The sequence below is a fragment of the Patescibacteria group bacterium genome, assembly GCA_026417895.1.
Taxonomy (GTDB): domain Bacteria; phylum Patescibacteriota; class Patescibacteriia; order UBA2591; family CALHIP01; genus CALHIP01.
On the sequence record JAOACJ010000011.1, the window covers coordinates 1 to 54,776 of the forward strand.

Annotated in this window: 70 protein-coding genes, 3 tRNA genes and 1 pseudogene (1 of these 74 running past the window's edge); 7 read left to right on the top strand and 67 right to left on the bottom strand. The window is 34.3% G+C overall.

Translation table 11 applies throughout. The features are described from left to right. The 10 genes from N2259_01720 to N2259_01765 all read right to left on the bottom strand — a co-directional run. The coding region (locus N2259_01720) for a hypothetical protein (protein ID MCX7778940.1) at positions 1–632 on the bottom strand (632 nt) is incomplete at its 3' end. A gap of 180 nt (positions 633–812) precedes the next feature. Next, on the bottom strand, positions 813–1,658 hold the full coding sequence (locus N2259_01725) for a DUF5667 domain-containing protein (GenBank protein MCX7778941.1): 846 nt from the start codon (positions 1,656–1,658) through the stop codon (positions 813–815). A gap of 62 nt (positions 1,659–1,720) precedes the next feature. Then, positions 1,721–2,083 (bottom strand): four helix bundle protein, encoded by a 363-nt coding sequence (locus tag N2259_01730; GenBank protein MCX7778942.1) that lies wholly within the window; start codon positions 2,081–2,083, stop codon positions 1,721–1,723. 61 nt (positions 2,084–2,144) lie between these two features. Then, positions 2,145–2,687 (bottom strand): RNA polymerase sigma factor, encoded by a 543-nt coding sequence (locus N2259_01735; GenBank protein MCX7778943.1) that lies wholly within the window; start codon positions 2,685–2,687, stop codon positions 2,145–2,147. Positions 2,688–2,697: 10 nt separating this feature from the next. Then, a complete protein-coding gene (locus N2259_01740; GenBank protein ID MCX7778944.1) occupies positions 2,698–3,951 on the bottom strand; it encodes a S1C family serine protease in 1,254 nt (417 codons plus the stop codon). Positions 3,952–3,972: 21 nt separating this feature from the next. Further along, positions 3,973–4,755, bottom strand: a complete 783-nt coding sequence (locus N2259_01745) for a hypothetical protein (GenBank protein MCX7778945.1) — start codon at positions 4,753–4,755, stop codon at positions 3,973–3,975. Positions 4,756–4,776: 21 nt separating this feature from the next. Further along, positions 4,777–5,127 (bottom strand): hypothetical protein, encoded by a 351-nt coding sequence (locus N2259_01750; GenBank protein MCX7778946.1) that lies wholly within the window; start codon positions 5,125–5,127, stop codon positions 4,777–4,779. Beyond that, entirely contained in the window at positions 5,120–5,611 is a 492-nt protein-coding gene (locus N2259_01755; protein MCX7778947.1) for an NUDIX domain-containing protein, read from the bottom strand. Before N2259_01755 ends, N2259_01750 begins: the two co-directional genes overlap by 8 nt. Before the next feature lie 59 nt (positions 5,612–5,670). Then, positions 5,671–6,495, bottom strand: a complete 825-nt coding sequence (locus tag N2259_01760) for a presenilin family intramembrane aspartyl protease (GenBank protein ID MCX7778948.1) — start codon at positions 6,493–6,495, stop codon at positions 5,671–5,673. A 1-nt stretch (position 6,496) separates the two neighbouring features. Beyond that, the gene (locus tag N2259_01765) at positions 6,497–7,744 is read right to left on the bottom strand and encodes a replication-associated recombination protein A (protein ID MCX7778949.1); all 1,248 of its coding nucleotides are present in this window, start codon (positions 7,742–7,744) and stop codon (positions 6,497–6,499) included. Between the two features lie 104 nt (positions 7,745–7,848). Here N2259_01765 and N2259_01770 point away from each other — a divergent pair, with 104 nt between their 5' ends. Together N2259_01770 and N2259_01775 are read left to right on the top strand one after the other, a co-directional pair. Next, complete coding sequence (locus tag N2259_01770) at positions 7,849–8,100, top strand: hypothetical protein (GenBank protein ID MCX7778950.1); 252 nt, start codon at positions 7,849–7,851, stop codon at positions 8,098–8,100. A gap of 190 nt (positions 8,101–8,290) precedes the next feature. Then, positions 8,291–8,362, top strand: a tRNA-Pro gene (locus N2259_01775). Here the strand turns inward: N2259_01775 and N2259_01780 are convergent. The 17 genes from N2259_01780 to N2259_01860 all read right to left on the bottom strand — a co-directional run bounded on the left by N2259_01780 (position 8,354) and on the right by N2259_01860 (position 20,853). Next, positions 8,354–8,869, bottom strand: coding sequence for a hypothetical protein (locus N2259_01780; GenBank protein ID MCX7778951.1), 516 nt, complete (start codon positions 8,867–8,869; stop codon positions 8,354–8,356). The genes N2259_01775 and N2259_01780 overlap by 9 nt on opposite strands. A 13-nt stretch (positions 8,870–8,882) precedes the next feature. Next, the gene (gene mutM / locus N2259_01785; protein ID MCX7778952.1) at positions 8,883–9,710 is read right to left on the bottom strand and encodes a bifunctional DNA-formamidopyrimidine glycosylase/DNA-(apurinic or apyrimidinic site) lyase; all 828 of its coding nucleotides are present in this window, start codon (positions 9,708–9,710) and stop codon (positions 8,883–8,885) included. Positions 9,711–9,764: 54 nt separating this feature from the next. Beyond that, entirely contained in the window at positions 9,765–10,325 is a 561-nt protein-coding gene (locus N2259_01790) for an MBL fold metallo-hydrolase (GenBank protein MCX7778953.1), read from the bottom strand. Between the two features lie 80 nt (positions 10,326–10,405). Next, complete coding sequence (locus N2259_01795) at positions 10,406–11,239, bottom strand: NAD(P)H-hydrate dehydratase (GenBank protein MCX7778954.1); 834 nt, start codon at positions 11,237–11,239, stop codon at positions 10,406–10,408. 15 nt (positions 11,240–11,254) lie between these two features. Further along, on the bottom strand, positions 11,255–12,016 hold the full coding sequence (locus N2259_01800; protein ID MCX7778955.1) for a 3-oxoacyl-ACP reductase FabG: 762 nt from the start codon (positions 12,014–12,016) through the stop codon (positions 11,255–11,257). Between the two features lie 5 nt (positions 12,017–12,021). After that, positions 12,022–12,363 carry an MTH938/NDUFAF3 family protein gene (locus tag N2259_01805; GenBank protein ID MCX7778956.1) on the bottom strand — a complete coding sequence of 114 codons (342 nt, stop codon included), beginning with the start codon at positions 12,361–12,363 and terminating at the stop codon, positions 12,022–12,024. A 26-nt stretch (positions 12,364–12,389) separates the two neighbouring features. Further along, the gene (gene aspS / locus N2259_01810) at positions 12,390–13,778 is read right to left on the bottom strand and encodes an aspartate--tRNA ligase (GenBank protein ID MCX7778957.1); all 1,389 of its coding nucleotides are present in this window, start codon (positions 13,776–13,778) and stop codon (positions 12,390–12,392) included. 3 nt (positions 13,779–13,781) lie between these two features. Next, positions 13,782–15,071, bottom strand: a complete 1,290-nt coding sequence (gene asnS, locus N2259_01815) for an asparagine--tRNA ligase (GenBank protein MCX7778958.1) — start codon at positions 15,069–15,071, stop codon at positions 13,782–13,784. A gap of 116 nt (positions 15,072–15,187) precedes the next feature. Then, positions 15,188–15,946, bottom strand: coding sequence for an SIMPL domain-containing protein (locus N2259_01820; protein ID MCX7778959.1), 759 nt, complete (start codon positions 15,944–15,946; stop codon positions 15,188–15,190). A gap of 29 nt (positions 15,947–15,975) precedes the next feature. Continuing rightward, positions 15,976–16,917, bottom strand: a complete 942-nt coding sequence (locus N2259_01825) for a hypothetical protein (GenBank protein MCX7778960.1) — start codon at positions 16,915–16,917, stop codon at positions 15,976–15,978. Between the two features lie 27 nt (positions 16,918–16,944). Continuing rightward, positions 16,945–17,433 carry a ribonuclease H-like YkuK family protein gene (locus N2259_01830; protein MCX7778961.1) on the bottom strand — a complete coding sequence of 163 codons (489 nt, stop codon included), beginning with the start codon at positions 17,431–17,433 and terminating at the stop codon, positions 16,945–16,947. A 38-nt stretch (positions 17,434–17,471) separates the two neighbouring features. Continuing rightward, positions 17,472–18,233: a 16S rRNA (uracil(1498)-N(3))-methyltransferase gene (locus N2259_01835; GenBank protein ID MCX7778962.1), complete on the bottom strand. Its 762-nt coding sequence runs from the start codon at positions 18,231–18,233 to the stop codon at positions 17,472–17,474. After that, complete coding sequence (locus N2259_01840; protein ID MCX7778963.1) at positions 18,226–19,074, bottom strand: histone deacetylase family protein; 849 nt, start codon at positions 19,072–19,074, stop codon at positions 18,226–18,228. Before N2259_01840 ends, N2259_01835 begins: the two co-directional genes overlap by 8 nt. Further along, the gene (locus N2259_01845; GenBank protein MCX7778964.1) at positions 19,071–19,199 is read right to left on the bottom strand and encodes a hypothetical protein; all 129 of its coding nucleotides are present in this window, start codon (positions 19,197–19,199) and stop codon (positions 19,071–19,073) included. Before N2259_01845 ends, N2259_01840 begins: the two co-directional genes overlap by 4 nt. Positions 19,200–19,240: 41 nt before the next feature. Next, on the bottom strand, positions 19,241–20,509 hold the full coding sequence (locus tag N2259_01850) for a glycoside hydrolase family 1 protein (GenBank protein MCX7778965.1): 1,269 nt from the start codon (positions 20,507–20,509) through the stop codon (positions 19,241–19,243). A gap of 17 nt (positions 20,510–20,526) precedes the next feature. After that, positions 20,527–20,597 (bottom strand) — tRNA-Lys (locus N2259_01855). A gap of 31 nt (positions 20,598–20,628) precedes the next feature. Beyond that, positions 20,629–20,853, bottom strand: coding sequence for a hypothetical protein (locus tag N2259_01860; GenBank protein ID MCX7778966.1), 225 nt, complete (start codon positions 20,851–20,853; stop codon positions 20,629–20,631). Positions 20,854–20,943: 90 nt separating this feature from the next. Here N2259_01860 and dnaB point away from each other — a divergent pair, with 90 nt between their 5' ends. After that, the gene (gene dnaB / locus N2259_01865; protein MCX7778967.1) at positions 20,944–22,332 is read left to right on the top strand and encodes a replicative DNA helicase; all 1,389 of its coding nucleotides are present in this window, start codon (positions 20,944–20,946) and stop codon (positions 22,330–22,332) included. A 61-nt stretch (positions 22,333–22,393) separates the two neighbouring features. On the opposite strand, the gene rplU is transcribed toward dnaB, so the two are convergent. The 31 genes from rplU to N2259_02020 form a co-directional block, all read right to left on the bottom strand. Then, entirely contained in the window at positions 22,394–22,714 is a 321-nt protein-coding gene (gene rplU / locus N2259_01870) for a 50S ribosomal protein L21 (GenBank protein MCX7778968.1), read from the bottom strand. Between the two features lie 50 nt (positions 22,715–22,764). Beyond that, positions 22,765–23,859 (bottom strand): undecaprenyl/decaprenyl-phosphate alpha-N-acetylglucosaminyl 1-phosphate transferase, encoded by a 1,095-nt coding sequence (locus N2259_01875; GenBank protein ID MCX7778969.1) that lies wholly within the window; start codon positions 23,857–23,859, stop codon positions 22,765–22,767. Continuing rightward, positions 23,856–24,620 (bottom strand): type I methionyl aminopeptidase, encoded by a 765-nt coding sequence (gene map / locus N2259_01880; protein ID MCX7778970.1) that lies wholly within the window; start codon positions 24,618–24,620, stop codon positions 23,856–23,858. Before map ends, N2259_01875 begins: the two co-directional genes overlap by 4 nt. A 3-nt stretch (positions 24,621–24,623) precedes the next feature. Further along, entirely contained in the window at positions 24,624–25,250 is a 627-nt protein-coding gene (locus tag N2259_01885; GenBank protein MCX7778971.1) for a nucleoside monophosphate kinase, read from the bottom strand. Between the two features lie 15 nt (positions 25,251–25,265). After that, the gene (locus N2259_01890) at positions 25,266–25,829 is read right to left on the bottom strand and encodes an AAA family ATPase (GenBank protein MCX7778972.1); all 564 of its coding nucleotides are present in this window, start codon (positions 25,827–25,829) and stop codon (positions 25,266–25,268) included. A gap of 55 nt (positions 25,830–25,884) precedes the next feature. Then, positions 25,885–27,165, bottom strand: a complete 1,281-nt coding sequence (gene secY / locus N2259_01895; protein ID MCX7778973.1) for a preprotein translocase subunit SecY — start codon at positions 27,163–27,165, stop codon at positions 25,885–25,887. A 7-nt stretch (positions 27,166–27,172) separates the two neighbouring features. After that, on the bottom strand, positions 27,173–27,643 hold the full coding sequence (gene rplO, locus N2259_01900; GenBank protein ID MCX7778974.1) for a 50S ribosomal protein L15: 471 nt from the start codon (positions 27,641–27,643) through the stop codon (positions 27,173–27,175). A 7-nt stretch (positions 27,644–27,650) separates the two neighbouring features. Then, positions 27,651–28,118 carry a 30S ribosomal protein S5 gene (rpsE, locus tag N2259_01905; GenBank protein MCX7778975.1) on the bottom strand — a complete coding sequence of 156 codons (468 nt, stop codon included), beginning with the start codon at positions 28,116–28,118 and terminating at the stop codon, positions 27,651–27,653. 11 nt (positions 28,119–28,129) lie between these two features. Then, entirely contained in the window at positions 28,130–28,534 is a 405-nt protein-coding gene (gene rplR / locus N2259_01910) for a 50S ribosomal protein L18 (GenBank protein ID MCX7778976.1), read from the bottom strand. A gap of 18 nt (positions 28,535–28,552) precedes the next feature. After that, entirely contained in the window at positions 28,553–29,098 is a 546-nt protein-coding gene (gene rplF, locus N2259_01915; GenBank protein ID MCX7778977.1) for a 50S ribosomal protein L6, read from the bottom strand. A gap of 81 nt (positions 29,099–29,179) precedes the next feature. After that, positions 29,180–29,584, bottom strand: a complete 405-nt coding sequence (gene rpsH / locus N2259_01920) for a 30S ribosomal protein S8 (protein MCX7778978.1) — start codon at positions 29,582–29,584, stop codon at positions 29,180–29,182. A gap of 26 nt (positions 29,585–29,610) precedes the next feature. After that, positions 29,611–29,796: a type Z 30S ribosomal protein S14 gene (locus N2259_01925; GenBank protein ID MCX7778979.1), complete on the bottom strand. Its 186-nt coding sequence runs from the start codon at positions 29,794–29,796 to the stop codon at positions 29,611–29,613. Positions 29,797–29,820: 24 nt separating this feature from the next. Next, positions 29,821–30,372: a 50S ribosomal protein L5 gene (gene rplE / locus N2259_01930; protein ID MCX7778980.1), complete on the bottom strand. Its 552-nt coding sequence runs from the start codon at positions 30,370–30,372 to the stop codon at positions 29,821–29,823. After that, positions 30,365–30,685, bottom strand: coding sequence for a 50S ribosomal protein L24 (gene rplX, locus N2259_01935; protein ID MCX7778981.1), 321 nt, complete (start codon positions 30,683–30,685; stop codon positions 30,365–30,367). The genes rplE and rplX overlap by 8 nt, the downstream gene beginning before the upstream one ends. Before the next feature lie 17 nt (positions 30,686–30,702). Further along, entirely contained in the window at positions 30,703–31,074 is a 372-nt protein-coding gene (rplN, locus tag N2259_01940) for a 50S ribosomal protein L14 (protein MCX7778982.1), read from the bottom strand. Positions 31,075–31,122: 48 nt separating this feature from the next. Continuing rightward, a complete protein-coding gene (gene rpsQ / locus N2259_01945; protein ID MCX7778983.1) occupies positions 31,123–31,356 on the bottom strand; it encodes a 30S ribosomal protein S17 in 234 nt (77 codons plus the stop codon). Position 31,357: 1 nt separating this feature from the next. Beyond that, positions 31,358–31,540: a 50S ribosomal protein L29 gene (gene rpmC / locus N2259_01950; GenBank protein ID MCX7778984.1), complete on the bottom strand. Its 183-nt coding sequence runs from the start codon at positions 31,538–31,540 to the stop codon at positions 31,358–31,360. 16 nt (positions 31,541–31,556) lie between these two features. After that, a complete protein-coding gene (rplP, locus tag N2259_01955) occupies positions 31,557–31,967 on the bottom strand; it encodes a 50S ribosomal protein L16 (protein ID MCX7778985.1) in 411 nt (136 codons plus the stop codon). Positions 31,968–32,048: 81 nt separating this feature from the next. Next, a complete protein-coding gene (rpsC, locus tag N2259_01960; protein ID MCX7778986.1) occupies positions 32,049–32,684 on the bottom strand; it encodes a 30S ribosomal protein S3 in 636 nt (211 codons plus the stop codon). Between the two features lie 89 nt (positions 32,685–32,773). Beyond that, positions 32,774–33,316, bottom strand: coding sequence for a 50S ribosomal protein L22 (gene rplV, locus N2259_01965; protein ID MCX7778987.1), 543 nt, complete (start codon positions 33,314–33,316; stop codon positions 32,774–32,776). Between the two features lie 6 nt (positions 33,317–33,322). Beyond that, positions 33,323–33,619 (bottom strand): 30S ribosomal protein S19, encoded by a 297-nt coding sequence (gene rpsS, locus N2259_01970; protein ID MCX7778988.1) that lies wholly within the window; start codon positions 33,617–33,619, stop codon positions 33,323–33,325. A gap of 4 nt (positions 33,620–33,623) precedes the next feature. Beyond that, positions 33,624–34,448 (bottom strand): 50S ribosomal protein L2, encoded by an 825-nt coding sequence (gene rplB, locus N2259_01975; protein MCX7778989.1) that lies wholly within the window; start codon positions 34,446–34,448, stop codon positions 33,624–33,626. A 2-nt stretch (positions 34,449–34,450) separates the two neighbouring features. Beyond that, complete coding sequence (gene rplW, locus N2259_01980; protein MCX7778990.1) at positions 34,451–34,738, bottom strand: 50S ribosomal protein L23; 288 nt, start codon at positions 34,736–34,738, stop codon at positions 34,451–34,453. Further along, positions 34,722–35,357, bottom strand: coding sequence for a 50S ribosomal protein L4 (gene rplD, locus N2259_01985; protein MCX7778991.1), 636 nt, complete (start codon positions 35,355–35,357; stop codon positions 34,722–34,724). The genes rplW and rplD overlap by 17 nt, the downstream gene beginning before the upstream one ends. A 1-nt stretch (position 35,358) precedes the next feature. Continuing rightward, the gene (rplC, locus tag N2259_01990; GenBank protein ID MCX7778992.1) at positions 35,359–35,970 is read right to left on the bottom strand and encodes a 50S ribosomal protein L3; all 612 of its coding nucleotides are present in this window, start codon (positions 35,968–35,970) and stop codon (positions 35,359–35,361) included. A 120-nt stretch (positions 35,971–36,090) separates the two neighbouring features. Then, the gene (gene rpsJ / locus N2259_01995; protein MCX7778993.1) at positions 36,091–36,444 is read right to left on the bottom strand and encodes a 30S ribosomal protein S10; all 354 of its coding nucleotides are present in this window, start codon (positions 36,442–36,444) and stop codon (positions 36,091–36,093) included. 73 nt (positions 36,445–36,517) lie between these two features. Next, positions 36,518–37,723, bottom strand: coding sequence for an elongation factor Tu (tuf, locus tag N2259_02000; GenBank protein ID MCX7778994.1), 1,206 nt, complete (start codon positions 37,721–37,723; stop codon positions 36,518–36,520). Positions 37,724–37,870: 147 nt separating this feature from the next. Next, positions 37,871–39,946 (bottom strand): elongation factor G, encoded by a 2,076-nt coding sequence (gene fusA / locus N2259_02005; GenBank protein ID MCX7778995.1) that lies wholly within the window; start codon positions 39,944–39,946, stop codon positions 37,871–37,873. A 4-nt stretch (positions 39,947–39,950) separates the two neighbouring features. Next, positions 39,951–40,427 carry a 30S ribosomal protein S7 gene (gene rpsG, locus N2259_02010; GenBank protein ID MCX7778996.1) on the bottom strand — a complete coding sequence of 159 codons (477 nt, stop codon included), beginning with the start codon at positions 40,425–40,427 and terminating at the stop codon, positions 39,951–39,953. 22 nt (positions 40,428–40,449) lie between these two features. Next, positions 40,450–40,863 carry a 30S ribosomal protein S12 gene (gene rpsL, locus N2259_02015; GenBank protein MCX7778997.1) on the bottom strand — a complete coding sequence of 138 codons (414 nt, stop codon included), beginning with the start codon at positions 40,861–40,863 and terminating at the stop codon, positions 40,450–40,452. A gap of 45 nt (positions 40,864–40,908) precedes the next feature. Continuing rightward, positions 40,909–41,523 (bottom strand): site-2 protease family protein, encoded by a 615-nt coding sequence (locus tag N2259_02020; protein ID MCX7778998.1) that lies wholly within the window; start codon positions 41,521–41,523, stop codon positions 40,909–40,911. A 153-nt stretch (positions 41,524–41,676) separates the two neighbouring features. On the opposite strand from N2259_02020, the gene N2259_02025 reads away from it, so the two are divergent. The 4 genes from N2259_02025 to N2259_02040 all read left to right on the top strand — a co-directional run bounded on the left by N2259_02025 (position 41,677) and on the right by N2259_02040 (position 43,215). Next, positions 41,677–41,883: a 50S ribosomal protein L28 gene (locus N2259_02025; GenBank protein ID MCX7778999.1), complete on the top strand. Its 207-nt coding sequence runs from the start codon at positions 41,677–41,679 to the stop codon at positions 41,881–41,883. Continuing rightward, positions 41,860–41,934: transfer RNA gene (locus N2259_02030), tRNA-Pro, on the top strand. The genes N2259_02025 and N2259_02030 overlap by 24 nt, the downstream gene beginning before the upstream one ends. A 17-nt stretch (positions 41,935–41,951) precedes the next feature. Continuing rightward, positions 41,952–42,635, top strand: coding sequence for a PHP domain-containing protein (locus N2259_02035; GenBank protein MCX7779000.1), 684 nt, complete (start codon positions 41,952–41,954; stop codon positions 42,633–42,635). Further along, a complete protein-coding gene (locus tag N2259_02040; GenBank protein MCX7779001.1) occupies positions 42,619–43,215 on the top strand; it encodes a CDP-alcohol phosphatidyltransferase family protein in 597 nt (198 codons plus the stop codon). The genes N2259_02035 and N2259_02040 overlap by 17 nt, the downstream gene beginning before the upstream one ends. On the opposite strand, the gene N2259_02045 is transcribed toward N2259_02040, so the two are convergent. The 9 genes and pseudogenes from N2259_02045 to N2259_02085 form a co-directional block, all read right to left on the bottom strand. After that, positions 43,216–44,280 carry a nucleoside monophosphate kinase gene (locus tag N2259_02045; GenBank protein ID MCX7779002.1) on the bottom strand — a complete coding sequence of 355 codons (1,065 nt, stop codon included), beginning with the start codon at positions 44,278–44,280 and terminating at the stop codon, positions 43,216–43,218. Positions 44,281–44,299: 19 nt separating this feature from the next. Then, positions 44,300–45,268 (bottom strand): MBL fold metallo-hydrolase, encoded by a 969-nt coding sequence (locus N2259_02050; GenBank protein ID MCX7779003.1) that lies wholly within the window; start codon positions 45,266–45,268, stop codon positions 44,300–44,302. Positions 45,269–45,324: 56 nt separating this feature from the next. Then, positions 45,325–46,812: a ComEC family competence protein gene (locus N2259_02055; protein ID MCX7779004.1), complete on the bottom strand. Its 1,488-nt coding sequence runs from the start codon at positions 46,810–46,812 to the stop codon at positions 45,325–45,327. 132 nt (positions 46,813–46,944) lie between these two features. Further along, positions 46,945–47,409: a VanZ family protein gene (locus N2259_02060; GenBank protein MCX7779005.1), complete on the bottom strand. Its 465-nt coding sequence runs from the start codon at positions 47,407–47,409 to the stop codon at positions 46,945–46,947. A 165-nt stretch (positions 47,410–47,574) separates the two neighbouring features. Continuing rightward, positions 47,575–48,321, bottom strand: a pseudogene (gene prfB, locus N2259_02065) (peptide chain release factor 2). Positions 48,322–48,911: 590 nt separating this feature from the next. After that, positions 48,912–50,219: a trypsin-like peptidase domain-containing protein gene (locus tag N2259_02070; protein MCX7779006.1), complete on the bottom strand. Its 1,308-nt coding sequence runs from the start codon at positions 50,217–50,219 to the stop codon at positions 48,912–48,914. Positions 50,220–50,287: 68 nt separating this feature from the next. Next, on the bottom strand, positions 50,288–50,623 hold the full coding sequence (locus N2259_02075) for an MGMT family protein (protein MCX7779007.1): 336 nt from the start codon (positions 50,621–50,623) through the stop codon (positions 50,288–50,290). Between the two features lie 5 nt (positions 50,624–50,628). Then, positions 50,629–51,384, bottom strand: a complete 756-nt coding sequence (locus N2259_02080; GenBank protein MCX7779008.1) for an anaerobic ribonucleoside-triphosphate reductase activating protein — start codon at positions 51,382–51,384, stop codon at positions 50,629–50,631. A gap of 80 nt (positions 51,385–51,464) precedes the next feature. Beyond that, positions 51,465–54,776, bottom strand: the 3' portion of a protein-coding gene (locus N2259_02085; protein ID MCX7779009.1) for a fibronectin type III domain-containing protein. The gene runs 480 nt beyond the window's last position; 3,312 of the gene's 3,792 nt are visible here — the last part of the coding sequence; the start codon falls outside the window, past its right edge — the gene reads right to left on this strand; the stop codon is at positions 51,465–51,467.

Here is a 54,776-nt window from a genome sequence, read left to right on the forward strand (position 1 = left end):
GCAGCACGAGCGGTAACAAATCGGTTAGCAGAAATACCAGCACTCGTAACCTCGCGATAGGTTGTGCCGTTGTTAGTAATGAGCACATAGCGACCATCGGCTAATTTACCAAACAAACCGTCTGGTAAAACAGCACTTGATTCAATTCTTGAAGCTAACGGATAGGTAAATCTGGGCAAGAAGTCATCTGGTACCCACCAAGTATTTTTGAAGGTCGGGTCACCAAATAACGTCTTATAAACAGTGGCTGATTTGACTGGTCTTAATTTGCAATCAGGTGTGACATAGAAAACGGCTCGGGCTTCGTATTCCGGATAAACACTTCGACCGGTCCCTCTAAATAAAGAACCTGGTCTAAAGCAAACATAACCGCCATCAGGATAGGTGTCTAAAACCGCCTGACTAACGGTTTGAACGGTTGAGAAGTTATCCGGATAACCCCAAGAGCGATAAACTGACAAATATGGGAAAGCCAGTTTCTTGCCACCCTGAATCAAATAGACTGTGTCAGAAGTCGCCACTTTAACCAGACTACCATCGGTAATGGTTTGTGCTCCTACCTCAACTGCTGGCACAACTAAAGCGAGAACAAAAGATAAAGCAATAAAAGAAGTAATTATTTTTTTCGACATTTTTCCTCATTAACTCTCATCAATTTTCCCTCCAAATCATTGATGAGTTTATATAAACGTCCTCGTCGACCTTTATGCCTCTGACCGAAATCAGAGACGCGGTTGAGACCTGTCGACCTTGCTTTTCAGATCCGACCCGCAGGACGTAATTAACAAATTTTTAATTTTTAATTTTTTAAACTATTCGCGAAGCAAATCAGTTTTAAAAGAATTAGTTTCTTGAATAGGAGCAATTTTAAAATCAGTAGGTTTTTCTATCTTTTTGGGTTGAACTAAAGAACCAGTGGCCGGCAATGATTCTAAAGTTTCTGGCTTTCTTTCTTCAATAATCGGCTCTTCACTGGGCACTTGTTCTTCTTTTTTTTCTTCAGAAGAAGAAACAATAATTTTTTCCACTTCCATAGTTTTCTCTAAGACTGCTTCAACTTTCTTTTCTTTTAAAGCCTCTTTAGTTTCAGCTAAAAGTTTTTCTAAATCTTGATTTTGAATCAAGGCAACAATTTTTTTGTTATCTTGAATTGGAAGGTCTGGGGAAAATAAAATTTCTTCTTTAACCGGCAAACCAATCTCTTTTTTTAAAGAAACAAATTCTTTTTGAAACTCAATCACTGTTTTAGATAATTGAGGCGAAATTTTTGAATCAATAACCCCACCTCTACTGGCTAATTGTTTTGATTCTTTTAATCTTTTTTGCACTATCTCGGCTCTTAAAACTGGTTTTTCTTGAGACGGGCTCAACTGAAAGATGATTTTTTCCGAAGCTCTTTTTAGAGGATAAAGGGGTTCACCGGGTAAACTTCTTTCCGCCGCTTTTAAAAAGCCATAACCACTTAATAAAACAACAACCAGAATCATTAAGGTAGTAAAAACTGGTTTTAAATAAAAAAGAACCCCCTTTGCGGTAGGTGGAAATTTTTCTCTAAAATAAGCCAATAAATGGGCTTGGTCTTGCTCCACCCATTGACGATTAGCCTTAATCTTTTGGCACTGCTTTAAAAGTTTGATAACTTCTTTTTCCTGCCTCATATTAAAGAAGACGATACAACGCTAAAAGTGTGACAATTGACTTACGACTGGCAACTATCGACTTACGACTGGCCTTTTAATTTTTTACTGAAACCGCCAAGTTGATTTTTGATAGATTCTGCTTTTTCAACTATTTGAGAATAAGAGTTTTGAGTGATCAAATTATTATCTAAAGCAATATCTAAAGCGGCTACTACCTCATCGATGGAGCCGATACTAATGAGTAAGAAACGGTTAAATTCTTTATCAGAATTTCGACCAGAGCCTTCGGCTAAATTTAATAAAATAGAAATAGTTGCTCGTCTGATTTGTGATCCTAAATCATATTGATATATTTGAGGAAATTTCGAAGTAATAATAAAAATTAGTTTTATAAATTCTCTAATATCTTTATAAACTGGAAACTTTTTGAATCTAAAACTCATATTTGTTGGTCGTCAGTTGTCAGTTGTTAGTCGTTAGTCGTTAGTCGTTAGTCGTCAGTCGTCAGTCGTCAGTTATCAGTCGCTTTCGCAGTAGTTTAAGACCACGTGAAGCAAGTTGGCGGACGTTCGTTTGATTCTGGTTAAGTATCTGAGCAATTTCCTTAAAGGAAAGGTCATCAACATATCGTAAAATTAAGACTTCGCGATAACGGTCAGGAATTTTTTTTAAGGCTTCTTCAATTTGATAAAGATTTAATTTCAAATCGATTTCTTGCGCCAAATCTTTTGGTTCTTCAATTTCTTCATCAATTTCTTCTAAAGAAATTTCTCTTTGTTCTTTTTGACGATAAAAATCAACAATTAAATTTCTGGCTGTTTGATAAACAAAGGAACGGAAATTTTTAATTTCTCCACCATTAGCCAGATAGTCTAAAATTTTAAAAAAAACTTCGCTCGTTAAATCCTGGGCTTTTTCTTGATGAGAGGTTTTAAAATAAATAAATTGATAAATTTTTTCTCGATAAGCAGAACAAAGGCGAGCAAAAGCGGCTTGATTCCCGCGGCGTGCTTGATGAAGAAGAATTTTTTCTTGAATCCGCAACATATTTTCATCTTTAAAGAGTGCCAAGTTTAGCCTTGATGGTCATTTCCTGATTCTCTCTGATAACTAAAAAATCAACTTCCTCGCCTGGCGAAAATTCCTGAATTATCTCGGTCAAACTCTTTGTCTCTTCGAGTGGTAAATTATTGATTTTGAAAATCAGGTCGCCCTTTTTAAAACCAGCAACAAAAGCTGGGCTTTTTTCTTTGACTGAATAAACCAAGGCTCCTGATTTGATGTTTTCCAAATAAGCTGGCGTGGCAGAAAAGTCTTTTAAATCAATGAAGGTCAGGCCCAGAAATGGTCTCTTGATTTTTTCATTTTTAAAAACTCGTGGAAGAAGAGATTGAAAGTGAAAAAGGGGGGCAATTTTATTTCTTGGTTGAGAAACAAAACCAACAAAAGCACCGTCTAAATCAAAAACAGGAGCATTTGAAAAATTGGCTGGCAGTTCTTTGTTAATTTTGATAAATTGAGAAAATTTTTCTGTTGATTGAATAAGATTTTTTTCTGTCTCAGAAATAAAACGAGGCTGACTGACAAGTGCTAAATCAAAATTAAAAAATTTATCAAAAAATAAAAGAGTTTTGCCAAAATTCAGAGATTCTTTATCAATAAATTTTACGACCGGTAAATCCTTGGCTTCAATTTTTAAAAAAACGGTCTGGCTTAAATCATCAAAAATTATTTTTTTAACGGTTAATCTTTTTTTCTCAGAAGTTAAAACCTCTAAACTAAGATTTGGTTGAGTAAGAACATCTTTGGCTGTTGCTAACCAACCATCTCTGGTTAAAATAACCGCTAAAGCCGAACTTTCTTCGGGCAAAACAAAACCAGAAATAACTTCTTTACTTTTATCTATTTTTTTCGAAAAAAAAACCCGGACAACTTGTGGTGAAATCTGACTGGTCACGTCAGCAATCCTCTCTTCCGGGATGACGGTAATATTTTTTTCCGTAAAAAGAGTGATTTCTCTTTTTGGTAGAAATTCCTCAAAGTTTATTTTTTTAAAAAAAGGAATTTTAATTTCTTTTCTGGTGAGCAGATAAAGAGCGCCAAAAAAACCAGCCAAGAGGCCAAAGATCACAGAGACAATCATTGTTAAAATGATAATTTTTGTCGAAATTTTTAATGGCTTTTGGATGGTGGCAAATTCTTTATTCTCATAAAGCTTCTCTAAAGCTTCGGTTTTTTGAGGGGTAACAATCTCTTTCTGGGAAAATTCTTTTTCTTCTTGGTTTTGATTTTCAATTGTAATTTTAGGCATAAATTTTATTGCTCAATCTTCTTATCTCCATTTTGCCAAAATTAGAGTTAAAATCAAGAGAAAAGAAGCAAGGGCAAGATATTTCTTGATTGTTCTCTCGGTCAAAAGAGTGCTTAAATTTTCTTTTAAAAAATTAATCATTAAAAAGAATAAAATAGTTAAAACCAAACCGTTGATATAAAAAGTGGTGGGAAGAAATAAAAAAGCATAAAATAATTCAAGAACTATTAGGTTTGGAAAGAAAGAATAATAAATTAATATTTTTTTCTCTAAAGAAACTTTGGTTTGGCGGAAAATGAAGTAAATTATCAAAAGATTAATCAAGAAAACTAAAGATAACAGAATTGGTAGGGAAAGATTGAAAAATGTTTTCAGGGCAAAAAAAGAAGAATAAAACCAAAAAATGATTAAAAGGGTAAGGGTTAAAGAAATGTTTTCTAAAGAATAGGGAATGTAAACTCTCGGTCGATAGAGAAACCGAAAAATTGCCTCAAGAAAAAGCCAGACAAAGAAAGTCAAAAATAAAATAAAAATAGTTTTAAAGATTGGCTGTTGAATAAAAATTAAAAAAAGTACAGCGCTTGTTTCTAAAAGAAATAAAATAATTAGAAAAAACCAAAAATTTTTTAAATTTTCTTTAATTAAAAATAAATTAAGTAAAAGGGAGGAAAAAATGGCTAATGAAAGAAAAAGAAAAAAAATCCAAGAGGGAAAAAGAAAGGTGGCGCTTAAAAGAAAAACAAAAACCAAAAAAGAGGTAAAAAGAGGTATAAATCGTTTAATAATAAATAAAGAAACAATCATAAATTCAAGAAGTGAGAAAAATTAATAACCTAAAGTGGTAAAATCTATCTCTCGCCAATTATTTTCTTTTTCCTCAAATTGATAAAGTTTTATTTCGTAGGTTTTTTCTTCTTGAGAATAAATATAATCAATGGCTGTTTTTCCGCCAATTCTTTTCGTTGATAAAACTTTTTTATCTAAAATTTTTGGTTTAGCCACTCTTTCAATTTTCATTTTGCCTTTTGGCGAAAGAAATTCTATCGTCTCACGTTCGCCAAAGACTGATTCGCCGCCTATCGTCTTAGCAATTTCAATTTTATCTTTAACTCGCTTAGTAATGCCAAATTTTTCTTCTATGGCAAAAATCAAGTTTTCCCATTTTTCGTCAGTCATAGTCTTTTTTTATTTTAACATTTTTCTCTTTTTTATCAAGTTTTCTCTGTTGTCTTAAATATCGATAAGCCTTTTGCAATATCTCCTTTGAGTTTTTAAAAGTTAATTTTTCTAAAGCATTTTCATAAGATAACCAAGCAAAGTCATGGTGTTCAAAAGAAAGTTTTATTTTTTTTGTTTTTGTTCGAGTTAAATAAATGGTATTTTCTTTGAAAACCAGCTGTTTCTTTTCTTCGGGTCGATAACCACGGAAATAGTATTGATATTTTTCTCGAAAGCCAGGAATAAATTCTAAGTTTTTTATTCCTGTTTCTTCAAAAATTTCTCTCCTCACCGTTTCTTTTTCGTCTTCCCCTGTTTCAATTTGTCCCCGTGGAAAATCCCACCAAAATTTTTCTTTTGTCCCATAACAAATTAAGAGAAATAAAATTTCACCCTTTTCTTGACGGAAAACAACTGCTCCGGCTGATCTAATTTTTTTCATAAATCCCTTCAAAAAAATTTTATAAAGTTCTACCCAGAGACGTATTTTTTATAAATTTTTTATAGAAGAGAAATGAAATAACCTAAAATTCCGCCGGCTATAATTGGCGGCAAGGCAGGCAAAGGTTGACGCTCTTTGAGAAAGAAGAAGGTCAGAATAAGAAGGCCGAGGAAAGAGCCGAGAATAATAAAAACTGAAGAGATTAAACCTTGACGCAATGCCGAAATAGCAAAAGCCAGAGGTAGGGCCAAATCGCCAGTTCCTAAAAAAACAAAACCTTTACCAATTTCGACTTCAGAAATTTTCGTGGTAAAGTCTTTTAATCTTTCCGGAATGGTTAGAGCAAGAATTAATCTGCTGGCTAACATTTTTTTAAACATCTCAATCATCTGACCGCTACCAAAAACCATTATTAGATCATAAACGGCTAAAATTAATAAAATCAAAATCATTTGAAAAGGAAAAAGTGAACCACCGAGGAAAACACCAGCCCCTACGACGCAAATGGCAATTAAGATATTTTGACAAATAACATTAGGAAAAAAATGTAAAAGAAGAAAAAGAAAGATAATTATAAGGAAAGGAAGAAAACTGTTCGGAAACCAAATTAAGAAAACTAAAGAACCGGTCGTAAAAACTAAAAAATAGAAAATAAGTTTAAAAGGAAATTTTCTCTTTTTAAAAATTTTTAAAACAAGGAAGATAAATAAAACAGCACTGATAAAAGCAATAAAAAAATCAGCAAGTGATAGCGAGGGCGTAAAAATTCTCTCTTTAAATTCCGGCAAAGAAAAAAATTTCAGACCAGTAAAAAGTCCAGCTATCTGGATAAGCAAAAAACTTCCCATTTGTCCAAAAATTAAATTAAGTTTTGCTTTGTCCATCTTAAGGTTGATAAAATTTTTTTCTTTTAAGTTGTCGGGGCAAATATTCTTGTATCACTTTTGATTGGGGAAAATGATGAGGATATTGATAATTTTTTCCATAACCTAAATTTTTCATTAATTTTGTCTCAGGATTTCGTAAATGAAGAGGAACGGGTAAAGGACCAGTTTTACTCACCTCTTCTTTGGCTAAAGAAAGGGCGCGTAAAACCGCATTCGATTTCGGTGATTTGGCTAAATAAATAACGGCTTGAGCTAAATTTAATTCCGCTTCAGGCAAACCAACGAACTCTAAGGCTTGGGCGGTGCTGGTGGCAACAACTAAAGCATTAGGATTAGTGTTACCAATATCTTCGGAGGCAAAAATAATCATCCGTCGAGCAATAAATTCTGGGTCTTCGCCGGCTTCTAACATTCTCGCCAGCCAATATAAAGAAGCGTCCACATCAGAACCGCGCAAAGATTTGATAAAAGCAGAAATAAGATTATAATGTTCTTCGCCTTTTTTATCGTAAAGTAAAGTCTTTTTCTGAAAAGCTTCTTGAACAGTTTTTCGATCAATGATTTTCACGCCTTTTTTATTTTTCGAAGCTATTTTTGCTGCTAGTTCTAAGGTATTTAAAGCAACCCGCCCATCACCAAAAGCATTTTCAGCTAAAAAATTTAAAACCTCTTCTTTAATTTCTATTTTTTCCTGGCCTAAACCTTTCTCTTTATCGGCCAAAGCTCTTTTTAAAATTTTTTTAATTTCTTCTTGGCCTAAACTTTTCAAAACAAAAACTCGACACCGCGAAAGTAAGGGAGAAATTACCTCAAAAGATGGATTCTCGGTTGTTGAGGCAATTAAAATAATTGAACCGTCTTCAACATAAGGCAAAAAAATAGCTTGCTGGGCTTTATTAAAACGGTGAATTTCGTCTAAAAATAAAATGGTTCGTTGGCCATAAGCCTTCAGACTTTGCCTTGCCTCTTGGACAATTTTTTTGATTTCAGTAGTCGAGGTTTCAACGGCAGAAAAATAAATAAACCGAGAATTGGTTCTCTCGGCAATGATTTTGGCTAAAGTAGTCTTGCCTGAACCGGGCGGTCCCCAAAAAATCATAGAAAAAAGTTGATCATTTTCAATGGCTTTTCTTAAAAGTTTTCCGGAACCAATGAGATGTTCTTGGCCAACAAATTCATTAAAATTTTTTGGTCTCATTCTCTCAGCTAAAGGTGGTTGATAATTTTTTTCTTGAAATAAAGACATAGAAAGAATTTCAATAATTTTCTATTAACATTTTAGCAATTTTTTACCCCCTTGACAAATTTTTATTTTTTGAGATAATAGAAATAGAAAATTAAGGAGGAAAAATGAAAAAAAAAATAAAAGAAAAAATTTTCTATATATCATTTGTAATTTTTTTTATCGGAATTATATTCTTTATCTGGTGGATCTATGGTTACCTCGTCGGTATTGGCGAAACGGCCATCGAAAAGATTTCTCCGCCTGTGGCAATACTTATTCTCTTGATAGCTCTATGTTGTGGGCTGATAGCTGAGGAGTTAGAAGATCGCTTAGAAGATCGCCTCGACCACCCAGACAAGACTGACGAAAAAAAATAAAATTAAAAGGGCTCAGGGATTTTCGGGGAGAGGTTTTCGGATTGATAAATTAAATGATAAATTAATAAATCTCCTCTCTCTGAATTTTCCCCAGAGCCCCCTTCTTCTTCCTATCAGCGTGTTAACACGTTAAAACGGTTGACGAGAAAAAAGAAAATGATAGAATAGTTTTGTTGAGATAATTTTTTATCGGGGTATGGCTCAGTGGTAGAGCGCTCGGTTCGGGACCGAGAGGTCGGCGGTTCAAATCCGCCTACCCCGATTTTTTCTTTTTCAATAAGTTAAGCAACAAAAATAAAAAGATAATCGCCCCAGCAAAAATACCAATATTTTGCCAATTTAATTCTCTTTTTTTATCTTTGACAACTTTTATTTTCTCAATCGGTGAAGAACATTGGGCGATGGAACATCGCCTCACCTCTTCTTTAATCTGCCAGATAACTTGTTTATTGACGCCTTCAAGAGCTAAATGGCCGATAAAAACTACTGGCACGCCAGTTGGTTTAACCTGATAAGCTTCAGCTAAAGTGTTTAAAAGTTTTTGATTGAAAGGATGATGCCAAACTTCAAAAGCATTAATTTTTAACTGTGGATATTGCTCTTGAATTTCTTTTAAATGAACGGTCATTTGAGCGCAATAAGGGCAGCCTTCGCCATAAAAAAAATATAACTCAATTTGATTTTTGGCAAAAGCACATTGAGTTAATAAAAAATATAAATTACCAATGACTAAAATAATAAATAAAATAATTTTTCTGTAATTTGTCATTGTTATTTAACAATTATTTCTGACATTCTGGACAAAAATAGGTACCTCGGCCAGCTAAAGTTATTCTCTTGATTCTATTACCACAACGAAAGCATTTTTTGCCTTGGCGGTCATAGACTTTTAAATGAGCAACATACTCACCGGCCTTACCTTCGGCATCAAGATAGGCATCAACTGAAGAGCCACGGTATTTAATTGATTCTTTTAAAATTTTTAAAAGATAATGATATAAATCAGAAATTTCTTTTTCGCTAAGAGTTTTAACTATTCTGGTTGGTAAAATTTTTGCCCCCCAACAAGCTTCTTGCGCATAAACATTACCAACGCCAGCCAAAAAGGTTTGATCCATCAAAAGCGGTTTTATTTTTTGTCTTGGTTTTTTAGAAAGCAATTCTTTAAATTTTTCTAAAGTAAAATTTTTTTCTAATGGCTCAGGACCAAATCCTTCTTTTTGAAAATAATTTTCTAAATCTTGAGTTTTAATCAATTTTACCCAACCAAATTGACGAAAATCATGGTGGATAAGAAAAGTGTTGTCGTTAAATTCGTAGATAAGATGTGATTCTTTGTCTTGTTTTTCTAATTTTTTTTTAAAAATTATCCGACCGGTCAATTTTAGATGAATGACTAAAGAATAATTGTTGAGAAGTTCAATAATTAAAAGTTTGGCCCGTCGCCAAATTCTTTTAATTTTTGTGCCAACGACTATTTTTTCAAATTTTTTTGGCGCTATCCCCTCGATTAACTTTGGTAGTTTAATTTGAATAGCCTTTATTTTTTTACCAATAATTTTTTCTTTAAGTTGATTAACAATCGTTTGAACTTCTGGCAATTCTGGCATAAAGATTCTATTTAAATAAAAAATAATAGAAAATAGATAAAAGATTTTTTTGATTTATATTTTTGATTTTTTTCTTTTGTCATTATATTGAAACTCTTCGCCGTGACCAGGATAAACTATCATTTCTGGCTTTAAAATTTGAGAAAGTTTATTTAAAGAATCCTTTAAATCCTCTTCAGAGCCGCCAGCTAAATCAGTTCGACCATAACCATTTTCAAAAAGTGTATCGCCGGTAAAAATTTCATTCTTACCTAATAAACAAATACTGCCGGCAGTATGGCCAGGGGTATGAATAATTTTTAATGATTCTTGACCAATTTTTATTTCTTTTTTCTCAGTCAAATATTGATCGGCTGAAAAATTAAGAAAATTTTCTTCTTTTTTGTGGTATAAGATTTTTGCTCCAGTCTTCTCTTTCAAGTTTTTAGCTGCTGAAACGTGGTCAAAATGATAATGAGTCAAAATGATATATTTTGGCCTAGCTTTCGTTTTTTTTATTTCTTCTAAAATTTTTTCTACTTCGTCGCCAGGATCAATGATTGCTAATTCGTTATTGGAATATATTAAGTAACAATTTGTTATAAGTGGTCCAACTTTAATCTTTTTAACTGCCATACTCATCAAAATCAATTAAAATCTATTCCATAAAGTCTTAATTTTTACTGCGATCGTTATAAATTATAAGACGGGAAATTTTATAGGTTGTGGATTACTTTTGGGATAAACTCAAAAATGTCAGAGGCCAAAACACTTTCACCGTATTTTTTGGCCGCTAATTCGCCAGCCTTACCATTAATATAAGCGGCCGCACAGGCTGATTCAAAAGGAGAAAAACCGCGGGCTAAAATGGCGCCACAAATACCAGCCAGAGTATCACCAAAACCACCCTTAGTCATAAAAACAGAACCAGTTCTATTAAAAACTGTTTCTCTGCCATCAGAAATAATATCAACGTGACCTTTGAGTAAAATTGTTAGACCTAATTTTTTTGCCCATCTTTCTACTTTTTCTCGACGGTCATCTACATTTGGCAAAACTTTTTCATTAGTTAAAATTTTAAATTCTCTAAGATGTGGTGTAATCACTGCTTTTTTATTTTTTAAAATTACCATTTCTTGTGCCACAGCATAAATGGCATCAGCGTCAATGACCATCGGCAAATTCGTTCTGGTAATAATTTCCTGAATAGCTTTTAAAGTTTTTTTGTTTCTTCCTAATCCTCCACCAATGACTAGCGAATTAAAATTTTGACTCATCTTTATAATTTCGGGAGTATGAGCTAACTCTAAAAAATCTCCTTCTAAAGGATAACAAATTAAGTCGGGAGCAAAAGTGGCGGCAATATCCATCGCTCTTTTGGGTCCGATAATAGTAATCAAATCTGCCCCGGCCCTTAAAGCACTCAGAGCATTAAAAACTGGTGAGCCAGAATATCTTTTTGAACCAGCAACAATTAAAACATAACCATGCTCGCCTTTATGCGTCCATGGTTTTCGTGGCAAGTAAATTTTTTTTAAAAGATTTTTCATTTTTTTCCTGTTAATTTATCCAGCCAACCAACCACCGTCAACGACCAGAGTAGCACCGGTAATGTAGTCCGCTTCTTCGGAGGCTAAAAAAACAGCGGCCGCAGCAATATCTTCAGGTTGACCAATTCTTCCTTTAGGAATTTGAGAGAGAATTGCCTGACGAACTTTTTCATCTTCAGTCACGGGTTTAGCCATTTCCGTATCAATAGCCCCCGGCGAAATAGCATTGACATTGATACCTTTTGGCGTCAATTCTAAAGCTAAAGCTTCAGTAAAAGCAACAATACCGCCCTTTGAGGCACAATAATGAGTTAAATTTGGAAAACCAAAACCAACTTGACCCATGGCCACTGAAGCAATGTTAATAATTCTTCCCCAACCATTTTTAATCATTTCTTTGGCTACTGCTTGAGCACAAAGATAATAACCCTTCAAATTAACAGCCAAAACCTTATCCCAATCTTCTTCGGTGATTGCCAAAAATGGTTTAAAAGGAGCAATACCGGCATTATTGACTAAAATATCAATTTTGCCAAATTTTTTGACAGTTTTTCTTACCATTTCTTCAATTTCTTTTTTATTGGTCACATCACATTTCACCGCTAAACCATCAGAACCAATTTCTTTAATTTCTTCAACGACTTTTTGACAATCATTTTCATCAAGATCAGAAACAACCACTTTAGCCCCGGCTTTAGCCATCATTAAAGCAATACCTCGACCAATGCCTCGTCGAGCGCCAGTGACAATAGCCACTTTGTTTTTTAGATCAAACATAGAATCTAACAAGTTAAGTGAAATAAACCAACAACCTTTTTATTTTTTGATTTATATTGATTATAAATTTTTATCGCTTGACCAGTTGGTTCAATAAAAAATTTAATTTTTTCTTTCTTTAAAAATTCTAAAGCATCAGGAGAAACTTCAGCTACTCCTGATTCACCGGTCCCAATGACAACAATTTCTGGTTTTTGAGAAATGGCTTTCTCTAAATCATTCTTCTCAATGAGATGAGAAGAACTGCGCCACCAAGAGTGGACTTGATTATCGCAATCAATCCAAACATCTTGGTGATAATCTTTGCCATCGATGACAATGTTGCCAAAATGATAAGAATTAATCATTTTATTTATTTTCTTTTATTTTTTATCTATTTAATACCTAATTCTTGAAGTTGTTTTTTATCAATTTCTGAGGGGGCGTCCATCATTAAATCTTTAGCATCTGAAGTTTTGGGGAAAGCAATAACTTCACGAATGTTTGGTTCATTGGCTAAAATGGCAACCAAACGATCAAGGCCAATAGCAATACCGCCGTGAGGCGGGGCACCATATTCTAAAGCTTCTAACAAATGACCAAATTTGTTTTGAATCTCTTTTTCTGTTAGACCTAAAATTTTAAAAATTTTTTCTTGTAATTTTCTCTGATGAATTCTAATCGCCCCACCGCCAAGTTCAAAACCATTGCAAACAAAATCATATTGTTTAGCCAAAACTTTGTCTGGATTCTTTTCTAAATATTCTAAATCTTGATCCTTGGGGGCAGTAAAGGGATTATGTTTGGCGACTAACCTTTGTTCTTCTTCAGAATATTCAAATAAAGGAAAATCAACAACAAAGCAAAAAGCCAACTCATTTTCATTTTTTTTCTCTCTTAAATCTGGTTTGTCAGAATAAAGTTTGGTTATTGCCTCTTGATAAGAAATTCTTGGAAAAGGAATTTGAAAAATTTTTTTCTCTGGAAAAAGGTTTTGAATTAAGTCAATAAAAAGTTCCTCAATTAAATTCATTATCTCATTTTCTTCAACAAAACTCATCTCTAGATCAAGTTGAGTAAATTCTGGTTGGCGATCAGCGCGTGGATCTTCATCGCGAAAACAACGAGCAAATTGAAAATATTTTTCAAAACCAGCTATCATTAAAAGTTGTTTAAATTGCTGAGGGGCCTGAGGTAAAACATAAAACTTTCCTTTATGTAGACGCGAAGGAATCACAAATTCGCGGGCCCCTTCTGGTGTTCCTTTAGTAATATAAGGTGTTTCAATTTCCAAGAATCCTTTTTTGTCTAACCAATCTCGACAGAATTTAACCACTCGATGACGTAGAATTAAATTATTTTTCATTTTTTCACGACGGAGATCTAAGTACCGATACTTTAATCTTAACTCTTCTTTTGTTTCTTCTTTTTTTTCATCTTTAGAAATTTCAAAGGGAAGAGTTTTGGCTTCATTGAGAATTTGTAAATCTTCGGCTAAAACCTCAATTTCCCCTGTTTCCAATTTTGGGTTAATGTCTTTTTCTGGTCTTTTTTTAACTTCTCCTTTTATAGAAACAACAAATTCTGGCTTCAATTCTTTTGCTTTTTGGTATATGACTTTATTTTTTGGTGTAAAAACGACTTGTACTAAACCACTTCTATCTCTTAATAAAATAAAGATCATCTGACCAATTTTTCTAACAAAATGAACCCAGCCTTTTAATAAGACTCTTTCCTCTATTTTATTAAGTGTTTCTTGATTGAAAATTCTTTTCATATTCATAAATTAAGGCCTCAATCTATTTAATAGTCTGGGAAAAGGAATTGTCTCACGAACATGATCTAAACCACAAAGCCAGGCAATAGTTCTTTCAAGGCCTAAACCGAAACCTGAATGAGGTACTGAGCCATAGCGACGCAAATCTAAATACCATTGATATTCTTTTTTGGGCAAATTAAATTCTTTAATTTTTTCTTCTAAAATTTTTAGATCATCAATTCTTTGACTTCCACCAATAATCTCACCATAACCTTCTGGTGCTAATAAGTCATCATTCAAAACATATCTTCGATCTTTTGGGTCTGGTTTCATATAAAAAGCTTTAATTTTGGCCGGATATTTTTCGATAAAAACCGGCCGGTCAAAACTTTTGGATAAGATCGTTTCCTCATCACCACCAAAATCATCTCCCCATCGGATTTTTATTCTTTTCTTTTTTAAGAGACTAACAGCCTCATCATAAGTAATTTTATAAAATGGTGATTTGATTTTTTTAAGGGGTTCTAAATTTCTTGCTAAGAGCATTAATTCTTCTTTTCTATTTTCAAGTACTTTTTTGACGATATAACAAATCAATTCTTCTTGAATTTTCATATTTTCTGGATGTTCAACAAAGGCCATCTCTGCATCCATCATCCAGAATTCAATTAGATGACGACGAGTTTTTGATTTTTCAGCACGAAAAACCGGGCCAAAATCGTAGACCCGGTTTAAAGAATAAATTAAAGCTTCAAGATAGAGTTGTCCAGATTGAGTCAAATAGGCTTTTTCGCCAAAATAATCTGTTTTAAAAAGAGTCGTCGTTCCTTCACAGGCAGTAGGTGTCAAGATTGGTGTCTCTGTTAAAACAAAACTATTATTTCTCATAAATTCTCGAATCGCCCAAACAACTTCATCGCGAATTTTTAAAATTGCCTGCTGGCGACGAGACCTTAGCCATAAATGGCGGTGGTCAAGCAAAAAATCTACCCCATGAGATTTTTTGCCTATCGGATAAAGGGAAGTAATTTGAAAAATTTTTAATTCCTTAACCGCCATTTCATAACCAGAAGGAGATCTTTTTTCTTGATACACCCTACCACTTATCTCAATACTTGATTCAATGGTTAGTTTTTTCGTCGCCCGCCAGGTTTTTTCATCAACATCTTTTTTTGAAACAACAGCCTGAATTTCTCCTGTCCCATCCCGAAATTGGAGAAAATAAATCGAGCCGGAAGAACGAAGGTTAAAAACCCAACCCTTTAAGATTACTTCTTGGTTTAAATATTGATGAATATGTTTTAGTAGAATATACATAATAGAAAAAATCTAAATTCCTAAAAGTCTTGAATTTTATTAGTCACTGGAATTTATTACGATTTGGTATTTTCGGCTTTAGGATGTTTTTCAAATAATTGACTTGAAAATGAAAACTACTTTACGCGATAAACTAGGTTTATCTTCACTGTCACTTCTTGTTCACCGGGTTGGATAACTGGTGCGGCGGTAATAGCCCCACCACCAACACCTCCATAATCTTTCATTGTTTCTCCGCGAGGTACGGGATAAAAATAATCTTCATAAACATTAATCAACTTCTTTAATCTGAGACCGGTTTGCTGAGCAATTTTCTCTGCTTTTGCTTTAGCTCTTTTAATCGCTTCCGTTCGTGCTTTTTCACGAATTAATTCTGGGTCATCAATAGAAAACGAGAGGTCGCCAATTAAATTGGCACCTTTTTCCGCCGCCCTATCCATTACCTCACCAATTTTTTCAAAGTTTCTGATTTTGATCAAAACTTCTTGTTCTAAAAGATAACCTCTAAAAATTCTTTGTCCTTCTTTAGTCCATTCATAGCGAGGCGTCAAGTTGTACCGCGTCGTCTGAATGTCTTTTTCATCAATTCCTAAATTTTTTACTTCCTTTAAAACCGCATTCATTTTTTCGGTGTTTTCTTTAAGAACATCCTTAATCACCCAGCCTTCGGTCGTTACCCCTAACTTAATGAAAGCAATATCTGGTTTAGCAAAAACCTTGCCTTCAGCACTGACAGTAATTTCGCGTGGATAATCAATGGATTTAAATTTAAAAACCGCGATGGCAGTAAAAAAACCCAAAAGGCCTAAAATTAAAACCAGTAAAGTAATGAAAAGCCGATGAGAAAGCTCCAGTTTTTTTGTTTCTTGTTCCATAGGTATTAATTATTAATTATTAAATTATATCATCGACTGAGCAAAAATTGGACAGTTAAAAAAACGATAAAAAATAAAACCAAAAAGATTCCCTCCGTCCAAGAAAGTTCGTCTCGACTTTTTATAAAAACGGTGAAAATGATCAGAACAAAAAGAAAAAATAAGGCGCCAATCAAAAAAGTAGAGAAAGTAATAATTTCGATGGGAAAAATAATCGCTGCTAAACCTAAGGCTAAACAAGAATTAACTACGATTGTTCCCAGAGAATTACCTAAAGAAAGTTCTTCTTGTCTCTTTAAAGCAGCTCTTAGACCAAAGGCTAATTCTGGCAAGGTCGTACTCAAAGAAATTAAAATTAAACCAATTAAAATTAAAGAAAGTTTCAGAGAAATAGCTAATATCTGTGTGATTTTGACAATAATTTCCGCTGAACCAATTAAGAGAATTAAACCGAAAAATAAGAAAATAAAATTTTTAAATAAATGTCTATTTTTTTCCTCAGAGGGTAGTTTTAAAAGATAATCTTTGTCTTGGAAAAAGAGAAAAACAAGATAAATAATAAAAAGAGTAATTAAGGCAAGACCGTCAAGACGAGAAAGTTTACCATCTAAAGCCAGGAGCACAGGATAAAAACTCGCTATTAAGGAAAAAAAGGTTTGACCTTTGATGGCGCCCCTTAATTTGATTTTTGAAACAATGATTGCTGTTAACCCTAAAATTAAAGTAAGGTTAACAATGTTGGCTCCAATAACATTGCCTAAAGAAAGGGTGGGAATTTGGTGAAAAGCAGAAGTAAGGCCGATAAAAATTTCTGGTAAAGAGGTTGCTACGCCAACAAAAATAAAAGAAAGAACAAACGGACTCCATCTAAAAATTGCGCCAATTTTTTTTAAAGATTTTATTGTTAAATCAGCCCCTTTTACCAAAACAAAAGAAAAAAGAAAAATTAAAATGAGATAAACAATCGTCATTTTTTTATTTATTTTTTTATCTTTTATTTATAGGTGTCGATCGGCCACTTTGGTCGCCCCATAAGCTTCGGGTTTTGTTTTAACTGTTAGACCATACCCCCTGATCATACTAACAATTTCTTTAATCATTTCTTTTGTTTCACCCCCCTCGCCAATATCAACATGAATCTCTACCTCACATCTGGCTAAAGTTTTTTTATATTCTCTAAAAAGTTTAAGAATTGTTAAAGCAGTGGTAAGAGAAAGATTAACTTCTTCATAAATTTTTTGTCTCAAAGTCTTGACCCTTTCTCCATAAATTTTTCGCCAAAAATATCGACCACCTTGACCAAGACGGTGGACAACAATGGCATTAACTAATTCTATTTCACCTTGACCTTCGGAGTCAGAACCAATAATAATATGATATTTTTTATTAAGATTTTCCTCAATAAATTTAATAATTTCTTTGGCAACTTGGTCTAAAGTTAATTGACCAATCGTTGGATTAAAATAAATTGTTGATAATTGATTCATGTTTTTATTATACATTAAAAAAAGAAAAGGTAAAGCCTCTATTCACCAGCAAAAAAGATCAAGGAACTAGCCACTAGGCCAGCAATTTCGGCTCGCAAAATCAGTCTACCCAAGGAAAATGGAAGAAAACCATATTTTTTGGCCAATAAAACCTCTTCTTTTGTTAAGCCCCCTTCCGGTCCAACACAAAGATAAACCTCCTTAATTTTTCTGATTTTATTTTTAAAGACAGAAAGTTTCTTTTTTCTTTCTTCTTCCCAAGCAATAAGTTTTAAAACCGGTTCTTCCTGTTCTCCTCCCTTTTGATTTATGAATTTATGATAAATAAAATTTAATGCTTCTTCAAAAGTCATCAAATTTTCTAAGAATGGCAAAAGACCTCGACCTGATTGTTCGGCTGATTCTTTAATAATTTTTTTATAGCGCCTGAATCTATTTTGACTAATTGCTTTAACCACTGATCTTTGGGTGATAATTGGTATAAAACCAGCCAGACCCAAGTTGGTACCAAATTTCAAAACTTGTTCAAATTTATCATGCTTTAAAAGAGATTGAAGTAAAATTATTTTTATTTTTTGTTCGTTTTTATTTTTTTCTTTCTTTAAAATATATCCTTCAATCATTTGATCATCAATTTTTTCTAAATTAACCAAATATTCAAAACCAAAATTATCTAAAATAATGATCTGATGACCAATTTTTAATCGTAAGACATTTTTAATTTGATGAATTAAGTCTGGAGTCTGAATGAAAATTTTGTCTTTTAAAATAGATTTTTGATCGATAAAAAATCTATGCATTTTCTAAACCAATTAAAAAATTATAAAGACAAGATGGTAAATCGCGACTATATCCCCCTTCCAAGACAGCAAAAGTAGGTAGATTAAACCGAGAAATTTTTTGACCAATTTTTCGAAAAGATTCTTTTTCTAATCCAAAATATGTTAAAGGGTCTTTTTTGTAAGTGTCAAAACCAGCTGAAATAGCTAAAAGTTGAGGAGAAAATTCGGAAATTTTTTTAAGAGCCAAATCTAAAGTAGTTAAATATTCTTTTTCTTCTGTTTTTGGTGGTAAGGGAAAATTTAAACAATTCAAATAAGGTTCTAAGCCTGTGCCAGGATAAAGTGGTGATTGGTGAAGAGAAATATATAAAACATTTTGTTTGCCTAAAAAAATATCTTCCGTACCATTGCCATGATGACAGTCGAGATCTAAAATAGCCACCCTTTTAATTCTTTCTAAAGATTTTCGGACAGCCAGAGCGATGTTGTTAAAATAACAAAAACCACCGCAAAAGTCTTGACCAGCATGATGGCCGGGTGGTCGCATTAAAGAAAAAGCTTTTTCTCCTCCCAAAGCAATTTCCATTGCCATTATCGCTCCGCCAACGGCGAGAAGGGCGTAATTAAAAATTCCTTTAATGTTTGGTGTATCCAAATCAGAAATTTTTTCGTTTTTTACCTCATCAATCAATCTAGGCGTATGAACCAAAAGTAAATCTTTTTCACTTGCAATTGATGGTTCTATAAATTCAAAGTTTTTTTTCTTTAAAAATTCTAAACAAGACTTCACTCTGGTTGGTGATTCTGGATGCCCAAAAGCGTGGTACTCTAAACATTTTGGTGAAAAAATAATTTTCATTTTTTCCACTTTAATTTTTCTTTTGTCTTTAAAATTTTCACCGCTTTTGTTTTACGAGCTAAATAAAGACTCGGCGTCCGAAAACGGCTTAATTTTTTTGGTGTCTTAATGGAATAATTTTTCATAAACTACTACAAATGACAAATTTTCAAATATACAAAATAATTCAAAAAAATATTTCTTTCATTCTTTCCGGATCATATTTTTCAACTATTTCAAAGGTTAAAGCATTTCTTTGACAAATCTCTTGAAAAAGGTAGGCACTTTTTCTTGGTCTTCTTGTCAAAGATTCGTAATCTATTTCAACTAAACCAAATCTGGGTTTAAAACCTTCTCGCCATTCAAAATTATCAATTAAAGACCAATGAAGATAACCGCGGACGTCAACACCTTCTTGAATGGCTTGCCAAAGATATTTCAAATGACGCAAAATAAACCGGCGACGTCGCAAATCTCCTGCATCAGCCAAACCATTTTCGGTAATATAAATTGGCAATTTAAATTTTTTTAAATCTTTTAAAAGAAAATAGAGTCCTTCAGGATGAATTTCTTTACGGATAACCCTCGTTTCTGGATTTTCTGAAGTCATTCTTTTTAAAAGGTCTTTAATTCTCAAAAATTCCACCCGATGACAGGTGTAATAATTTAAACCAATAAAATCATGATGATTTTTAGTCAATCGATAGAAAAAATGGTTGTAAAAGTAATTTAAAATTTTAGCCAGCACTTGATCAAAAAAATTCCTCCTCATTGACCTAAAATAAACGAGATTATTCGCTAAGCCAACCTTGGCTTGAGGTAGGATATGATGGATAATTTGATAACTTTTTTGATGGGCCTTGATTAAATTAAAAAAGACCTTTAAAGCGGTGAAAAAATTTTTCTTTTCTGGTGGCCAAAGTCCTAAAAAATAAGCACAACCGATATAAATTAATGGTTCGTTGAGTGTTAGCCAAAAGTCAACAAACTTTGAAAATTCAGGCACAATTTTTTTGACAAATCGAAGAAAATATGACACGGAAGCCGTATTTTGCCAACCACCTTTCCTTGCTAACCAATATGGCAGACTGAAATGCCAAAGGGTTAAAAAAATTTTAAATTTTTTTTCCTTCAAATAAGATAAAACTTTTCGATAATAGTCAATTTCTTTTTCATTAAATTTTCCCTCCTCTGGTTCAATTCTTGACCACTCAAGCGAAAGACGAAAAGCATTAAAATTTAATGATTGAGCCAAATCAATATCTTCTTGATAACGATGATAAAAATCACAAGCTTGACCAGAAATTGAACCGTCTTTTATTTTGCCCAATTTTTCCCAACTATACCAATCAGCATAAAAGTTATAACCCTCAGTTTGATAAGAAGAAATCGCTACTCCCCAAAGAAAATTCTTTGGAAACCTGTATTCTTTAATTTTTAATGTTTCATTTTGCATTTTAAATTTTAAAATAGTGCCCCCAGAAGGAATCGAACCTTCATCTCCTGCTTAAAAGGCAGTTGCTCTACCACTGAGCTATGGGGGCAACACATCAGCAATGAAAAAATAGAAAATAATCAGAGACGACGTTTAATGAGATAAGTGCCGTCAGGGTTTCGAAGAAGAATAAATTGACGCTCCTGATCATCTTCAAACTGGGCCGAACCATAAGCTCGAGCATGACGAAAAAAGACTGCTGCTTCCTCATACTGAAGATCATAGGCCAAATGTTCAGCCCCGGCCTTGGCATTGTCTTCGAAATAAACTGGTGTACCATGAATGATTGTTTTTTGTAAAGCCATATTTTTATTTAGATGTTATTATATCACAAGTGGATAAAATGTGCAAAAAAATACCTTGAAGACTCGTCTTAAATATTATAAGATGATGGTATGCCAGAAAATTTAATTGAAAAAATTCCTCCACAAAACATTGAAGCTGAACAGGCTCTTTTGGGCTGTCTTTTAATTGATAAAGAGGCAATTATTAAAGTAGGTGATATTTTAAGACCAGAAGATTTTTACAAAGAAAGTCATGGCTTAATTTTTCAAACCATGCTCGAATTGTTTGAAAAACGTGAGCCAATTGATATTCTCAGTTTAGCCAATCGACTTGAAGAAAAAAAATTATTGGAAACAATTGGCGGACGAAGTTATCTGATTTCCCTGGCTAATACAGTTCCTACCTCTACTCACGTTCTCTCTTACGCGGAAATTATTAGAAAAAAATCAACCTCAAGAAGATTAATTCAAGCAGCCGCCGAAATTACTGAACTGGCTTTTAAAGAAGAAGACGATGTAGAAAAAACTTTAGATCGGGCTGAGGCAAAAATTTTCTCTATCTCTCAGAGATATCTTAAACAATCTTTTGTCCCAATCAAAGATGCTTTAGCCGAAGCTTTTGAAAGAATTGATGAACTTCATAAGGAAAGAGGGAAAATTCGTGGTCTACCTACTGGCTTTGTTGATTTAGACGCTCTTTTAGGTGGTTTACAGAAATCTGATTTAATTATTTTAGCCGCTCGACCATCATTGGGAAAAAGTGCTCTGGCCTTAGATATTGCCCGTCAAGCAGCTGTTAATACAAAGGTACCAGTAGCAATTTTCTGTTTAGAAATGAGTCAAGATCAGGTTGTTGATCGTATTCTCTGTGCTCAAGCTGGTGTCTCTCTGTGGAAAATGAGAACTGGCTATTTGTCTTCTTCTGACGATGGCGATTTCCCAAAACTCGCTCAAGCAATGAGCATTCTTTCTGAAGCTCAAATTTTTATCGATAGCTCACCATTACTTAATGTTTTAGAAATAAGAACAAAAGCTCGTCGATTGCAAGCTGAACACGGTTTAGGTCTTATTGTCGTCGATTATTTACAATTAATGGAAGGTGTTACACCAAAAGAAAGTCGGGTTCAAGAAGTCTCTGATATTTCTCGAGCTTTAAAAAGTATTGCCCGCGAATTAGAAATTCCAGTCTTGGCTATTTCCCAGCTTTCTCGAGCCGTTGAACAACGAGGCGGACCAGCGGTACCAAAATTAGCTGATTTGCGTGAATCAGGCGCCTTAGAACAAGATGCCGATGTAGTTATGTTTATCTATCGGAAAGTTATGGACAGAGGGGTAAAATGCCCCGAAGAAGAAAGACATTTAGCTGAAATTCACGTCGCCAAACATCGTAATGGTCCAACCGGAGTGGTAAGATTGTTCTTTGATGAAAATACGGTAAGTTTTAAAAATTTAGCCAGTAAAATAGAAATCACCGAAACTGAAACTGAAGAAGAATTTTAAAAAAATAATCTTCGCCTCTGTCTTAACCAAACATTTATCGTTCAAGTTGTTGAGATATTTTTTATTTTGAGATAATTTCTAAAATTTTGACTTTTGTATAAAGTTGGCGATGCCCCTTTTTTCGACGATAGCGTACTTTTGGTTTGTATTTAATGACCGAAATTTTTTTGTTTCTACCTTGTTCTAAGACTTTAGCCTTAACTTTAATGTTGTTTAAAAGGGGTTGGCCAATCTGAACCGTTTTGTTTTTCTCATCAACAAAAAGTAAAATCTCATCAAAAGAAAAAACCTGACCAACCTTCCTATCAATTTTTTCTATTTTCAAAAGGTCATTTTCTTTGACTAAATATTGTTTGCCGCCGGTTTTGATAACTGCAAACATAAGTTTTTTTATATATTTAGTTTATGTTTTTATTTTTATAATATAGCTGTTTAGCAATCTTTTGTCAATGTTTTTCTTGTAACAAAGAGAGCTAAGCCAATCATAATTATTGTCACCCCCCCCAGGGCTAAAATTTTTGTTTGGGTCGTTGGAAAAAGAACGCCAATTAAACCAAAAAACAAGGCTAAGGCCCAGAGAAAAATGACCGCCCCACGATGAGAAAAACCAATTTCTAAAAGTCGAAAATGAAGGTGCTTTTTATCAGCAAAAAATGGCCACCGATGTTCTTTAAAAATTCTTCTTAAAATAACCCAAACCACGTCTAAAATAGGAATGCCTAAAACTAATAGAAGGGTAGCAATTTTACTGCCGGAAATAATGGCTAAAGTTCCTAAAATAAAGCCGGAAAAGGTCTCGCCGCTTGTACCGAGAAAAATTTTGGCTGGATGAAAATTAAAGATCAAAAATCCTAAAGAAGCGCCGGCTAAGATAATAGCTAAAATACCCACTTCGGGTTGATAGAATTTGGTAAAAAAACAAAGGCAAAAAATCATCAAAGCACCAATAGAAGTAATGCCCGGCACTAAGCCATCAAGACCAGCTAAAAGTTTCAAAGCATAAATGATCAACATCAGCCAAGTAAAGGTGATTAAGTCAGCTGGCCAAGAAAAATAATAAGGTACGCCCCGCCATCGTAAAATTTCAATTTTTTGCTGTTCTAAAAAAATTAGGCCCTGACCAAATGGCTGATTGATATATTTGATACCGATACCTGAAGCCATGACCACAAAGACAGCTAAAGTGGAAAAAAGAAATTGTTTAGCTGGCGAAAGACGATAGCGATCATCAAGAATACCGCCAATCATTAAAATAAGACTGGCTAAAAAAAGGCCAATTAAATTTTTCAATAAAATTGTTTCAAGTTGAAACCAACCAGTGAGCAAGGAAAAAAATAAAACTAGAAAAAAACTAAAAAATAAAGCCAAACCACCCAATAAAGGAATGGGTTTTTGATGAATTTTTCTCTCCGGTGCTTGCTCGGGGTAATCAAGAATTTGATACCTGAGAGCAAAACGACGAATAATTTTTGTAAAAACGACAGCAAGAATAAAGGCAGAAATAAAAAAGAAAAAATAATTCATCATTGCGTTAAAATTAAGACTCCCTTTTTAGTAATGGCTATTGTATGCTCAAAATGAGCAGACAAATTTCTATCTTTCGTAACAATTGTCCATCCATCTGATAAAGTCTCAATTTCTGGACGACCAGCGTTAACCATTGGTTCAATGGCTAAAGTCATCCCGACAACCAATTTAGGCCCAGTTGCTGGCCGACCAAAATTAGGAAGGGCCGGTTCTTCGTGAACACTTTTACCAACTCCGTGGCCGGTTAAATGACGAACCACTGAAAAACCATTTTTTTCAATAAAATTTTGGATCAAAAAAGCAATATCTCCCCAAAAAATGCCTGGTTTTATTTTCTTGATAGCTAAATCGAGAGATTTTTTGGTCACCCAAATCAATTTTTTTGCCAAAGAACTAATTTCACCAACACCAAAAGTAATAGCCATATCGGTAAAAAATCTTTGCCACTCAAGACCGCAATCAATAGTCACTAAATCACCGCTTTTAATTATTCGCGATGGCAAACTCGGAGTATGAACTAATTCGTTATTTAAAGAAAGACAGAGGGCGGTGGGAAACGGTTTTTGATTTTTTTTATGCCGGTAGCCTAAAAAAGCTGGTTTGGCACCAGCTTTTTTTATTAAATCAAGAGCTAAATTTTCAAGCTCGCCGGTAGAAATTCCTGGTTTCGTTACTTTTTGTAATTTTCTAACAATCTGAGCTAAAATTTTCCCACCGGCTCGCATTTTTTTTATTTCATCTGGTGTCTTAAGAATAATCATCTTTTAATTTTTTACTTTCAATTTTCTAAGAATTTCTTGAAAAACATTTTGAATTGGCTGTTCACCATTAATTTTGACTAAAATACCCCTTTTTTGATAAAAGTCGATCAATGGTTCACTTTCTTGATGATAAATTTCTAATCTTTTTAAAATCTTTTCTTTTTCATCATCTTCTCTAATAAAAAGGGTTCTTTCGCATTCATCGCAAACGCCCTCATTTTTTGGTGGATTATAAACTAAATGGTAGGTTTTACCACACTGGCAAACTCTTCTTAAGGTTAAACGGTTTAGTACCTCTTGATCAGAAATCCAGATCTCTAAAATATAATCTAAATTCGTGATGGAATCTAAAAAAATAGCCTGATGAATGGTCCGTGGATAACCATCTAAAATAAAACTGTTTTTTGTTTTATCAATTTCTTCTTTAATAATTTGATTAGTCAGAGAATCAGACACTAATTTTCCCTGATTAATCACTGGCTCCACTTTGCGGCCCAACTCTGTTTTATTTTTAATATGCCAACGAAAAAGATTGCCCGAAGAAATAAGTGGTATTTTAAATTTTTGAGCCAAAAGTTCAGCTTGCGTTCCTTTACCTGAGGCCGGAGGACCTATAAGAGCAATTTTCATAAAAATGGTAATGAACTAATGAGAAATTTTTATTTTATTTAATACCTCTTCCACTTTTTTATATAATTCTTCTAAACTGCTGTCATTGACAATTCTAAAATCGGCTAAAGAAATCACTTGATCTAACTGTTGTTGAAATTCATTACCCTTTCTTTCTAGTTCTTCTTGGCGTTTAAATTTTTCAAAAGAAACCGCATCGTCAATTTTGCCTCTTTTTTTGGCTCGTTCATAACGAAGTTCAATAGGTGCCTCGAGAGCTAAAAGAAAGAAACGACCCTCTTTTTTCAATTCTTCGATCTCGCCTGGATTTCTAATACTTGAAATAACAATTTTTTCTTTATCCCTTATTCTTTCTAAAGCCATTTTGGCTAAAATCCCTGGACCATATTTCTTACGTAATTCATTGGCTTCTTTAACTAGGTCATCCCGAGAGTAATAACAATTTTTTTTCTGACATTCTTCGCGGACTAAATCAGCTAGAGACAAGTGGAAAAATCCTTTCTTTTCTAAATAATTTGCCACTGTATCTTTCCCCGAAGAAAATGTTCCGGTTATACCCAGAATCAATCTTTGAGACATGAATTTATTTTTTTTATTAAAAAAGATTTTTCCAATTTTTAAATTTTCTTAGAAACTACTTCTCATACTCCCTCATAGCAATCTGGGCCTCGATTTGTTTAACGGTTTCAATAACAACACTGACGACAATCAAAAGTGAAGCGCCACCAATGGTCAAAGCACTAATTTTCAGAAGTCCTTGAGTAATTAATGGCAAAATAGCAATTATGCCCAAAGAAAGAGCACCGGCTAACATAATTCTGGAACTAATTTTTGACAAATATTCAGCTGTATTGCGGCCAGGACGTAACCCTGGGACAAACCCACCTTGCTTTTGTAAATGATCAGCAATTTGATCGGGTTTAAAAATAATCGAAGTATAAAAATAAGTAAAAGCCACAACGAGAACAAAATAAAGAAAGCCATAAAAAATTTGGTTTTGAAAAAGATGCACCAATAATTTTCCGCCTGTGGCAATGGCTTGGTTTTTAACTTGAGATAAAAATTGACCAACTAAAGGTGGAAATAAAATTAAAGAAATAGCAAAAATAATAGGAATCATACCAGCTTGGTTGACCCGTAAAGGTAGATAAGTATCAGTTCCACCATACATCCTCATCCCTCGAATTCTTCTGGCATAAGAAACAGGAATGTTTCTTTGACCTTCGTTCAAAATAACTACACCGGCAATCGTAATCACTCCTAAAACAATCAAAACAATTAAATTAGCAATCTGGGCTGGCTCAAAAGTAAGAAGTGTTCTTTGAAGATTGGTTGGTAAATCTGCGACAATGCCAGCAAAAATCAAAAGAGAAATACCATTCCCAACCCTCTTTTCGGAAACAAGCTCACCCAGCCACATCAGAAACATCGTGCCAGCCGTTAAAGTAATAATAGTTAAAAAATATTCTTTTGGTCCAGTTAGATTAATAATGCCTTGACCGCTTCGACTTAAAAGAGTAATTAAAGCATAAGCTTGCAGAGCGGCCAAAGGTACGGTGGCAATTCTTGTATATTGATTAATTTTTTGATAGCCAGTCTGGCCTTCTTTAGAAAGAGCTTCAAGAGAAGGAATGACCATGGTTAAAAGTTGAAAAATGATCGAGGCAGTGATATAAGGTGCTACGCCCATGGCAACAATGGAAAAGCGTTCCATGGCGCCACCAGAGAGAATGTTTAAAAGACCAAAAACTTGATTTTGGGCAAAGAAATTCTTTAGGGCCTCGATATTGACACCGGGTAAAGGGATATGAGCGGCTATTCTGAAAATTGCTAACATGCCTAAAACATATAAAATCGCATTTCTTAAATCTTTATAATGCCAAATTGTTCTTATTTTTTCCCAGGTTTTTGCCATAAGATCATTAATTTTGAATTTTGAATTTTGAATTTTGAATTTTTATTATCGCCCCACCTGCTTTCTTTATCGCCGCCTCAGCTGATTTAGAAAAAGCATGGGCTTTAAAAATCAATTTTTTCGAAATTTTCCCTTGACCTAAAATTTTAATTTTTTCTTTTTGATTTTTGATTAAACCTTTTTCAAAAAGACTGTCTGGATTAACTTCTTCGTTTTCTAAAAAATTTTTCTCTATCTCTTCTAAATTAATAATTGTTGGTTTTTTCTTTTTACTTTTAAAACCACCGTGTTTGGGAATTTTTTTCCAAATTTTTCGCAGGGCCTTTATTTTGATACCCCTTTTCCCACCTGAACGAGCCTTTTGACCTTTTTGCCCTCGTCCTGAATAACTGCCATGGCCAGAGGCATCGCCTCGACCTACTCTTTTTCTTTTTTTCTTTTTCTGAAATGTTTTGAGAGTATGTAAATTAAGTTCCATAAAAAATTTATTTCATTTTAGTCATTTTTTCAAGAGCTTTAAAAGTAGCCTTGACGTTATTAATTTTATTTTTTGAACCAAGAATTTTAGCGGTGGCATTTTTAATTCCAGCTAACTCTAAAATTATTCGGATTGCTCCGCCAGCCTTGATACCCTTGCCCTTAGCCGCTGGTTTTAAAATAATTTTTGCCGCCTTAAATTTTTCTCGAATTTCGTATGGAATAGTCTCGTTAACAATGACTGGTTCGATGATATTTTTTTTTGCCTGCCTTATTGCCTTTTCCATGGCGACGGCCACATCATTTCCTTTGGCTAAACCATAGCCAACTTTACCAGCTCTATTACCAATAACAACACAGGCGCGAAAACGAAGTCTCTTTCCGCCAGCTACAACTCTTGTCACCCTCGCTAAATCAATTAATCTTTGTTCAAATTCTTCTTCTAAGGAAACCGGTGGTAATTTTGTTTTTGACATAAAATTAAAATTTAAAAAACTAATCCGCCATCTCTAGCTCCATCGGCTAGAGCCTTGATTCGGCCATGATATTTAAAACCGCCTCGATCAAAAACAACTTTTTTGATTTTCTTTTTTAAAGCTTTTTCGGCAATCAATTTTCCTACTTGGTAAGCAACGGCTATTTTTCCAGCTTTCATTCCTTTTTCTTCTTTTATTTTTTTACTTTTAACTAGCGGTTTTGACTTTCTGAATTCTAAATCACTTGCCGCAACTAAAGTATTCCCTACTTCATCATTAATAATTTGAGCATAAATATGTTTTAAACTTCGAAAAACCGAAAGTCGAGGACGATTTTTTGTCCCAAAAATTTTAGCTCTGACCCGCCGATGACGTCTTTCTTTTCTTTGATCTTTTCTCTTCATTTTCATATTCATAGAATAAGTAAATAATTTTTAGGTGGCAGCGACAGCTTTTTTACCTGCCTTCTTCCTGACCAATTCACCAAAATATCTAATACCTGTGCCTTTATATGGTTCTGGCTTCCTGATTTTTCTGATTTGAGCAGCTGTTTCGCCAAGAAGTTGTTTATCAATACTGAAGAGAGTCAAAATATTTTTTTCAACTTTTGCCTCAACATTTTTGGGTAAAATAAATTCAACAGGATGAGAGAAACCGACATTTAAAACCAATTTATTTCCTAAAACTTCGGCTCGATAACCAATACCAATCAATTCCAGTTTTTTTTCGAAACCTTGGCTAACACCTAAAACCATATTTGAAATAATTCTTTGAAAAGTACCCCAAAGCGCTCTTTCTTTTTTATTCTCAGGATTTTTCAATTTAACCTGAAGAAACTTATCTTTTATTTCTAAAACAATGGCTGGATGCATTTTTTCTCTTAACTCGCCCTTCTGCCCTTTAACAACAAGAAAATCGTCTTCGATTTTTACTTCAACGCCTTGAGGAATTTCAATGATTTTTTTACCAATACGCGACATATAAAAATTGTTATATTTTTAAAATCAAATTGTTTTCTGATTCAATTATTAAAACTCTTTTCCCGCTCTTGGTCTATTTTTTTACCAAACCTCACCAATTACCTCTCCGCCTAATTTTCTTTTTGCTGCCTCCTCGCCAGTCATAATACCTCTTGAGGTGGAAATAATATAAAGACCCAAGCCACCTTTAACCTTCTTTATTTCCTTGCTTTTAACATAAATCCGGCAACCTGGTTTAGAAATTCTTTTAATTTCTCGAATGGCTGGTTGACCATCTTTATATTTAAAAGTTATTTTCAACACTTCTTTTTTTCTTTTTCTCTTTCCTTCTTTAAGGGATAGTCTTTCCACTTTTTGAATAAAATTTGCTTTTTCTAAAACTTTAGCAATGGCAAGTTTAATTTTGGAAAATGGAATAAAGGTTTCTGTTTTTCTTACGGCTAAGCTATTTCTAATTTTTGTAAACATGTCTGCAATTGGATCCATAAATTTAAAATTTATAATTTTAAATTTTACCAAGAGGCTTTTCTCACACCCGGGATTTCGCCTTTGGAAGCAAGTTCTCTAAAACAAATTCGACAAAGATCGAAGTCTCTCATATAACCATGTCTTCTGCCACAACGCCAACAACGTCGAACTTTACGAGTCGAATATTTGGGTTTTTTCAATGATTTAACGTATTGAGCTTTGGTAGTCATAAGAAAATCATTGATTTGAGTTTTCTAGAGAGATTCTTTAAATGGAAGGCCAAACAATTTTAGTAAAGTTAATCCTTCTTCTCTCTGCCGAGCTGTTGTAACGATAGTTACTTCTAAACCATGTAGTTTTTCAACCGATTCTGGTAAAATTTCAGGGAAAACTAACTGTTCTCTAAAACCTAAAGAAAGATTACCTTGTTGATCAACGGCTGTTAAAGGAATACCTTTAAAATCACGGGTTCGAGGCAAGACGACGTTAATTAACTTATCTAAAAAATCATACATTTTTTCATGACGAAGTGTCAATTTCAGGCCAACAACCTGATTCTTTCTGATCTTAAAGCCGGCAATAGATTTCCTTACTTTTGTCTCAACTGGTTTTTGGCCCGTTATTTTAAAACAAGTCTGTTTGGCTGTCTCAATTATTTTTGGATCTTTTTTCTTAAAAGCTTCTCCTAAACCAATATTAATTGAAATTTTTTCTAGTTTCGGTACGACTAAATCATTCTTATAACCAAAAATTTCTTTCATTTTTGGTACAATTTCTTTTTTATAAATTTCTTTTAATCTAGACATAGGAAATTATCTCTTTACATTTTTTACAAATTCTTGCTTTCTTTTTATTTTCAAAAATTCTAAAACCAACCCGCGTTGACCGATGACAATGGGGACAAACAAGCATGACTTTTGAAATATAAAGTGGTGCGGGTATTTTAATTCTTTGACCCTTTTCTCCTTCTCGTCGAGGTTTAACATGTTTAACAACCAAATTTAATCCTTCAACAATAATTTTTTTATTTTTCGACCAAACTTTCAAAACCCTTCCTCTTTTTCCTTTGTCTTTACCAATTTTTATTTCAACGGTGTCACCTTTTTTAATTTTTGCCATATTAATTATAATTATCTTTAGATAACCTCCGGAGCTAAAGAAATAATTTTGACAAAACCTCTTTCTCTTACTTCTTTAGCCACTGGACCAATAATTCTTGTTCCTTTAGGTTCTTTAGTTTTTTTATCAATAATAACACAGGCATTATCATCAAAACGAATATAAGTGCCATCTCTTCTTCTTGTTTCTTTCTTGGTGCGAACAACAACAGCGTGTAAAATATCACTTTTTTTAACCAAACGATGAGGTATGGCTTCCTTGACGACAACGGTGATGATATCTCCTAGACGAGCCATTCTCTTTTTGTAGCCGCCAAAAACATGAATACACATCACCTTTTTTGCTCCGGTATTATCAGCGACATTTAAAATTGATCGATGTTGAATCATGGTCTTTATCAATTATAAATCAATGACAAAGATACAAGTCTTTTGACTTTATTTCTTAATTTCTACTAATCTCCATCTTTTTTCTTTAGAAAGCGGTCGACATTCCTCAAAAATGACCTTATCGCCAACCTTTGCTTCGTTTTTTTCATCATGAACTTTAAATTTCTTTGAAACGCGATATCTCTTTTTATATTTAGGATGTTTTTTGATCCGCTCAACTTTAACAACAATGGTTTTATCCATTTTATCAGAAACGACTATGCCTTGAAATTTTCTGCTCATATTATTTTTTATTTAAAATAGTTAAAATTCTAGCGATATTTTTCTTAATCTTTCTTATTTCGCGAACGTTTTTAATTTTTTTTAAAACAACGTCAAATCTTAATGAACGGAGTTTGTCTCTTTGTTCAGAAAGGATTTTTTTTAGTTCCTCTTTTGTCTTTTGCTGAAGTTCGTTAATTTTCATATCTAAAAATAATTTTCTATTTTTTTATAAATTTTGTTTTAACAGGTAGTTTATGAGAAGCATAACGGAAGGCTTCTCGTGCTAATTCTTCTTTAAGACCAGTCATCTCAAAAATAATTGTCCCAGCTTTGACTGGTGCCACCCAGTGATCAACACTCCCCTTCCCCCCACCCATGGGTACTTCAGGAGGTTTTTTAGTGATCGGTTTATCGGGAAAAATTCTTAACCAAATTTTTCCACCCTTTTTGATAAATTTGCTAATTGCCCTTCGCGCTGCTTCTATTTGACGATCAGTAATCCAGGCTGTTTCTAATGTTTTTAAACCAAAATCACCAAAGGCTAAATAATTTCTACTTGAGGCTTGACCAGTCTTTCTTTTTCGACCCTTCTGAGCTTTGTGGTATTTTGTTTTTTTAGGAGCTAACATATCAAAACTATTAAAATCTATATTGAAGAAGCACAAAAAAGGTAAAGCTTCTAATTATTGTTTTTGAATTCTGGAGGCGTCTCAAAAAACTTCTCCTTTATAAATCCAAACTTTAACGCCAATAGCACCGTAAAGGGTAAAGGCAGTGCCACGACTATAATCAATATTACTCCGTAGGCTGTGTAGTGGCATTTTACCCCAAGAAAATGTTTCAGCTCTAGCAATTTCAACGCCGTCGAGCCTACCTTTAATGACAATTTTTACTCCTGCGGCGCCGGCTTTTTTTACTTGTTCAATGGCTCTTTTAGCCACCCTTCGAAAGGGCACTCTCTTCTCCAGATCAGCAATAATTGTTTCTAAAACCACTGAGGCAGAGAGATGAGGTGAAGCAATTTCTTGAACTTGAATTTCAAGGCTGTCGCCTTTTTCTAGAAATTTATTTTCTATTTCTTTTTTTAATTTCTCGATATCAACACCACCCCGCCCAATTACTAGACCAGGTTTAGCCGTTTTAATAATAACTTTTAAAACTTCACCTACTCTTTCAATTTCAATTCCTCCTAGGCCGCAATTTTTGAGTCTTTTCTTTAAAAATTTTCTAATAGAAATATCAGTTTTTAAAATTTTTCTGAAAGAAGAAAGTTTGGCAAACCATTTCGACTGCCATTCTTGAATGAGGGGGATTCTAAAAATTTTTGGATTAACTTTTTGTCCCATATCAAACTCATTTTAACATCTTATCATTTTAACATTTCATTTTAACATTTAAACATGATAAATTAGGGATATGATTCAGGATAACCTGGCTAGATTGTTTTTCTTCGAAAAATTTTTTTAATAAAACCTTCTTTTCTTTTAAGAGGCAAATTTTCTTGAATATTTTTTTTACCTTTTCTCTTTTTTTCAGAAGGTTTGGAAGTTTCTTCTTGAATTTGAACTTCGTTTTTTGGTAAAATTTCTTTTTCTGGTTCTTTTTCTTTCTCTTTTTCTCTTATTTTTTCCTTAACCACAACCCCTTCTTTGACTGAAAGAACTATCGTCAAATGAGAACTTCTTTTTCTTATCGGCGTCGCCCGACCAAAAGCCCGCGGCAACCAACGATAAAGAGTGGGTCCTTGGTGAGCAAAAATTTCTTTGATATATAAATCTTCTTTTCTCAAAGCATACTGATGAAGAGCGTTGTGTACCGCCGAGTGTAAAAGTTTTAACAGCGGCCGGCAAGCCCTCTTGGGTAAATGAAGAAGTTGGGCCTCAGCTGAAACCACGTCAAGCCCGCGAATGACATCTAAAACTGCTCTCACTTTTCGAGGGGCCAAACGAAGATATTTTAATTTTGCCACAATTTGCATAAATTTTTATTTTGAACTACTTTTAGCCTTTTCTAATTCTCTCTGCATTTTCCCACCATGTTTAATAAATTTCCTAGTTAAAGCAAATTCTCCTAGCCGATGACCAATCATTTCCTCTCTTATTTTCACGGGAACAAAAATTTTCCCCTGATGAACATGAATTGTTAAACCAACCATCTCGGGCAAAATAGTCGAATCGCGAGAATAAGTTTTGATTTCTCTAATTTGACCATTTTTAAATTTATTGATTTTTTTTAATAATTTTTGATCAACAAAAGGTCCTTTTTTTAAACTTCTGGCCATAGATTTATTTTCTTCTTTTAACAATAAATTTATCCGATTGTTTTTTCTTTCTAGTTTTAACTCCTAGAGCCGGTTTACCCCACGGTGTTTTTGGATGTTTCAAGCCAATCGGTGTATGTCCTTCGCCACCACCATGAGGGTGATCACGCGGTGACATCGCCTTTCCTCTTACTGACGGCCTGATTCCTAAATGTCTTTTTCGGCCAGCCTTGCCTAATCTTATTAACCAGTGATCAATATTACTCATTTGACCGATGCTAGCCAAACATTCTTCTGAGACCTTTCTTATTTCTCCAGAAGGAAGTTTTATTTGAGTATAGCCATTTTCTGAACCCATTACTGTCGCATAACTGCCTGCTGCTCTAGCCAACTGACCACCTTGACCTTTAAATAATTCAATATTAGAAACAATTGTCCCAGTAGGAATGAATTTTAAAGGCATCCGATAGCCAATCTTCTGTTCTATTTTTGAACGCGAAGTAAGAACTTCATCGCCAACCTTTAAACCTTCTTGAGCTAAAATATATCTTTTCTCTCCATCGGGATAGACAACTAAAGCAATCAGGGCGGAACGATTTGGATCATATTCAATTGATTTAATTTTTCCTTTAATTTCAAACTTATCTTGATAAAAATCGATCTGACGGTAAAGTTTTTTTGCCCCTCCGCCGCGGTGGCGAACGGTTATTTTTCCTTTCGATCGACCGGCTTTTGATTTTTTGCCAGAGATTAAAGACTTCTCCGGCTCTTTACGAGTTAAAATTTTTCGTTCTAAAACAGTGGCTTTTCTTCGACCAGCAGTAGTTGGTTTGTATAATTTAATCGGCATAATTATTTTGTTGTTAATTCTAATTTTTCATTTTTTTTAAGAGTTACCAGTGCCTTTTTCCAATTTTTGGTTCGACCAACTGTCCGTCCAGAACGAATTTGTTTTCCTTTTATTCGCATAAGATTGACTTTTACTGGTTTAACTTTGTAAACTTCTTGAATAGCTTTTTTAATTTCAATTTTGTTTGCCTTTGGCGAAACCTCAAAAACATACTTTCCCTCTTTTTCTAAAAGAGTTGATTTTTCAGTGATAATTGGTTTGATTAAAATTTGATCAGCTTTCTTTCCCATATATTTCTTCTATTTTTTTGAGACCCCCCTTTGTAGAGAGTAGATATTTATAATTCAATAAATCAATAAGATTCAAATTGTTAGCCAAAGTAATTTTAAGATAAGGAAGATTTCGACCCGAAAGGATAATTTTTTCATCTTTTTTTTCTAAAACAAGTAAAGTTTTTTCTTGTCTACTTGGTAATTTTTTTAGAATTTCTTCAATTTTTTTAGTTTTAATTGCCGGCAGTTCTAATTTATCTAAAATAATGATTTTTTTATTCAAAACCTTATCAGAAAGAGCCATTTTTAAAGCTAATTTTTTGACTTTTTTATTAATTTTCTTTCTATAGTTTCTTTCTTTACGCGGACCAAAAATAATACCACCGCCTCGCCATAGAGGAGATCGAATTGAGCCTGCTCTCGCCCGACCCGTTCCTTTTTGTCGCCAAGGTTTTTTACCACCACCTCGAACTTCACCACGGGTTTTCGTGTTTGCCCAGGGTTTTCTTAAATTAGCCAACATGGCCACAACCACCTGGTGAATAATTTCTGGTTTCGGTTTTAGACCAAAAACACGAGAAGAAACGCTGGTCGTGCCAACTTTTTCACCGGCCTGATTGTAAAGATCTATCTTCATATTAAGAACTTTTTATCTCTAATAAATTGCCTCGTCCACCCGGAACAGCGCCTTTGACAATAAGCAAATTTTTCTCTGGTTGAACTTCTATCACTTCTAAATTTTTAATACTCACCCTTTCATTACCCATCCGACCAGCCATTTTTTTACCCTTTAACACTCTTTGTGGCGCCGTTGCTCCAATTGAACCAGGGTGACGGGCATCATGTTTAGTACCGTGACTAGCGGGCATTCCCTTAAAACCATGTCTTTTGACAACTCCGGCAAATCCTCTTCCTTTTGAAAGGCCAGAAATAGTAACCTTCTCACCTGGTTTGAAAATTGAAACCTCGATTTTATCCCCAATTTTATATTCTTGAATTTCTGATTTTGAATTTTTAATTCTGAATTCTTTGAGATATTTAAATTCTTTTCCTTTTTCGGTTTTTTTTATTTTTTTCGATTTCTTTTTTTCAAAGCCAATTTGAATTGCTTCATATTTATCTTTCTCTTTGGTTTTAATCTGGGTAACAAAACAAGGTCCAGCCTTGATTAAGGTTACGGGAACGACCTGATCATTCTTAAAAATCTGAGACATTTCTATTTTTTTCCCTAAGATAAATTTCATGACCATATAAATTAATTCTCTGAATGAAAAACTGGGCTCACGCCCAGTTTTTCAAGGCGGATAAGAGAAATTAAAAATTAAAATTTAATTATTTTAATGAAAAACATTGGATCATTAAAAAATAATTTACGTTTTTATTTCCACATCAATTCCGGCCGGTAACTGTAAATCTGTTAAAGCTTCAATCGTTTTGGGCGTCGGCTCTAAAACGTCAATTAATCTTTTGTGGATCCGACTTTCAAATTGATCACGGTGGTCTTTATGAACAAAAGTCGAGCGGAGAACAGTATATTTTCTTTTTTCTGTTGGCAGAGGAATCGGGCCAAAAATTTTTACCCCTGTTCTTTTTAATGTCTCAATTACCGTCCTAGCTGACTGATCAAGAATTCGATGATCATAAGCCCTTAATTTTATTCTTAACCGAGGTTTAAATTCAATCTCTTCTTTTTTCTCTTTAATAACTTTTTTCGGTCGCGGCATCTTATAAAATAAACTAATAAATTATTAAAGAATTAATAAATTAAAAAAATTAAAGCTATTTTTGGACAGGTTATCACTTAACTATTTTTGTCACCACCCCTGCTCCAACCGTTTTACCTCCTTCCCGGATAGCAAATCTCTGTTTCTCTTCTAAAGCCACTGGTTTAATCAGTTTAATTTTAAGATTAAGGGTATCACCAGGCATAGCCATTTCTATTTTTTCTGGTAAGGTCACCTCACCAGTCACATCAGTTGTCCTGATATAAAATTGTGGTTTATAGCCAGAGAAAAATGGGGTATGTCGACCTCCTTCTTCTTTTGATAAAATATAAGTTTCCGCTTCAAATTCGGTATGAGGAGTAATCGTGCCTGGTTTAGCAATAACCTGACCTCTTTCTACTTCCTCTTTTTTAATTCCTCTTAAAAGAATACCAGTATTATCACCCGCTTGACCCTCATCTAATGATTTTCTAAACATTTCAATACCAGTAACTACCGTTTTTTGTGTTGGTCGTAGACCAACAATTTCTACCTCATCATTTAAATGAATTTTTCCTCTCTCGATTCGACCGGTTACCACCGTCCCTCGACCCTCAATAGAGAAAACGTCTTCAATAGGCATCAAAAATGGCTTGTCAATTTCTCTTTTTGGTTCCGGAATATAAGAATCCAAGGTATTGACCAATTTAATAATTGGTCCACACCACTGACAATCTTCTTTGCCACAACCACACTCTAAAGCTTTAAGAGCTGAACCGCGAATAAAAGGAATTTCATCGCCGGGAAATTCGTATTTCTTAAGAAGGTCTCTAACCTCTTCTTCGACTAAATCAACCAAATCTTTATCTTCAACCATATCAATCTTATTTAGAAAAACAACTATGGCCGGAACACCAACCTGACGGGCCAAAAGAATATGCTCTCTGGTTTGAGGCATAGCACCGTCGGGTGCAGAAACTAATAAAATCGCACCGTCCATCTGAGCAGCACCAGTGATCATATTTTTTACGTAGTCAGCGTGTCCTGGACAGTCAATATGAGCATAATGTCTTTTCGGTGACTCATACTCAACATGAGCGATATTAATCGTTAATCCTCTTTCTCTTTCTTCTGGCGCATTGTCAATCTGATCAACGCCCTTATCCTCGGCCTTTAAACCAATGGCTCTTAAACACTTTAAAATGGCAGCCGTTAAGGTGGTTTTGCCATGATCAACATGGCCGATAGTGCCCACGTTTAAATGTGGTTTAATTCTTTCAAATTTTTCCCTTTCAGCCATAGATTTAACCTCAATTTTTCGTAAAGATGCTTAAAATAAGGTTTCTTTACGAAATTAATTTTAAAGATAAATTAGAATAATTATAACAAATAATTATAACAAAAAACATCTTCTAATCAAGAGGTTTTTCAACAGGGCTGTGAATAACTATTTTTTAACTTCTGTTGTTATTTTTTCTTGAATATTCGTTGGTACCTCCTCATAATGAGAAAATTCCATGGTAAAACTTCCTCTACCCTCGGTCATTGAACGAAGAATGGTCGCATAACCAAACATCTCTGCTAAAGGAACTAATGCATCAATTACCCTCGCTTCGCCTCGAGTTCTTGTTTCTAAAATTTTTGCCCTTTTAGCATTTAAATCACCAATCACCTCGCCCATAAATTTTTCTGGCACAATCACTTCTAATTTCATAATTGGTTCAAGAAGAACTGGGGCGGCCATTTTTTCTCCTTCTTTAATCGCTCTTTGGGCGGCAATTTTAAAAGCAATTTCCGACGAGTCAACTTCATGAAAAGAACCATCGTAGACCGCCACTTTAAGATCAACAACTGGATAACCAGCTAAAACTCCTTCATTTAAAGCTTCAATCACCCCCTTCTTAATAGCTGGAATATATTCTTTAGGAATAATACCACCTTTAATCTCGTCAATAAATTCAAAACCTTTACCTCTTTCTGCTGGTTCTAAACGAAGCCAACAATGACCATACTGACCACGACCGCCTGATTGATGAATATATTTACCTTCAACTTTAATTGGCTTAGTGATAGTTTCCTTGTAAGCTACTTGAGGTTTACCAACATTAACCTCCAGACCAAATTCTCTTTTCATTCTTTCAATTAAAATATCTAAATGAAATTCTCCCATACCAGAAATAATTGTCTGTTGAGTTTCTTCGTCAGTTTTCACTTTAAAGGTTGGATCCTCCTGGGTGAGTTTGCTTAAAACTAAGCTCATTTTCTCTTGGTCGGCTTTTGTCTTTGGTTCAATGGCTACAGAAATGACTGGTTCGGGAAAGGTAATTTCTTCTAAAATGATCGGGTGGTTTTCATCGCAGAGAGTGTGACCGGTAGCCGTATTTTTTAAACCCACTGAAGCGGCAATTTCACCAGCATAAATCTCTTTAACCTCTTCTCTTTTATTGGCGTGCATTCTTAAAATCCGACTAATTCTTTCTTTCTCGTTGTTATTAGCGTTTAAAACGTAGGAGCCGGCTTGAAGTTTGCCAGAATAAACTCGGAAATAATTGAGTGTCCCTGCAAATGGATCAGCTGCGATTTTAAAAACTAAAGCGGCAAAAGGCTCCTCGTCAGAAGGTTTTCTGATAATTTTTTCTTTTGTTTTTGGGTCAAAACCTTCAATTGGTTTAACTTCTAAAGGTGAGGGTAAATAATCACAAATCGCATCAAGTAAGGGTTGAACACCTTTATTTTTTAAAGCCGAACCACAAAGAACTGGAACAATTTTTGCCTCAACTATTGCTTTTCTTAAAACCTTCTTTAAGTCTTCGATTTTTATCTCTTGCCCCTCAAGGTATTGATGCATCAATTTATCGTCATGCTCAACAATCGCTTCAATTAATCGATGGCGATATTCTCTAATTTTTTCTTTTAAATCTGGCGGTGGCACTTCTTCTTTTATTTCTTTACCCATTTCATCTAAATAGATAATTGCCTTTTCTTTCAGTAAATCAACGACGCCTTTAAAATTATTTTCTGCTCCGATTGGCAATTGAATCGGATAAGCATTTTTCGTTAATCTTTCATGAATACTTTTTAAAGAGCCGTAAAAATCAGCCCCTAAACGATCCATTTTATTGATAAAGGCAATGATTGGCACGTTAAATTTTTCTGCCTGATGCCAAACTGTTTCTGATTGAGGCTCAACGCCAGCCACACCATCAAAAACTACAACCGCCCCATCTAAAACCCTTAAGGATCTTTGAACTTCGGCTGTAAAATCAATATGCCCTGGCGTGTCAATAATATTAATGCGACAATCTTGCCAAAAACAAGTCGTGGCGGCCGCCGTGATGGTCACGCCATGTTCTTTTTCTAACTCCATCCAGTCCATATCAGTTGTTCCATAATGGACTTCTCCAACTTTATGTTTCTTTCCGGTGTAATACAAAATTCGTTCGGTAACAGTTGTCTTACCGGCGTCGATGTGAGCAATGATGCCAATGTTACGAGTTTTTTCTAAAGAATATTCTCTTGGCATAATTTTATTTAACAAACTTGGCTAGATGGGCAAAGGCTTTATTAGCTTCAGCAGTTTTATGAAGTCTTTCTTTTTTCTCCACAGCTGAACCAGTGTTTTTTGCCGCGGCTAAAATTTCCTCGGCTAATTTCTCTATCATCGATTTCCCTTTTTTCTCTCTAGCTGCTTCAATTAACCAACGAGCAGCTAAAGTAAATTTTCTTCTCTCATTGACTGGCACAGGAATTTGATAATTGGCCCCGCCAATGCGACGAGATTTGACCTCCACCTGGGGTGAGGCATTTCTAATCGCTCTTTGAAAAACTTCTAAGGGATCCTCTTTTGTTTTTTCCTTGACGATTTCAAAACTTTGATAGACAATTTTTTGGGCCAATGTTTTTTTACCTTTTCTCATTACGTAATTAATAAATTTAGCAATAGTTTCGCTCCCATATTTTGGATCAGGTAAAATTTTTCTAAGAGGTGCTCTTTTGCCACGCATAATAAAAATTTTAATAATAATCCTATTTGCTCTTTTTTGCCCCGTAAAGACTCCGTCCTTGTTTTCTTCCTTCTACTGGCGCCGCGTCATAGACGCCTCTTACAATGTGATACCTTACGCCTGGCAAATCTTTAACCCTCCCTCCTCTTACTAAAACAACCGAGTGTTCTTGTAAATTATGACCAATGCCAGGAATATAGGCCGTAATTTCTTCACCCGAAGAAAGTCTGACACGAGCAATTTTTCGTAAGGCAGAATTAGGTTTTTTTGGTGTCATCGTCGTTACTTTCAAACACACGCCCCTTTTAAAGGGCGAGGGTTTAGAAATTCTTTTTCTTTTTAAAATATTAAAAATAGTTTGTAAAGCAACAGATTTGCTCTTTTTCTGAATTTTTTTTCGACCCTTTTTGATTAATTGAGAAATAGTTGGCGACATAGTAAAAAAATATTATACAAGACAACCGTTTATTGTCAAGAAATTTTATCCCCAAAGAAGGAGGGGTCGTCCAATAATCAATTTAAAAGTAAAAGAAACGATTGCAAAAATAAGAGGTAAGCCAAAGAAAACAAAAATTAAAATTAAAAATAAACCCATTCTTTCTAAAATTCTTTCATAGCGTTTAAAATAAGTAGGTAAAAGAGAAAAAAGAATCCTTGAACCATCTAAGGGGGGGATAGGGACTAAATTAAAAACGGCTAAAAAAATATTGGCAAAGGTAATCATCGAAAGAAAGTGAGTAAAAGAATTAAGAGGCAAAAACCTGACCATTAATCCAAAGATTATAGCTAAAGCCAGGTTGGCTAGTGGTCCGGCTACCGCGACTATACCTGGTCCGTATTTTTGATTTTTTAAAAGATAAGGATTAAACGGTACTGGCTTAGCATAAGCAAAAAGAAATCGACCATGAGTATAAATAAATAGAAAAAGGGGGATCAAAATTGTACCAAAAGGGTCGATGTGGGCTAAAGGGTTTAAAGTCAATCGACCAGCTTCTTTGGCGGTTGAATCTCCTAATTTATCAGCCGACCAGGCATGAAAATATTCGTGGATAACGGCTGAAGGAATAATAATAAAAAAGAAAAAAAATAAATTCATATCGTTTCGCTTTTTCTACGAATTACGAATTTTTTACGAATATACGAATTTGTATATTTGTCCTGATTGGTAAATTTGTTATCAATTCTCTTGCCAAAATCTTAAAATTATGTTAAATTAATTTATCAACTTATTCAATTAATTATTTCTCCTATGTCTCGAATTTGTCAAATTTGTCAAAGAGGGACGAGGGTCAAAATTTCTCGTTCTCATTCTAACATCGCCACCAAAAAAAGGCAATACCTTAATTTAAAAAAGAAAAAAATTGGCAAAAGAAAAATCAAGATTTGTACCAGATGTCTCAAGGCAAAATCAAAAATTAAAATTACAAAGAATCGGGGTGTGGCCCAGTTGGTCTAAGGCGCAGCCTTGGGGTGGCTGAGATCGGCGGTTCGAATCCGCCCACCCCGACTATTATTTTAAACTCAATGAAAGTTGATCTCCACATCCATACTTATTATTCTCGCGATAGCCTTTCTCGTCCAAAAGATATAATTGAAATGGCTTTAGAGCGAGGTATTCAAGGCTTGGCTATCACCGACCATCACGAGATTAAAGGAGCCATTGAAGCATTAAAAATTGCTTTTGATAAAAATATTTTAATTATTCCTGGTCTTGAAGTAAAAAGTCAAGAAGGCGATATTTTGGCTCTTGGCATTACCAAAAAAATTCCTCAAGGACGACCGGCTTTGGAAACGATAAGACTTATAAAAAAAATTGGTGGCTTGGCTATTCTCCCTCATCCTTTTTCTTGGACCAATCCTTTCAAGTTTAAAAAAATCGATTTAACCGAGCTAATTAATCTCATTGATGCAATTGAAGTTTTGAATGCAGCTATTTTTCGCACGGCTAATCAAAAAGCTTTATTTTTTAGTCAAAAATATTCTTTACCTTTCACAGCTGGCTCTGATGCCCATCATCCTTCTTTTGTTGGTCGAAGTTATTTAGAATTAATAAAAGAAGTAAAATCAGAAAAAGAAGTTTTTGAAGAAATTAAAAAGAAAAATACTTGTCTGGGGGGTAGAGAAATCAATTTATTAGAAATGGTCAAGGACAAAACCTTCAAGACAGTGAAAATAATTAAAAGTTTTCTTTATGCTCGAAGAAAATAAAAAAATTTTTGAAGAAGCAATAAAAAAATCAGATCAATATTTCTCTCTCGTTCGTCTTTCGCCTAATATTATTACTCTTGGTTCGTTAATTTTCGCGATTTTTTCTTTTATTTCTTTAATAAAAAATAATTTATGGCTGGCTGGGTTTTCTTTTCTTTTAGCCGCTCTTCTTGATTGGTTAGATGGAAAAATTGCCCGAGCAACCAAAAGGGTTACTCGGTTAGGTGCTTACCTTGATACAATCATTGACCGATACGTGGAAGGACTTGTTTTACTCGGTTTTCTTTTTTTATCTTTACCCAAATTTATTTTACCTGCAACGATTTGGGTTTTTCTGGCTCTTTTTGGTAGTCTTTTAACCACCTATTCAAAATCAGCGAGAAAAGAAAAAGGACTTTCGGCTCAGAAGTCAAAATTTAGTTTAGCTGGTCGAGGCGAAAGAATTATTCTCATTGCCCTCTCGATGTTTTTAGGAATCTTAAATCTTCGCTTAACGACTTATCTTATCTTTGCTCTTGCCATTATCTCTAATTTCTCAGCCTTCCAACGAATCTTTTTAACGATCAAAAAATATCTTTAGTTAAAGATTCAGCACGCTGACTAACTGTTTAATTAAAGAAAGAACGACTGGTGGTGGTAATAAACTATAAGAAGGAACATTTTGATCATCTAATACCACCCAAGGCTTTTCAATAATTTTCACTTGAGATGATTTTTCATCCCAAATATAAGTGTATTCAGGTGTAATTTCATAATCATCGACATATTCTTTGGCTTTAGCCACCGGAATTGAATTTCTTAAAAGAATTTTTGGAATACCAAAAAGAGAGAAGGCTTGAGCAATAATTTTTCCGTCTTTCGTCAACCGATCTTTAATTGGTTCAATGCCTAAAGCGTCACCTTCTTTAGCCACCATTCGAGTTTTTTGACAGGTTGGCTGATCACAACAAAGATAAAATTCCTTTGTTTTCTCATTATAACCAATTTCTTTAGTCGGTAAAAGTTTAAGATTTCTAGGGGTTTGACAAATCGGACAAACAACTCGGTATTTGATCCTTTCATTAATAATAGAGTCGGGTAAATCAATTAAAACAAAAATATCTGGGTCATCACGATAATCAATTAAGTCACGAAAAAATAATGAATAAGAAACTTGGTCCATTTCCCTAGGAAAGCCATCAATAAAAAGTGCTTTATGTCCTAACTTGGCAATTTCTCTTTTAATTAGAGCCAAAATAAATTCTGTTGGCAAAAGTGTTTTGGTACTTCTCTCGGCTAGAGAATTTAAAGCTTTTTCAATAGGCATAAAACCGCGATAATTTCTTTTTAAAAAATCGATAAGGTCTTCTTTTCTTTTTGGATCTCTAAATTCCTGATCAATGGCGCGCACTGCATCGCCGACAGAAAAATGAACGATTTTTTCCGGTGCGACAACCTCGGCAAACATCTTGGCATAAGTTCCTTTGCCAGAATTTTTTTTACCTAAAAGATAAGCAACGAAGGTATTTTTTTTCAGATATTCTCTTAGTTTTCTAATTTCCTTACCCGCTTTCAATTCAAAATATTTTTTTCTTTCTTCTGGATCATTCAAGTCAAATTTTTGGTTTAATCCTTCAATTTTTGTTTTAAAAATGGGAAATTCCATATAGATGAGGTTTTATAGATTATTTATGGCAATTTGTAAATTGACATCTTATTTGTAAACTCGCATTATGCTGATTAATTTCAAAAATTATATCACCCAATTGATCAGTTCGCAAGATTTGCGTCTTGATTTTTTCTAAATTTCTTAAAACGCGTAAAGAAGGATGGCCATATTTATTTTTTCCTACTGAGATAACGGCATAAGTTGGTTGAACTTTTTCCAAAAATTCTAAACTAGTTGAATCTTTTGAGCCGTGATGGGCAACTTTCAAGAGGTCAGCTTTCAAATCTAAATTATTTTTGATTAATTTTTCTTCAACCTTTTTGGTCGCGTCACCAGTCAAAAGAATTTTAATTTGACCAAAAGTTAATTTTAAAACAAGAGAGGCCTCGTTATCATTTTTAAATTTTTGACCAATTAAATTTTCAAAAGGGAACAATGTTTCTAAATAAAGATTGTCAAAAATAAAATTTCTTCCCAGCCAAATAATCTCTTTCTTTATTTTATTTTCTTCGATTTCTCTTAAAAATTCTTGGTAGGTTAAATCTTCATCTTTCACGCCATTATAAAAAACTTGTCCAACTTGATATCTTTTTAAAATCTCAACCAAACCATTGAGATGGTCCGGGTCAGGATGAGTTAAAATCAGTAAATCAATCTTTCGCTCATAAAAGGGTAAGTACTGATCTAATTTATAAATAATATTTTTGTCTGGACCACCATCAATTAAAATGTTTTTTTTCTCCGGCGTTCTGATTAAAATGGCATCACCCTGACCAACGTCTAAAAAAATAATTTTGAGTCTTCCTTCTTGGCCAGATAAATTCGTTTCGGAGGGCGATAAGGTTAAAAACTGTCGCCCTTGAATATCTTCTTTTTCTCTAAAATAAAAATAGCCAAGAAAAACTAAATTGATAATTAAAAGGCCGCCAACAAGGAAAATTAACCAGACAGAACGACTTTCAGGTTTATTTTTCAAGGTTTTCATTTTTTTAATTTTATTTTCTGATTAAATTGAATTCCTAAATAAAATTTGGCGATCGTTTAAAAATATTTAGTTAGGTAATGTTTTCTTATTGACCAAGTAAAATAGAAAATAGCTAAATAAAGAATAATTATAATGAGAAAATGAATTTGGCCAAAATTAATAGAAAAAAGAGGAATTTGAGAAAATAGAGTTAAAATTTTATTAAGAAAAAAGATAATCGACCAAGGAAGAAAAAATAAAATTTTTGCTAAAGGATGAAAGATCAAAACACAAAAGGCAAATAAAAAACCAAAGGCCATTAAATAGGGCAAAATATTTAAAACTAAAAGATTGGCTAGAGGAGCGCCCAAAGAAAGATTGCCCCAATAGTATATAACCAAAGGAAAAACAAAAATCTGAGCGGAAAAAGTTGTGGCCAAAGCTTGACGAATATTGATAATTTTGTCTGGTAAAAATTTAAAGACGTGGTAAAAAACTTCTGACAAATAATGAATACCAAAAATGCCTAAATAGGAAAGTTGAAAACCAAGATCGTTTTTTAATAATTTGGGATTGAAAAGAAGCATTAAAGCGGCGGCGAAAACAATTAAATTTAAGCCACCCTTACGCCGACCAGCTTTTTCTGCTAAAAGTAGGAGAAATCCCATAATCCCCGCCCTAACTGCTGAAGCCGCACCTCCAGTTAAAACAACATAAAAAATCAACATCAAAGAAATAAGCCAAAAAACATTTTGGCGTTTCAAAAAGAAAAATGAAAGACAAAAAATGAAAAGAATTTTTGTCATTGTCATCACATGAAGACCAGAAACAGCTAAAATATGAGCTATGCCGGTCTTTGAAAAAACCTCCCGCATTTTTTGTGGCACTTCTTTTTTAAGACCCAAAAGCAATGTAGAAAAGATGCTTCCCTCTGGTTCGGTAAAGTTTTGGTCAATAGCCAATTTAATTTTTTCTTTGATTTTAAAGATTTGAGCCATAATTGGGTTGCCCTGATTTCTCTCTAAAATTTTAATTGTTTTTGGCCAACAGGTGGAGTAGATGTTGTAGCGCGCTAGATATTCGTGATAAGCAAATTTTTCTATTGGTTTTGGTTCGTTTAATTGACACTCAACTTCTAATCGATCGCCATATTGGTAGGAAGAATAAAGGGGGACGAAAATTAAAACCTGGCCTTTAATTTTTTTTAATTGATTATCTACAATTAATCTTTTTGCTTCTACCGCTAATTCTCTTTTGTCAATCCTCTCTTCGGCTTTTTTAACGACGCCTTCAAAAATAACTTTTTCATTATTATAAAACTGAATCCTGTCTGGTGTTGTTTTTGGCCAACTTAAATAATATCTTAAAAGACCAAAAAGAAAAAAGAATAAAGCCAGACTAAAAATTCTTATTTTTTTCTTTGGCCAAACAAAAATTAAAAAAATAAGACTAAACAGAAAAATAACACAACAAACAAAAAAAGAGATTTTTAAAAAAGAGGCTAAAGCAATGCCCAAAATGAAAGCCAAACAAAAAATCAAAAAAATTTTATATTTGGGTAACATAGATAAATGCAAAATGTAAAAAGCGAAACGCCAAACGAAAATCAAAAATTCAAAATTAATCAAAAAATAATTCTACATTTTAAATTCCGTTTTGGTTTTTGAGGTCTAATTTTTAATTTGATTTCAATGAGTCTAAAGAAATTTATTTTTTTTCTTAGTAACAATCGCTGACAAAAGCATGCCGACCAAGAGTCCTAATGTATTTGTCCATAAATCATTAAAAGAAGGGTCCAAACAAATACCCTCAGCAACATATTCATGAAAAAAATTAAAAAATAAGCCAATTAAAAAAGCCAAACCAATCGATAGACGTAAGAGATAAACAAGCAAAAGGGTAAAAATTAAAAAAGCAAAAAAATGAAGAATATTAAAAATCAGGTTCGAAGGTGGAACGTCAAGGACTAGAAATTCTTTTAAATTAGAAAATTTTTTACCGAGGGGTGGCTGAAACCAGAATTGAAAAAAATTCCGCAAATTGTATTTAATCCTTTCCCAGCCATATCGCTGATAAAGCATTTTTTGATCAGCAGGCTTTAAATAATAACCAAAGCCATAACCTTGACCAAATCGACAAACTTTATCAACCCTGCCAATCACAAAAAAATCTATCAGCAACAGAAAAATTAGGAAAAGAAAAATTACCTTTGGAGATCTAAACAGTTTCATTGATTATTAGGACAAAAAATTAAATATAAATTCAGAAAAATAAGATATTTAAATATCTTATTTTTTGGTTTTTATTAGTGTTGTTTATTTTAAATTTTAAATATTTGATTTTTTTAGATATGCTTTTATAAACTCGCCTATTTCTCCGTCTAAAACTTTCTGAACTTCATTAGTTTGATAGCCGATCCGATGATCTTTGACCATTTTATAAGGATGTAAAACATAAGATCGAATTTGATAGCCCCAAGAAGCTGGCATAATTCTGCCACGTAATTTTTCTTTTTCTTCTTCTTTTTTCGCTTGATTAAATTGATAGAGTTTTGAAAACAAAATTTTTAGTGCTCGTTCTTTATTTTGGTGCTGTGACCTTTCAGCTTGACAAGTGACTGTAATTTTTGTTGGTAAATGAGTAATTCTCACCGCACTTTCTACCTTCTGGACATTTTGGCCACCCTTGGCGGAAGCACGAAAGGTTTCAATTTTTAAATCTTTTTCCTGAATTTGAATTTTTGGTTGAGGAATTTCTGGTAAAACATCAACTAAAGCAAAAGAGGTATGGCGCATTTTCTCTGCATCAAAAGGCGAAATTCTCACTAAGCGATGAACGCCGGCTTCTGATTTCAAAAAGCCGTAAGCATAGGAACCAATAATTTCTAAAGTCGCACTCTTTATCCCCGCTTCACTGCCCCGTGATTCATCAATTAAAAAAACCCGCCATTTTCTCTTTTCAGCAAATCTTTGGTACATTCTTAAAAGCATTTCTGTCCAATCCTGAGCGTCAGTGCCACCGGTACCAGCGTGTAAAGATAAAATGGCATTGCTTTTGTCATATTCACCTTTTAAAAATTGAATAAAATTTTCCATAGCTTTTATTTTATCATATCAAAAAAAGTTATCCACAACCTTGATCTTGATTCAAATTCTTAGCTCGTTTTGTTTGGAAATAAACAGAAATTAGCCGTCAAAGCCGGCTAATTTTTTTATTTTTAAAAAGGAGGTGGAAAATATGAAAGCAAATCAGCAAAAAAATGTATTTCTTGTGGCCAACCAGCCACAAGGACAAAAATTATTCATGACGCAATGTCGGGCAAAGTGCTCTTGCGATTTGTAATAGATACCCTCACCGCGGATTTACGTCGTGTTCATATTCCTCTTCTAATGTATGTTCATATTCCTCTTCTAATGATTGTAAAGAAAGATAAAATTAAAAAACCCTGGGTTAGTTGGGGAGGGTTAGGGAAGCAATGACCTTCGTCATTAAAATTTAAATATTTACCACCCAATCTTCCCTCCCTGGCCCCGGGGTCACTCCTCTCCTTCTAATGTGTTAACACGCTGATACAATAACAATATTCAACAAATTTTCTAAGAAGGACTGGTTTTAGATTTTTAAATTTGAAAATTGGAATTTAAAAATTAAAAAATTAAAAATTTTATTCCTTATATTCTCCTAAAACTACTTTGATTATTTTTTCTTTGCCTCTAGATAAGACTTTTAATGTCACTTCGTCGCCGGGTTTAAATTTCTGAATCATTTTAGCTAAAGGATTATCTGGAGTAATTTTTTGACCATTTAATTCTAAAATAATATCATTTTCCATTAAACCAGCTTTATCAGCAGCTGAACCAGGAGTGACAGCAAAATCAGTCGCTGTTTCCCCTCGCACAATCAAAGCCCCATAGTCAACTGGCAATTTGTTAGTTTTGGCAATCGTTTCATTAATTAAGAGATAACGAATGCCTAAAAATGGACGAACAACTCGACCAAATTTTTTTACTGATTCAACGACATATTTGGCCTCGTTTATAGGAATGGCAAAGCCAATAAGCTGTCCTTCTAAAGACATAGCAGTGTTAATGCCAATGACCTCGCCTTTTAAATTTAAAAGCGGACCGCCGGAATTGCCTGGATTAATGGCCGCATCAGTTTGAATAACATTCTCTAACTGCTCGGTCCGACCAGCTCCGCCAGCAGTAATGTTTCGTCCAATCCCTGAAATAACTCCTTTGGTGACTGTGTTTCGAAATTCACCTAAAGCAAAACCGATAGCAATGACGCTTTGGCCAATTTCTAACCTATCAGAATCGCCTAAAGGCAGGGTCGGTAAATTTTTAGCCTCAACCTTCATCACCGCAATATCATTAAAAGGATCAGTGGCTAAAACTTTGGCCGGTAAAGTTTTTCCTTCATTAGTAATGACTGAATAATCGGCTTCTTGATCGTCAACTACATGTTTATTAGTTAAAATTAAACCATCAGAAGAGATAATAAAACCAGTGCCTCGGCCAACCTGTTGCTTTTCTTTCTGGGGCGTTTGTTTTGGTTGAGGAATTCTAAATTCAAAAAATGGCCAATCTTTAAAAAATTCTTCAAAAGGAGACCATTCTGTAATGTAACGAGAAACTTCTTGAGTAATAACAATACTAACAACGGCTGGTGCTGCTTTTTTCACGACATTGATGGTCGCTGATTCCTCATCAATAATTTTTATTTTTGGTTGACTATCAGTCGATGGCTGATGGCTGAGGTTTGGCGATTGATTGTTAGTCATTGGTTGTTGAAAATTAACTTTAGTCAGACTACTAATGATTAGACTGACAGCCGCTCCTGAAAGAGAGCCAACAAAAAAACTAATAATGACAATCAGTAAAACAGTATGCCGGAAAAGAGATTTTTTCTTTTTATTTTTTGGTTTTGGTAATTCTGGCGCAAAATTTGGTCTTTGAAGGTATTCAATCATATAATTTAAAAATCAAATCTTAAAAATTAAAATGACAATGTAAAATTATTCTTTTTAATTTTGATTTTTTATTTTGCGCTTTGAGTTTTGCCTTTTGAATTGAATTTAAAAAGACAACTTTCTAAATTTACAATTCTGTCCTTTTTGATTATTATACCATTTTTTCTGAGAAAGGTAATTTTTTGCTTTATACCCCTTGAATAACCCCCAACCCTCCCATTAGACTTTATTACTCTAAAACAAGGAAAATCTTTCAGGTTTGGATTTTGACTTAAAATTTTGCCAATTTGTCGCCAATTTCTTGGCCGACCAATGGCCTCTGCCAAAATTTTATAAGTTGTCACCTGACCCTTAGGAATTTTCTTTAATAAATTATAAACCTTTTGCTGAAATTTTGTCAACATATTCATTATCCCCGAATTTCAAACTTCTTAAAATAACCTTTTATTTTTTGGCCAATTTTTTCTAAATCGTTCTTTGTTAGAAATTTCATTTTGGCTAGTGACGGATTAATTAAACTGTCAATTGGTTGAAAAATTTGTAAGGCATATCTTTTTGCTCCTTTCAATTCTTTGGCTATGGTTAAAATATCTTTTTCAGAAAGCAGGGGGGCAACCGTTGTCCGAAATTCATAATCAAGACCAGAATTTTTAATGATTTCCATACTCTTTTTTATTTTCGCCAAATCAACTTTTACGCCTGTCAGCTCTTCATATTTTGACATTTGACATTTGACGTTTGACGTTGAACCTAAAGGACTCTTAATGTCCATAGCCACGAAATCAACTAATTTTTCTTTAATTAATTTTTCTAACAATTTTGGATTTGAGCCGTTTGTCTCTATACCTACACTGAATCCCATTTTTTTCACCTTTTTAATAAAATTTATTAAATCATTTTTTATTTTGTCATTTTTATTTTTTATTTCTCGCTCCGCGAGTGGCTCTCCGCCACTAATCATTACTCCGTCAATTAAACCTTTTCTTGATTTTAGGAAATTTAAAATTTTTTTCTCGGAAATTTTTGGTAGTTTCTGATAATTCAAAACAAGATCGCGATTATAACAAAAGGGGCACCGAAAATTACAACCGGCGACAAAAAGAACAGCACAAATCTTGTTCGGCCATTCAATTAAAGAAACCTTTTTTAAGCCATAAAAATTCATAGAAGAATTATAACAAAAATAAATGAAACCAAAACCCGCCCCCTGAAAGGGGGGGCGGGTCTGTTTATTTCAGAGATTACTTATTGTTCTTTTATCTGACCCTCTTGTTCTTCTTCTTTTTTTCTTCGCCTTTTAATAGCGAGAAGAATTAAGAAGATTAAGACAAGAAGAGATAAAATCGTCAAAAGTATTCGCCAGAAAGAACCAGTCAAACTCTGCCACAAAGCAGCCAAACTACCAGTCGCGCCCAATGCTCCCGCTGCTGTTGCTGGAACACCACCCGGAACCGTCTCGCCACCAGTCACCCCCTCTGTTGCCGGCGTTATTTCCGGTCCAACTGGTGGTGGAGTTGGCGTAGGTGTTGGTGCTGGTGTTGGAGCCGGAGTAGGTCCTGGAGTTGGGGTTGGAGCTGGAGGTGCTGGGGGTGTTGGAGGTGTAGGAGGAGTCGACGGTGTTGGCGGTGTCTGTGTCAAAGTGGTAAAAACATACTCTGGACTAATGGCTAGCATTGGACCACGAGAAACAATTCGGTAATAATAGGTGGTATTTGGTAATAACCCGCTTAAAACCAAACTGTGGAAGGTAACCATTGGATTAGTATCGGTTTCAGGTGTATTATTGGCATAGCCAAACCTTGGCGGATTATTACCGGTATCATTCATATCTAAGTTATGAGGTTGACCTTCTTGAGAATAGATAATATAACTGGTGGCTGGATAATTTGTCGTCCAACTAATTTGAACACTATTCGGTGTCAATAAATCAATTGTCATGTTCGAAATCGTTAACGGAATTAAACCACCATCGCCTCCGCCACCAGGTGGAGGAAGTTGAGAAGTAGCTACATAATATGAAGCTTTTGTGGCCTGAAAAGTACAAAGACCATTGGTCACAAGACAAGTGGCCGGTGGCACAATACCATCGTTCGTCCAATTATCAGTCCCAGAAACAGACCGAAGAATATTTAAGGTTTGTCCATCAAGGGTCGTCCCAACAAAAATGCTGATAGTGATGGCTGGATTAAATTCTAAGCCTAAATTTTCCAAACCCCATTTGAGTGCCCCTTCAATCACAACACCCGCACTCAAACCAGTTAATGAACCAGGGGTAACAGCCTCAGCCGTCAATAATCCACCATCTATGCTACCACCATCTTCCCGAGTAATAATTGTTCCTTTAGGTAATAAAATGGTACTAGTTCCGCCATCAACCGGGATATCAATCGCTGAACTTTCTAAAACAAGGAGTGAAGTGGTAGAGGTAAATTCGCCATCGAGTGGGGCAAATTTGGTGCCTAATTTTTTCTCATAATAGATATTGCCAAAACCTTTAATTTCTTCTCCATTTTGTGAAACAAGAACTTCATAAGTACCATTGTGATCAGCGGGATAAGTTTGCTGCCAATTATCTGGCAAGACTTCACTAATGATCCAAATGCCAAAATCAAAAGGATGGAAAATAAATTTAAATAACCCTTCTAAGTTGGTCAAAACAGTTTTAACCAAATCACCTTTAGTGGCTTTAATTTCCCAATTTTCCAGTGGTGGCTCGCCCTCATCCCATTGACCATTATTATTTCGGTCATACCACTTATAACCAGAAATTGAACTTGAGAGATGTTCACACTGGCAAGTATTCAAATTACAAATATCAAGAGTATCTGGAACTTGATCGTCACAATTCGTATCCGTTTGGCAACCACCGCAGTCAATACTACAAGTATGAGTTATTGTTTCGTCACCGATTGAACAGGTGCCACTTGGTTCCTGACATTTAGAAACAAATGGAGCTCGATAGTCGCAAGTAAAAGGATTATTATCAGGATCATTGAAACAAGTATTAATACCAGGCAAATTATATTGAGAACAATCAACCTCTCTTCCTGACACACAGCTGGCGTTTTGACATAATTCTTGTCCATCACACCTTAAACCATTATCACAATCTAAAACAGTTTCTGTTTGCTTCTGACATTGATAATTTAGACAGATACCTTCGTCATGTTTTATTGCCGTTCCATCACAATAATCTTGATCTAAAGAATTGCAATCATCGTCAGTCTGGCATTTCGTACAAGCCGGGTCGTTATAAGAAATACGTGGCGCACCGCAGGAATTATTAGTACAGGTACAATTTCCTTGGCAAGTGTTGGCAACATTATCATAATCATAATAATCATTGCCTACACAGCCATCAAATTGATTACAGTTCGTTTCGGCACAAGGATGAGTCGCGTCGCACTCAGCTTGACATCGCTCGACATCGCAAGTATGGGTTATTGTTTGATTGCCGATTGTGCACCTATCTGTCTCTTCATCACAAACAGAGATAAAAGCATTTCTTGAATCCCAAGTAAAGTCAATGTTATCCGGGTTGTAAAAACACACGCCTATGGCTGAGATGTTATTGGCCGAACAATCTATTGTTGTGCCGGCTTGACAATTACCGTTACCATCGCAGGTTTCATGTCCATTACAGTACAATCCGTCATCACAGGAAGTTTGGGCTGGTTGAAAAATATTAGCCGGACAATCGTTATTTACACCGTCACAATATTCAGCGAGATCGCAAATTCCTGAAGCTGGCCGGCATTCGGCTGTTGATTTCGCATCAGCCGGACAACTGGCGCTTAAACCAGTACAGGTTTCTGCCAGATCACATTGACCTTGAGACGCTCGGCAAACTGTTTGAGACGATTTAAATTGACAGGTTGAAGAATCGCAACAAGTATCAAAGGGTGATTCACATTGTTCGCCTGATTCCAAAATTCCGTTGCCACAGACTGGTGCAGGAGTAGTAGTATAATAAACTTTCACCTGAAGTTGATCTATATACAAAATTGGTTGACCCTGACCACCGACCGCTGTCGCATCAAGTTTTATTCTAAAATTATTATTAGTAAACTCGTTAGACGACCAAGTTCTCCCCCAAGTATCAGTTGATCCGCCAAAAATACGAGTCGCCTCATTATTCTCACCGACGGGAAGATCAGTAGTTTTCGTGGCAGTATAATTAGTCCCGCCATTCCAAGAAAGAGAAATTTCTGCTCGTCTTAAACTAGTAGTATACCCTTCCAGGGCAACAGCAATTCCGTTAATTGTCGCGCCAGCAGGTATAGCTGGGATATTGAAATTGTAATACTGAACAACATCGTTTTGATTATTAGCTGATGCCCGCTGATTATCAGAGATATAAACATCTTCAGGATTACTCCAACCGTCATTAATATAAGCACTTGGTACGTACCATCCACTGTAATAAATTGTTATTCTAATATGGTCTATCTTCGCCTTTATTTTACCTCCTTTGGTGGTTTCTTTCTTAGCAGAAAAAACAAAGCCAAAATTTGGATTATTAATATCATCTTTTGTCCACGTTAATCCCCATAAATC

What these genes read in the sequence shown, in the direction of transcription:
- N2259_01725 (MCX7778941.1), bottom strand. Translation starts at nt 1,658, where the DNA reads ATGAGGCAGGAAAAAGAAGTTATCAAACTTTTAAAGCAGTGCCAAAAG.
- N2259_01730 (MCX7778942.1), bottom strand. Translation starts at nt 2,083, where the DNA reads ATGAGTTTTAGATTCAAAAAGTTTCCAGTTTATAAAGATATTAGAGAA.
- N2259_01735 (MCX7778943.1), bottom strand. Translation starts at nt 2,687, where the DNA reads ATGTTGCGGATTCAAGAAAAAATTCTTCTTCATCAAGCACGCCGCGGG.
- N2259_01740 (MCX7778944.1), bottom strand. Translation starts at nt 3,951, where the DNA reads ATGCCTAAAATTACAATTGAAAATCAAAACCAAGAAGAAAAAGAATTT.
- N2259_01745 (MCX7778945.1), bottom strand. Translation starts at nt 4,755, where the DNA reads ATGATTGTTTCTTTATTTATTATTAAACGATTTATACCTCTTTTTACC.
- N2259_01750 (MCX7778946.1), bottom strand. Translation starts at nt 5,127, where the DNA reads ATGACTGACGAAAAATGGGAAAACTTGATTTTTGCCATAGAAGAAAAA.
- N2259_01755 (MCX7778947.1), bottom strand. Translation starts at nt 5,611, where the DNA reads ATGAAAAAAATTAGATCAGCCGGAGCAGTTGTTTTCCGTCAAGAAAAG.
- N2259_01760 (MCX7778948.1), bottom strand. Translation starts at nt 6,495, where the DNA reads ATGGACAAAGCAAAACTTAATTTAATTTTTGGACAAATGGGAAGTTTT.
- N2259_01765 (MCX7778949.1), bottom strand. Translation starts at nt 7,744, where the DNA reads ATGTCTTTATTTCAAGAAAAAAATTATCAACCACCTTTAGCTGAGAGA.
- N2259_01770 (MCX7778950.1), top strand. Translation starts at nt 7,849, where the DNA reads ATGAAAAAAAAAATAAAAGAAAAAATTTTCTATATATCATTTGTAATT.
- N2259_01780 (MCX7778951.1), bottom strand. Translation starts at nt 8,869, where the DNA reads ATGACAAATTACAGAAAAATTATTTTATTTATTATTTTAGTCATTGGT.
- mutM (MCX7778952.1), bottom strand. Translation starts at nt 9,710, where the DNA reads ATGCCAGAATTGCCAGAAGTTCAAACGATTGTTAATCAACTTAAAGAA.
- N2259_01790 (MCX7778953.1), bottom strand. Translation starts at nt 10,325, where the DNA reads ATGGCAGTTAAAAAGATTAAAGTTGGACCACTTATAACAAATTGTTAC.
- N2259_01795 (MCX7778954.1), bottom strand. Translation starts at nt 11,239, where the DNA reads ATGAAAAATCTTTTAAAAAAAATTTACTTGCCACGAAAACCATGGACG.
- N2259_01800 (MCX7778955.1), bottom strand. Translation starts at nt 12,016, where the DNA reads ATGTTTGATCTAAAAAACAAAGTGGCTATTGTCACTGGCGCTCGACGA.
- N2259_01805 (MCX7778956.1), bottom strand. Translation starts at nt 12,363, where the DNA reads ATGATTAATTCTTATCATTTTGGCAACATTGTCATCGATGGCAAAGAT.
- aspS (MCX7778957.1), bottom strand. Translation starts at nt 13,778, where the DNA reads ATGAATATGAAAAGAATTTTCAATCAAGAAACACTTAATAAAATAGAG.
- asnS (MCX7778958.1), bottom strand. Translation starts at nt 15,071, where the DNA reads ATGTATATTCTACTAAAACATATTCATCAATATTTAAACCAAGAAGTA.
- N2259_01820 (MCX7778959.1), bottom strand. Translation starts at nt 15,946, where the DNA reads ATGGAACAAGAAACAAAAAAACTGGAGCTTTCTCATCGGCTTTTCATT.
- N2259_01825 (MCX7778960.1), bottom strand. Translation starts at nt 16,917, where the DNA reads ATGACGATTGTTTATCTCATTTTAATTTTTCTTTTTTCTTTTGTTTTG.
- N2259_01830 (MCX7778961.1), bottom strand. Translation starts at nt 17,433, where the DNA reads ATGAATCAATTATCAACAATTTATTTTAATCCAACGATTGGTCAATTA.
- N2259_01835 (MCX7778962.1), bottom strand. Translation starts at nt 18,233, where the DNA reads ATGCATAGATTTTTTATCGATCAAAAATCTATTTTAAAAGACAAAATT.
- N2259_01840 (MCX7778963.1), bottom strand. Translation starts at nt 19,074, where the DNA reads ATGAAAATTATTTTTTCACCAAAATGTTTAGAGTACCACGCTTTTGGG.
- N2259_01845 (MCX7778964.1), bottom strand. Translation starts at nt 19,199, where the DNA reads ATGAAAAATTATTCCATTAAGACACCAAAAAAATTAAGCCGTTTTCGG.
- N2259_01850 (MCX7778965.1), bottom strand. Translation starts at nt 20,509, where the DNA reads ATGCAAAATGAAACATTAAAAATTAAAGAATACAGGTTTCCAAAGAAT.
- N2259_01860 (MCX7778966.1), bottom strand. Translation starts at nt 20,853, where the DNA reads ATGGCTTTACAAAAAACAATCATTCATGGTACACCAGTTTATTTCGAA.
- dnaB (MCX7778967.1), top strand. Translation starts at nt 20,944, where the DNA reads ATGCCAGAAAATTTAATTGAAAAAATTCCTCCACAAAACATTGAAGCT.
- rplU (MCX7778968.1), bottom strand. Translation starts at nt 22,714, where the DNA reads ATGTTTGCAGTTATCAAAACCGGCGGCAAACAATATTTAGTCAAAGAA.
- N2259_01875 (MCX7778969.1), bottom strand. Translation starts at nt 23,859, where the DNA reads ATGATGAATTATTTTTTCTTTTTTATTTCTGCCTTTATTCTTGCTGTC.
- map (MCX7778970.1), bottom strand. Translation starts at nt 24,620, where the DNA reads ATGATTATTCTTAAGACACCAGATGAAATAAAAAAAATGCGAGCCGGT.
- N2259_01885 (MCX7778971.1), bottom strand. Translation starts at nt 25,250, where the DNA reads ATGAAAATTGCTCTTATAGGTCCTCCGGCCTCAGGTAAAGGAACGCAA.
- N2259_01890 (MCX7778972.1), bottom strand. Translation starts at nt 25,829, where the DNA reads ATGTCTCAAAGATTGATTCTGGGTATAACCGGAACATTTTCTTCGGGG.
- secY (MCX7778973.1), bottom strand. Translation starts at nt 27,165, where the DNA reads ATGGCAAAAACCTGGGAAAAAATAAGAACAATTTGGCATTATAAAGAT.
- rplO (MCX7778974.1), bottom strand. Translation starts at nt 27,643, where the DNA reads ATGGAACTTAATTTACATACTCTCAAAACATTTCAGAAAAAGAAAAAA.
- rpsE (MCX7778975.1), bottom strand. Translation starts at nt 28,118, where the DNA reads ATGTCAAAAACAAAATTACCACCGGTTTCCTTAGAAGAAGAATTTGAA.
- rplR (MCX7778976.1), bottom strand. Translation starts at nt 28,534, where the DNA reads ATGAATATGAAAATGAAGAGAAAAGATCAAAGAAAAGAAAGACGTCAT.
- rplF (MCX7778977.1), bottom strand. Translation starts at nt 29,098, where the DNA reads ATGTCGCGTATTGGTAAAAAAATCATTGAAATTCCTCAAGGCGTTGAA.
- rpsH (MCX7778978.1), bottom strand. Translation starts at nt 29,584, where the DNA reads ATGGATCCAATTGCAGACATGTTTACAAAAATTAGAAATAGCTTAGCC.
- N2259_01925 (MCX7778979.1), bottom strand. Translation starts at nt 29,796, where the DNA reads ATGACTACCAAAGCTCAATACGTTAAATCATTGAAAAAACCCAAATAT.
- rplE (MCX7778980.1), bottom strand. Translation starts at nt 30,372, where the DNA reads ATGTCTAGATTAAAAGAAATTTATAAAAAAGAAATTGTACCAAAAATG.
- rplX (MCX7778981.1), bottom strand. Translation starts at nt 30,685, where the DNA reads ATGGCAAAAATTAAAAAAGGTGACACCGTTGAAATAAAAATTGGTAAA.
- rplN (MCX7778982.1), bottom strand. Translation starts at nt 31,074, where the DNA reads ATGATTCAACATCGATCAATTTTAAATGTCGCTGATAATACCGGAGCA.
- rpsQ (MCX7778983.1), bottom strand. Translation starts at nt 31,356, where the DNA reads ATGAGCAGAAAATTTCAAGGCATAGTCGTTTCTGATAAAATGGATAAA.
- rpmC (MCX7778984.1), bottom strand. Translation starts at nt 31,540, where the DNA reads ATGAAAATTAACGAACTTCAGCAAAAGACAAAAGAGGAACTAAAAAAA.
- rplP (MCX7778985.1), bottom strand. Translation starts at nt 31,967, where the DNA reads ATGTTAGCTCCTAAAAAAACAAAATACCACAAAGCTCAGAAGGGTCGA.
- rpsC (MCX7778986.1), bottom strand. Translation starts at nt 32,684, where the DNA reads ATGGGACAAAAAGTTAATCCAAAAATTTTTAGAATCCCCCTCATTCAA.
- rplV (MCX7778987.1), bottom strand. Translation starts at nt 33,316, where the DNA reads ATGCAAATTGTGGCAAAATTAAAATATCTTCGTTTGGCCCCTCGAAAA.
- rpsS (MCX7778988.1), bottom strand. Translation starts at nt 33,619, where the DNA reads ATGGCCAGAAGTTTAAAAAAAGGACCTTTTGTTGATCAAAAATTATTA.
- rplB (MCX7778989.1), bottom strand. Translation starts at nt 34,448, where the DNA reads ATGCCGATTAAATTATACAAACCAACTACTGCTGGTCGAAGAAAAGCC.
- rplW (MCX7778990.1), bottom strand. Translation starts at nt 34,738, where the DNA reads ATGGGAAAGAAAGCTGATCAAATTTTAATCAAACCAATTATCACTGAA.
- rplD (MCX7778991.1), bottom strand. Translation starts at nt 35,357, where the DNA reads ATGAAGATAGATCTTTACAATCAGGCCGGTGAAAAAGTTGGCACGACC.
- rplC (MCX7778992.1), bottom strand. Translation starts at nt 35,970, where the DNA reads ATGGTCATGAAATTTATCTTAGGGAAAAAAATAGAAATGTCTCAGATT.
- rpsJ (MCX7778993.1), bottom strand. Translation starts at nt 36,444, where the DNA reads ATGCCGCGACCGAAAAAAGTTATTAAAGAGAAAAAAGAAGAGATTGAA.
- tuf (MCX7778994.1), bottom strand. Translation starts at nt 37,723, where the DNA reads ATGGCTGAAAGGGAAAAATTTGAAAGAATTAAACCACATTTAAACGTG.
- fusA (MCX7778995.1), bottom strand. Translation starts at nt 39,946, where the DNA reads ATGCCAAGAGAATATTCTTTAGAAAAAACTCGTAACATTGGCATCATT.
- rpsG (MCX7778996.1), bottom strand. Translation starts at nt 40,427, where the DNA reads ATGCGTGGCAAAAGAGCACCTCTTAGAAAAATTTTACCTGATCCAAAA.
- rpsL (MCX7778997.1), bottom strand. Translation starts at nt 40,863, where the DNA reads ATGTCGCCAACTATTTCTCAATTAATCAAAAAGGGTCGAAAAAAAATT.
- N2259_02020 (MCX7778998.1), bottom strand. Translation starts at nt 41,523, where the DNA reads ATGAATTTATTTTTTTTCTTTTTTATTATTATTCCTTCAGCCGTTATC.
- N2259_02025 (MCX7778999.1), top strand. Translation starts at nt 41,677, where the DNA reads ATGTCTCGAATTTGTCAAATTTGTCAAAGAGGGACGAGGGTCAAAATT.
- N2259_02035 (MCX7779000.1), top strand. Translation starts at nt 41,952, where the DNA reads ATGAAAGTTGATCTCCACATCCATACTTATTATTCTCGCGATAGCCTT.
- N2259_02040 (MCX7779001.1), top strand. Translation starts at nt 42,619, where the DNA reads ATGCTCGAAGAAAATAAAAAAATTTTTGAAGAAGCAATAAAAAAATCA.
- N2259_02045 (MCX7779002.1), bottom strand. Translation starts at nt 44,280, where the DNA reads ATGGAATTTCCCATTTTTAAAACAAAAATTGAAGGATTAAACCAAAAA.
- N2259_02050 (MCX7779003.1), bottom strand. Translation starts at nt 45,268, where the DNA reads ATGAAAACCTTGAAAAATAAACCTGAAAGTCGTTCTGTCTGGTTAATT.
- N2259_02055 (MCX7779004.1), bottom strand. Translation starts at nt 46,812, where the DNA reads ATGTTACCCAAATATAAAATTTTTTTGATTTTTTGTTTGGCTTTCATT.
- N2259_02070 (MCX7779006.1), bottom strand. Translation starts at nt 50,219, where the DNA reads ATGATTGAATACCTTCAAAGACCAAATTTTGCGCCAGAATTACCAAAA.
- N2259_02075 (MCX7779007.1), bottom strand. Translation starts at nt 50,623, where the DNA reads ATGTTGACAAAATTTCAGCAAAAGGTTTATAATTTATTAAAGAAAATT.
- N2259_02080 (MCX7779008.1), bottom strand. Translation starts at nt 51,384, where the DNA reads ATGAATTTTTATGGCTTAAAAAAGGTTTCTTTAATTGAATGGCCGAAC.